50 protein-coding genes (2 of these 50 running past the window's edge) are annotated in these 57,671 nt (G+C 51.2%); 29 read left to right on the top strand and 21 right to left on the bottom strand.

The window, feature by feature from the left end; genetic code table 11:
• Positions 1-555 carry the 3' portion of a malate dehydrogenase gene (gene mdh, locus AC23NW_RS06975; protein ID WP_293837336.1) on the top strand. The gene continues 387 nt to the left of window position 1, outside the view, so the window shows 555 of its 942 coding nt (coding positions 388-942); its start codon lies beyond the left edge, outside the window; it ends in the stop codon at positions 553-555.
• 209 nt (positions 556-764) lie between these two features.
• Complete coding sequence (locus AC23NW_RS06970; protein ID WP_487448539.1) at positions 765-1,109, top strand: hypothetical protein; 345 nt, start codon at positions 765-767, stop codon at positions 1,107-1,109.
• A gap of 108 nt (positions 1,110-1,217) precedes the next feature.
• Here the strand turns inward: AC23NW_RS06970 and AC23NW_RS06965 are convergent, their stop codons facing one another.
• From AC23NW_RS06965 to AC23NW_RS06955, 3 genes are all read right to left on the bottom strand, one after another.
• Positions 1,218-1,724 carry a hypothetical protein gene (locus AC23NW_RS06965; RefSeq protein ID WP_293837334.1) on the bottom strand — a complete coding sequence of 169 codons (507 nt, stop codon included), beginning with the start codon at positions 1,722-1,724 and terminating at the stop codon, positions 1,218-1,220.
• A 48-nt stretch (positions 1,725-1,772) separates the two neighbouring features.
• A complete protein-coding gene (gene mreC, locus AC23NW_RS06960; protein WP_293837333.1) occupies positions 1,773-2,609 on the bottom strand; it encodes a rod shape-determining protein MreC in 837 nt (278 codons plus the stop codon).
• Positions 2,610-2,708: 99 nt separating this feature from the next.
• Positions 2,709-3,734 (bottom strand): rod shape-determining protein, encoded by a 1,026-nt coding sequence (locus AC23NW_RS06955; RefSeq protein WP_071504401.1) that lies wholly within the window; start codon positions 3,732-3,734, stop codon positions 2,709-2,711.
• Positions 3,735-3,957: 223 nt separating this feature from the next.
• On the opposite strand from AC23NW_RS06955, the gene AC23NW_RS06950 reads away from it, so the two are divergent.
• The 8 genes from AC23NW_RS06950 to AC23NW_RS06915 all read left to right on the top strand — a co-directional run bounded on the left by AC23NW_RS06950 (position 3,958) and on the right by AC23NW_RS06915 (position 16,320).
• Positions 3,958-5,454 (top strand): GH3 auxin-responsive promoter family protein, encoded by a 1,497-nt coding sequence (locus tag AC23NW_RS06950; RefSeq protein WP_293837332.1) that lies wholly within the window; start codon positions 3,958-3,960, stop codon positions 5,452-5,454.
• 72 nt (positions 5,455-5,526) lie between these two features.
• A complete protein-coding gene (locus AC23NW_RS06945; protein WP_487448538.1) occupies positions 5,527-6,699 on the top strand; it encodes a 1-deoxy-D-xylulose-5-phosphate reductoisomerase in 1,173 nt (390 codons plus the stop codon).
• 41 nt (positions 6,700-6,740) lie between these two features.
• Positions 6,741-8,057: an RIP metalloprotease RseP gene (rseP, locus tag AC23NW_RS06940; RefSeq protein WP_487448536.1), complete on the top strand. Its 1,317-nt coding sequence runs from the start codon at positions 6,741-6,743 to the stop codon at positions 8,055-8,057.
• A 30-nt stretch (positions 8,058-8,087) separates the two neighbouring features.
• Complete coding sequence (locus AC23NW_RS06935) at positions 8,088-8,615, top strand: DUF6702 family protein (protein ID WP_293846042.1); 528 nt, start codon at positions 8,088-8,090, stop codon at positions 8,613-8,615.
• A 294-nt stretch (positions 8,616-8,909) separates the two neighbouring features.
• Complete coding sequence (lon, locus tag AC23NW_RS06930) at positions 8,910-11,435, top strand: endopeptidase La (protein WP_487448534.1); 2,526 nt, start codon at positions 8,910-8,912, stop codon at positions 11,433-11,435.
• Positions 11,436-11,494: 59 nt separating this feature from the next.
• Entirely contained in the window at positions 11,495-12,697 is a 1,203-nt protein-coding gene (locus AC23NW_RS06925) for an AGE family epimerase/isomerase (protein ID WP_487448533.1), read from the top strand.
• Positions 12,698-12,744: 47 nt separating this feature from the next.
• Positions 12,745-14,613 carry a MutS-related protein gene (locus tag AC23NW_RS06920; RefSeq protein WP_487448532.1) on the top strand — a complete coding sequence of 623 codons (1,869 nt, stop codon included), beginning with the start codon at positions 12,745-12,747 and terminating at the stop codon, positions 14,611-14,613.
• 90 nt (positions 14,614-14,703) lie between these two features.
• On the top strand, positions 14,704-16,320 hold the full coding sequence (locus tag AC23NW_RS06915) for an ArnT family glycosyltransferase (RefSeq protein ID WP_487448531.1): 1,617 nt from the start codon (positions 14,704-14,706) through the stop codon (positions 16,318-16,320).
• 129 nt (positions 16,321-16,449) lie between these two features.
• On the opposite strand, the gene AC23NW_RS06910 is transcribed toward AC23NW_RS06915, so the two are convergent.
• Positions 16,450-17,418, bottom strand: coding sequence for a KpsF/GutQ family sugar-phosphate isomerase (locus AC23NW_RS06910; protein WP_293836580.1), 969 nt, complete (start codon positions 17,416-17,418; stop codon positions 16,450-16,452).
• Positions 17,419-17,686: 268 nt separating this feature from the next.
• On the opposite strand from AC23NW_RS06910, the gene recQ reads away from it, so the two are divergent.
• From recQ to AC23NW_RS06895, 3 genes are all read left to right on the top strand, one after another.
• Positions 17,687-19,897: a DNA helicase RecQ gene (gene recQ / locus AC23NW_RS06905; RefSeq protein WP_293836578.1), complete on the top strand. Its 2,211-nt coding sequence runs from the start codon at positions 17,687-17,689 to the stop codon at positions 19,895-19,897.
• Between the two features lie 87 nt (positions 19,898-19,984).
• Positions 19,985-21,271: a phosphoribosylamine--glycine ligase gene (gene purD / locus AC23NW_RS06900; protein WP_487448530.1), complete on the top strand. Its 1,287-nt coding sequence runs from the start codon at positions 19,985-19,987 to the stop codon at positions 21,269-21,271.
• A 77-nt stretch (positions 21,272-21,348) separates the two neighbouring features.
• Positions 21,349-22,614: a PSP1 domain-containing protein gene (locus AC23NW_RS06895; RefSeq protein WP_487448529.1), complete on the top strand. Its 1,266-nt coding sequence runs from the start codon at positions 21,349-21,351 to the stop codon at positions 22,612-22,614.
• 51 nt (positions 22,615-22,665) lie between these two features.
• Here AC23NW_RS06895 and purQ read toward each other — a convergent pair whose 3' ends face one another.
• Entirely contained in the window at positions 22,666-23,352 is a 687-nt protein-coding gene (gene purQ, locus AC23NW_RS06890; protein WP_487448527.1) for a phosphoribosylformylglycinamidine synthase subunit PurQ, read from the bottom strand.
• A 108-nt stretch (positions 23,353-23,460) separates the two neighbouring features.
• Between purQ and AC23NW_RS06885 the strand changes: the two genes are divergently transcribed.
• From AC23NW_RS06885 to AC23NW_RS06860, 6 genes are all read left to right on the top strand, one after another.
• On the top strand, positions 23,461-24,297 hold the full coding sequence (locus AC23NW_RS06885) for a hypothetical protein (protein WP_293836570.1): 837 nt from the start codon (positions 23,461-23,463) through the stop codon (positions 24,295-24,297).
• Positions 24,298-24,553: 256 nt separating this feature from the next.
• Positions 24,554-25,231, top strand: a complete 678-nt coding sequence (locus AC23NW_RS06880; RefSeq protein ID WP_487448525.1) for a ferritin-like domain-containing protein — start codon at positions 24,554-24,556, stop codon at positions 25,229-25,231.
• A gap of 14 nt (positions 25,232-25,245) precedes the next feature.
• Positions 25,246-26,016, top strand: coding sequence for a ferritin-like domain-containing protein (locus tag AC23NW_RS06875; protein WP_487448524.1), 771 nt, complete (start codon positions 25,246-25,248; stop codon positions 26,014-26,016).
• Between the two features lie 96 nt (positions 26,017-26,112).
• Positions 26,113-26,505: a Dabb family protein gene (locus tag AC23NW_RS06870; protein WP_293836564.1), complete on the top strand. Its 393-nt coding sequence runs from the start codon at positions 26,113-26,115 to the stop codon at positions 26,503-26,505.
• A gap of 186 nt (positions 26,506-26,691) precedes the next feature.
• Positions 26,692-27,831, top strand: coding sequence for an FIST signal transduction protein (locus AC23NW_RS06865; RefSeq protein ID WP_487448522.1), 1,140 nt, complete (start codon positions 26,692-26,694; stop codon positions 27,829-27,831).
• A 2-nt stretch (positions 27,832-27,833) separates the two neighbouring features.
• Positions 27,834-29,360: an ATP-binding protein gene (locus AC23NW_RS06860; RefSeq protein WP_487448521.1), complete on the top strand. Its 1,527-nt coding sequence runs from the start codon at positions 27,834-27,836 to the stop codon at positions 29,358-29,360.
• Positions 29,361-29,429: 69 nt separating this feature from the next.
• On the opposite strand, the gene AC23NW_RS06855 is transcribed toward AC23NW_RS06860, so the two are convergent.
• Together AC23NW_RS06855 and bioA are read right to left on the bottom strand one after the other, a co-directional pair.
• Positions 29,430-30,704: a PQQ-dependent sugar dehydrogenase gene (locus AC23NW_RS06855; protein WP_487448520.1), complete on the bottom strand. Its 1,275-nt coding sequence runs from the start codon at positions 30,702-30,704 to the stop codon at positions 29,430-29,432.
• A 66-nt stretch (positions 30,705-30,770) separates the two neighbouring features.
• Positions 30,771-32,051 carry an adenosylmethionine--8-amino-7-oxononanoate transaminase gene (gene bioA / locus AC23NW_RS06850; protein ID WP_487448519.1) on the bottom strand — a complete coding sequence of 427 codons (1,281 nt, stop codon included), beginning with the start codon at positions 32,049-32,051 and terminating at the stop codon, positions 30,771-30,773.
• 427 nt (positions 32,052-32,478) lie between these two features.
• On the opposite strand from bioA, the gene AC23NW_RS06845 reads away from it, so the two are divergent.
• Complete coding sequence (locus tag AC23NW_RS06845; protein ID WP_293836554.1) at positions 32,479-33,477, top strand: bifunctional heptose 7-phosphate kinase/heptose 1-phosphate adenyltransferase; 999 nt, start codon at positions 32,479-32,481, stop codon at positions 33,475-33,477.
• Between the two features lie 41 nt (positions 33,478-33,518).
• On the opposite strand, the gene AC23NW_RS06840 is transcribed toward AC23NW_RS06845, so the two are convergent.
• The 7 genes from AC23NW_RS06840 to AC23NW_RS06810 all read right to left on the bottom strand — a co-directional run bounded on the left by AC23NW_RS06840 (position 33,519) and on the right by AC23NW_RS06810 (position 40,778).
• Positions 33,519-34,889 carry a M28 family peptidase gene (locus AC23NW_RS06840; protein ID WP_487448518.1) on the bottom strand — a complete coding sequence of 457 codons (1,371 nt, stop codon included), beginning with the start codon at positions 34,887-34,889 and terminating at the stop codon, positions 33,519-33,521.
• Positions 34,890-35,053: 164 nt separating this feature from the next.
• Positions 35,054-36,460: a dihydrolipoyl dehydrogenase gene (gene lpdA, locus AC23NW_RS06835; RefSeq protein ID WP_487448517.1), complete on the bottom strand. Its 1,407-nt coding sequence runs from the start codon at positions 36,458-36,460 to the stop codon at positions 35,054-35,056.
• A 150-nt stretch (positions 36,461-36,610) separates the two neighbouring features.
• Complete coding sequence (locus tag AC23NW_RS06830; protein ID WP_487448516.1) at positions 36,611-37,288, bottom strand: alpha/beta hydrolase; 678 nt, start codon at positions 37,286-37,288, stop codon at positions 36,611-36,613.
• A 133-nt stretch (positions 37,289-37,421) separates the two neighbouring features.
• Positions 37,422-37,814: an ExbD/TolR family protein gene (locus tag AC23NW_RS06825; RefSeq protein WP_293836545.1), complete on the bottom strand. Its 393-nt coding sequence runs from the start codon at positions 37,812-37,814 to the stop codon at positions 37,422-37,424.
• 20 nt (positions 37,815-37,834) lie between these two features.
• Positions 37,835-38,542 (bottom strand): MotA/TolQ/ExbB proton channel family protein, encoded by a 708-nt coding sequence (locus tag AC23NW_RS06820; protein WP_487448514.1) that lies wholly within the window; start codon positions 38,540-38,542, stop codon positions 37,835-37,837.
• Positions 38,543-38,761: 219 nt separating this feature from the next.
• On the bottom strand, positions 38,762-39,193 hold the full coding sequence (locus tag AC23NW_RS06815) for a hypothetical protein (RefSeq protein WP_293836542.1): 432 nt from the start codon (positions 39,191-39,193) through the stop codon (positions 38,762-38,764).
• A 187-nt stretch (positions 39,194-39,380) separates the two neighbouring features.
• Complete coding sequence (locus AC23NW_RS06810) at positions 39,381-40,778, bottom strand: serine hydrolase (protein WP_487448512.1); 1,398 nt, start codon at positions 40,776-40,778, stop codon at positions 39,381-39,383.
• A gap of 278 nt (positions 40,779-41,056) precedes the next feature.
• Between AC23NW_RS06810 and lipB the strand changes: the two genes are divergently transcribed.
• From lipB to rnr, 4 genes are all read left to right on the top strand, one after another.
• Positions 41,057-41,800 (top strand): lipoyl(octanoyl) transferase LipB, encoded by a 744-nt coding sequence (gene lipB, locus AC23NW_RS06805; RefSeq protein ID WP_487448921.1) that lies wholly within the window; start codon positions 41,057-41,059, stop codon positions 41,798-41,800.
• A gap of 24 nt (positions 41,801-41,824) precedes the next feature.
• A complete protein-coding gene (locus tag AC23NW_RS06800) occupies positions 41,825-42,241 on the top strand; it encodes a hypothetical protein (protein WP_487448511.1) in 417 nt (138 codons plus the stop codon).
• 90 nt (positions 42,242-42,331) lie between these two features.
• Positions 42,332-43,078, top strand: coding sequence for a 3'-5' exonuclease (locus tag AC23NW_RS06795; RefSeq protein ID WP_293836536.1), 747 nt, complete (start codon positions 42,332-42,334; stop codon positions 43,076-43,078).
• 180 nt (positions 43,079-43,258) lie between these two features.
• Complete coding sequence (rnr, locus tag AC23NW_RS06790) at positions 43,259-45,685, top strand: ribonuclease R (RefSeq protein ID WP_293836534.1); 2,427 nt, start codon at positions 43,259-43,261, stop codon at positions 45,683-45,685.
• Between the two features lie 83 nt (positions 45,686-45,768).
• Here the strand turns inward: rnr and AC23NW_RS06785 are convergent, their stop codons facing one another.
• From AC23NW_RS06785 to galE, 5 genes are all read right to left on the bottom strand, one after another.
• Complete coding sequence (locus AC23NW_RS06785) at positions 45,769-47,805, bottom strand: M13 family metallopeptidase (protein WP_487448510.1); 2,037 nt, start codon at positions 47,803-47,805, stop codon at positions 45,769-45,771.
• Between the two features lie 126 nt (positions 47,806-47,931).
• On the bottom strand, positions 47,932-48,510 hold the full coding sequence (locus tag AC23NW_RS06780; RefSeq protein ID WP_487448509.1) for a thioredoxin family protein: 579 nt from the start codon (positions 48,508-48,510) through the stop codon (positions 47,932-47,934).
• Between the two features lie 73 nt (positions 48,511-48,583).
• The gene (rfbA, locus tag AC23NW_RS06775; protein WP_293845821.1) at positions 48,584-49,444 is read right to left on the bottom strand and encodes a glucose-1-phosphate thymidylyltransferase RfbA; all 861 of its coding nucleotides are present in this window, start codon (positions 49,442-49,444) and stop codon (positions 48,584-48,586) included.
• 80 nt (positions 49,445-49,524) lie between these two features.
• A complete protein-coding gene (gene rfbB, locus AC23NW_RS06770; protein WP_487448508.1) occupies positions 49,525-50,589 on the bottom strand; it encodes a dTDP-glucose 4,6-dehydratase in 1,065 nt (354 codons plus the stop codon).
• 119 nt (positions 50,590-50,708) lie between these two features.
• Positions 50,709-51,749, bottom strand: a complete 1,041-nt coding sequence (galE, locus tag AC23NW_RS06765) for a UDP-glucose 4-epimerase GalE (RefSeq protein WP_487448507.1) — start codon at positions 51,747-51,749, stop codon at positions 50,709-50,711.
• 157 nt (positions 51,750-51,906) lie between these two features.
• On the opposite strand from galE, the gene AC23NW_RS06760 reads away from it, so the two are divergent.
• Positions 51,907-52,782, top strand: a complete 876-nt coding sequence (locus AC23NW_RS06760) for a transglutaminase-like domain-containing protein (RefSeq protein ID WP_487448506.1) — start codon at positions 51,907-51,909, stop codon at positions 52,780-52,782.
• Here AC23NW_RS06760 and AC23NW_RS06755 read toward each other — a convergent pair.
• Positions 52,779-53,426 carry a 4'-phosphopantetheinyl transferase family protein gene (locus AC23NW_RS06755; RefSeq protein WP_487448505.1) on the bottom strand — a complete coding sequence of 216 codons (648 nt, stop codon included), beginning with the start codon at positions 53,424-53,426 and terminating at the stop codon, positions 52,779-52,781. The genes AC23NW_RS06760 and AC23NW_RS06755 overlap by 4 nt on opposite strands.
• A gap of 107 nt (positions 53,427-53,533) precedes the next feature.
• On the opposite strand from AC23NW_RS06755, the gene AC23NW_RS06750 reads away from it, so the two are divergent.
• The 3 genes from AC23NW_RS06750 to folB all read left to right on the top strand — a co-directional run bounded on the left by AC23NW_RS06750 (position 53,534) and on the right by folB (position 55,894).
• The gene (locus tag AC23NW_RS06750; RefSeq protein WP_487448504.1) at positions 53,534-54,445 is read left to right on the top strand and encodes a WD40 repeat domain-containing protein; all 912 of its coding nucleotides are present in this window, start codon (positions 53,534-53,536) and stop codon (positions 54,443-54,445) included.
• A gap of 120 nt (positions 54,446-54,565) precedes the next feature.
• Positions 54,566-55,513, top strand: a complete 948-nt coding sequence (locus AC23NW_RS06745; protein WP_487448503.1) for a DivIVA domain-containing protein — start codon at positions 54,566-54,568, stop codon at positions 55,511-55,513.
• Between the two features lie 30 nt (positions 55,514-55,543).
• On the top strand, positions 55,544-55,894 hold the full coding sequence (gene folB / locus AC23NW_RS06740; RefSeq protein ID WP_487448502.1) for a dihydroneopterin aldolase: 351 nt from the start codon (positions 55,544-55,546) through the stop codon (positions 55,892-55,894).
• 35 nt (positions 55,895-55,929) lie between these two features.
• Here the strand turns inward: folB and AC23NW_RS06735 are convergent, their stop codons facing one another.
• A complete protein-coding gene (locus AC23NW_RS06735; RefSeq protein ID WP_487448501.1) occupies positions 55,930-56,865 on the bottom strand; it encodes a diacylglycerol/lipid kinase family protein in 936 nt (311 codons plus the stop codon).
• Between the two features lie 100 nt (positions 56,866-56,965).
• Between AC23NW_RS06735 and AC23NW_RS06730 the strand changes: the two genes are divergently transcribed.
• Positions 56,966-57,671 carry the 5' portion of an App1 family protein phosphatidate phosphatase gene (locus tag AC23NW_RS06730; protein WP_487448499.1) on the top strand. Its footprint extends 245 nt past the window's final position, so only the first 706 of its 951 coding nucleotides appear in the window; it begins with the start codon at positions 56,966-56,968; the stop codon falls past the right edge of the window.

Raw genomic sequence — 57,671 nt, 5'->3', positions numbered from 1 at the left:
CTGAAAACATCCGGCCTGCCTAAAAACCGGATTATCGGTATGGGTGGTATTCTGGATTCAGCCCGCTTCAAGACATACCTGTCGCTGGCCCTGGATTGCCCGCCGAACGATATTCACGGCACAGTAGTTGGTGGCCACGGCGATACAACGATGATCCCGCTGACCCGTCTGGCTACCCGCAACGGTGTTCCTGTCGGCCAGTTCCTGGATGCTGATACATTGCAGAAAGTAGCCGCTGACACGATGGTTGGCGGAGCAACCCTGACGAAACTGATCGGTACGTCGGCATGGTACGCGCCGGGTGCAGCTGTAGCGTCGCTGGTCGAAAGCATCATCCGTGACCAGAAGCACATTTTCCCATGCTGTGTATCACTCGACGGCGAGTACGGTCAGTCAGACATTTGCCTTGGTGTACCGGTTGTCATCGGCCGCAATGGCTGGGAGCAAATTGTTGACTATAAGCTGAACGAAGAAGAGCAGGCTGCCTTCGCGAAATCAGCCGATGCGGTCCGCAGTATGAACAATGTACTGAGTACGCTTGACCTGGGTATTTAAGCCCCTTAACAGCATTTCAGAACGGCCCCGACAGCAGCTGCTGCCGGGGCCGTTCCCGTTTAAATACAATTTTACACTTCAACCTACCTTTTCGTCCATTCATCACTAAAAAGCTCCTTTTCAACACATTACTATAGATATACTGTCTATTCCCGCATTACCTTTACAGCATCGAACAACAACAGATCTAAAAAAACAACAACAATACTATGAAAGCGTTAATGACTATTTTCGCGCTTGGCACAGCCGGTTTATTTGGTATTTATACCGTTAAACAATCAGAATCAAACGCACACATGCCGAAAACCAAAACAATTGAACAGCAGCTTACTGAAACTGTTTCACCGGCTTTACTCCGGAAAATGAACGAAGATGACCTGATTATACGTTTCCACGTAGACGCGGATAAACAAATTGCACGGGTTAATGTTAAAGGTAAAAATCCGGCAGTGAGCGCACAACTGATGCAGGAGCTGAAGGGAAAGGCCCTGACTGGCAAGGGTGTAGATACTGAATCGACATACGAAGCACGTTTTCGGCTGAAAACTGCATAAAATAAGGACTTTTGGCGTTAAAGAGCCAGATACATACTTTTTTAAGTAAGGGTTAAATTGGGTTAAGGGGAAAGCATTTGGTCGGGGATGACTAAATGCTTTTTTGTTTTAGTTCCGGGTAAAAAACTGAATCAGTACGATACAGATCGTTGTGAAGAGCGTGCTGGCCACAATACGGATCAACGTCGGCACAAATAGTGTCAGACTGCTGGCTTCAATGGTGAACAAGGTAGTATGATGCAGCAGCGCCAGCAGAATTGTATAGCGGAAAAACTTAGTAAACCCCAGTTCATTCAGTGACAGGAGCTGGCGTTGCTCCTGCCCGGGCAGATCTACCTGCGTACGGAGAATCATCGGCCGGACATACGCAGCCAGTACGGTTGCCGCTGCATGCATACCGAGTGTATTGTAGAAGGTATCAACAATAATTCCCGTAAAGAAAGCGATCAGCAGAAAGGCAGACCGGTTGATCTGTGGCGGCAGCAGCAGAATACCGGCGATGTAGACAAAGCAAAACGCGTAATCAAACAAAACGACATTCCGCAAAATGAGAATCTGCAGAAACAGGTAGAGCAAAAAGAGAAATACAAGATTGGTGATTTCGCGGAGCGTCATTGTCGTTATTCAGTAGCAGACCATTACCCGGTACAGGATCAGGACGCACTATTTATCATTTTCAATTTGTTTCTCAAGTTGTTCCTGTTCCTGACGCAACTTGTTGTTCACTACATAAACAAAAGACAAGTTGCTGAAATTAGTCGACAGGTCAATCGTAATGTCATGAAACGTCATGTTTGGCTGTACGCCGATTGTCCGGACCCGGCCAACCAGAATGCCCGGCGGGAAAACCGAGTTATGTTCCGACGTAACGACGGAATCACCTTTATAGACCGGTTTGTAGCGTGAAATGTCCAGCAGCTTCATCTGGTGCGGATCAACGCCATCCCATTTGGCCGAACCGATATCAGCCGCACGAACCAGTTTCGAGGAAACGCGGAATTCTGAATGCAGAATCGACGTAATTACTGAAAAATGGCGGCTGCACAGTTTGACACGGCCCACAACGCCGGTCGGTGAAATAACCCCCATACCAGGCTGGATACCGTCATCAGTCCCTTTATCAATGGTGATGTAGTTATTGGCGTACTGGGTTGTATTATTGGTCACTTTAGCGACTTTATACTCAAACCGGTTCGCAAAAAGCGTATCAGCCCGGTAAGCGGCGGGCGCTGCCGGATGGCCCTGCTGTAACCGGGTCAGTTCTTCATGCAGTTTGCGGTTTTCTGTTGCCAGATCGGCATTCACATCCTTCAGACGGGTGTATGCCTGCACACTGTTCGACCAGATCAGCATCTGTGCCGCGTAGGCATTGGAGGTATTAAAGAAACTGGCACTCCAGTAGTTGTTTGTGTTGATAATGAAGTAAAAACAGATTACTTCCAGCAACAGAAACAAGATAAAGTTCCGGCTTCTGACGATAAACTCGACTAATTCTCCCATTCAATTGCCAAATGGATAACAACCGATGGGCAATGGCAACAAACGGATAACCGCGTTTGTGACCATTGCCCATGATACTTATTTCTGATACCGTTAAACTTAGCTGATCAGTACTGATTTATACAGATCCAGATTTTTGATAACCTCGCCCGTACCTTTTACAACGGCCTTAAGCGGATCATCGGCAACGTGGATCGGCAGTTTTGTTTTTGCCGCCAGACGTTTGTCCAGACCATGCAGCAACGCACCGCCACCCGTCAGGTGAATACCGTTGGTATAAATATCGGCCGACAGTTCCGGCGGTGATACTTCCAGGGCCTTCATTACAGCTTCTTCAATTTTCGAAATCGACTTGTCCAGCGCGTAGGCAATCTCACTGTAGGTAACCTTAATTTCTTTCGGGATACCCGTCATCAGGTCACGGCCACGGATTTCGTAGTCAGCCGGCGGATTGTCCAGTTCAGGCAGTGCCGAACCAACTTCGATTTTAATCTGCTCCGCAGAACGCTCACCGATCAGCAGGTTATGCTCACGGCGCATGTAATCTACAATATCGCGGGTAAACACGTCACCGGCAATCCGGATTGACTGTTCACAAACAATGCCTGAAAGCGCAATGACAGCGATTTCGGTAGTTCCCCCGCCGATATCCACAATCATTGTTCCGTTTGGCTGCGTAATATCGATACCGATACCGATAGCAGCCGCAATTGGCTCGTGTACCATGTACACTTCTTTTGCACCAGCGTGCTCAGCCGAGTCCTTAACGGCCCGCTTTTCTACTTCTGTAATGCCTGACGGAATACAGATAACCATCCGATGCGACGGCGAAAACAATTTTCCACCCGAGTCAATCATTTTGATAAGACCACGGATCATCAATTCGGCAGCCGTAAAGTCAGCGATAACGCCATCTTTCAGCGGACGGATTGTTTTTATGTTTTCATTCGTTTTTTCGTGCATCTGCATCGCCTTATGGCCAATGGCCAGTACTTTACCACTGGCTTTATCCATAGCGATAATCGAAGGCTCATCCACCACAATCCGGTCCTTGTGAATAATCAAGGTATTCGCTGTACCCAGGTCAATCGCAATGTCGCTAGTTAAAAAATTGAAAATTCCCATTTCAGGCGTATTACAAGGCGTTTTTGCTACTTTTTTTGAAAGGTCTGCAAAATTATAGATAATTTGTATGAAAACCCCTCAGCAAATACGACATATTTATTACTTTTTTTAGATGACAATCAGTACATAAGTTTCCTTACTTTATCGCTATCTGTTTACCGACACTGCCTTTTTAAGTACTAATTTTGGGTTTTGACTTCCGACTTTCGACTTTTGCAGCATTATGGGAATTCGTTCGGTATTTAGTCGGCCCCTGGCACAATGGGTCGTTCAACGGCAACAGGAGTGGATGTACCAGCCTGCCGAAGCACAACAACGCTGGTTTAAGCAACTGGTTTCGGTCGGGCGGCAGACACAATTTGGTAAAGATCATCATTTTCATGATATCCAGACCATCGAAGACTTCCGGCAGGCCGTTCCTGTCCGTGATTATGAAGATCTGAAACCCTACATCCAGAAAATTCTGGACGGGGCTCCGGATGTGCTCTGGAAAGGCCAGCCGCTTTACTTTGCCAAAACCTCCGGGACAACCTCCGGCACCAAATACATTCCGCTGACGAAAGAGTCAATCCCCAATCATATCAACTCCGCCCGCGACGCTTTATTAAATTATATTCACGAAACAGGTAATAGCGCTTTTTTGGACAAAAAGCTGATTTTCCTGTCGGGTAGTCCTGAGTTAGTACAAAAAAACGGCATTCATATCGGCCGTCTGTCGGGTATTGTAAACCACCACGTTCCGGGCATCCTGCGTACCAACCAGCTGCCGTCGTATGAAACCAATACCATCGACGACTGGGAGACCAAACTGGAACGGATTATCGACGAAACCATCGACCAGCCGATGTCGCTGATTTCGGGTATTCCGCCGTGGGTGCAGATGTATTTCGACCGTATCCGGGAGCGCACCGGCAAACAGATCAAAGACGTATTCCCTGAGTTTTCCCTGTTTGTGTATGGCGGTGTAAATTTCGAACCCTACCGTGCCAAACTGTTCGAAACCATCGGCAAGCGCATCGATTCCATTGAGACCTATCCGGCGTCGGAAGGCTTCATTGCTTATCAGGACACGCAGACCGAAGAAGGGCTGCTGATGTTACTCGACAGCGGCATTTTCTTTGAGTTCATCGCTGCCGAAGACTATTTCAGCGAAAATCCCAAACGGCTGACTATAGACGAAGTGGAGTTAAACAAAAACTATGCGGTTGTGATTAACAACAATGCCGGTTTATGGGGGTACTCGCTCGGTGATACGGTTAAGTTTGTGAGCCGCGACCCGTACCGGCTGCTGGTAACGGGGCGCATTAAGCACTTTATCTCCGCATTTGGCGAACACGTTATCGGCGAGGAAGTGGAAAAGGCGCTGCAATATGCCATGACAAAGCACCCGGAAACCGAAGTAGTCGAGTTTACTGTCGCGCCGATGGTATCACCGGCAGAGGGTCTGCCCTATCACGAATGGCTCATTGAATTTGCCGCCCCCCCGCACGACCCCGCCGCCTTTGCCGCCGACGTTGATCAGCGTCTGGTCGAGCTGAATGTCTATTACAAAGACCTGATTACAGGCAGCATTCTGAAGCCCCTCGTCCTCAGCAGCCTGTCGCGCGGAGCATTCCAGCGCTACATGAAGGCGCAGGGTAAACTCGGTGGCCAGAACAAAGTCCCCCGCCTGTCGAACGACCGTAACATTGCCGAAGGCTTGCTGGAGGCAGGACGATAAAAAGCATGAAAATCACCAACGTAGAGATCGGGGACTACCGTCAAGACATTTCTTTGATCTTTTAGGACATAGATGAATCAAATACCTAAACGCCATATCGCCATTCTTGGCTCCACAGGCTCTATCGGCACCCAGGCCATCGATGTGGTAAAAGCACATCCCGATGCCTTTGCGGTCGAAGTACTGACAACAAATAATAACGCTGACCTGCTCATTCAACAGGCTGCCGAGGTGAACCCTAATGTGGTCGTGATCTGCAACGAAGCAAAGTACGATCAGGTATTTGCGGCCCTCGATCCGCTCGGCATAAAGGTCTACGCCGGAGCGGCGGCCATTGCATCGGTCGTGCAGATGGATACCATCGACATGGTTCTGACGGCGATGGTGGGCTATGCCGGCCTGCTGCCGACTATCAAGGCGATTGAAGCGGGGAAACACATTGCGCTGGCCAACAAGGAAACGCTGGTCGTGGCGGGAGAACTGATTACGGCCCTCGCCAAACAGAAAGGTGTAAACATCTACCCTGTCGATTCAGAACATTCGGCTATCTTCCAGTGTCTGGTCGGGGAGTTTCATAACCCGATTGAGAAAATCATCCTGACTGCTTCGGGCGGACCGTTCCGGGGCAAGGATCGTGCGTTTCTCGCTACGGTCACGAAAGCGCAGGCCCTCAAACACCCCAACTGGAGCATGGGCGCCAAAATCACCATCGACTCGGCAACGCTCATGAACAAAGGCCTTGAGGTCATCGAAGCCAAATGGCTTTTTGGCCTGACCGCCGCTCAGATCGATGTAGTAGTGCACCCGCAAAGTATCATTCACTCGCTGGTTCAGTTCGAAGACGGCAGCATCAAGGCCCAGCTGGGCTTACCCGACATGCGGCTGCCGATTCAGTTTGCGCTGGGCTATCCGAACAGACTAAAGTCAGATTTTCCGCGTTTTGACTTTATTAATTACCCTTCGCTAACCTTTGAACAGCCAGACTTGGCGACTTTCAGTAACTTGCAGCTGGCATTTGACGCTCTGCGGATGGGCGGCAATGCACCCTGTATCATTAATGCGGCCAATGAGGTGGCAGTTGAGGCCTTTTTACAGGATCAGATAGGCTTTACGGAGATTTCGGACGTAATTGAATCGTGTTTATCGCGTGTATCGTTCGTAGGAACCCCATCCTACGACGACTACGTGTCGACCGACACCGAAGCCCGTCGTATGGCCACCGAACGAATTAAAAGTTTGGTTTAAGTGTTTCATTTAAAAACAGTAACGTTCAATACACAGAGTACATGGAAATTTTAGTCATGGCGGGGCAGCTCATACTGGGTCTGTCGATTTTAGTTGGGCTTCATGAGTTGGGCCACTTGCTGGCCGCAAAAGCCTTTGGCATGCGCGTTGAGCAGTATTTCATTGGGTTTCCGCCAAAAGTATTCAGTATCAAAAAAGGCGAAACCGAATATGGCTTAGGTGCTATCCCGCTGGGTGGTTTCGTCAAGATTTCCGGCATGATCGACGAGTCACTGGATACTGAACAAATGCGGGGTGAGCCACAGCCCTGGGAATTCCGCGCCAAACCAGCCTGGCAACGCCTGATCGTTATGCTGGGCGGTATTATTGTCAACGTCATTACCGGTATTATCATATTCGTTGCCATCACTTACAAGAACGGCAACACCTATCTGCCCGCCAGCGAAGTCCGCTACGGTATCGTAGCCTATGATCTGGCCAAACAAATCGGCCTTCAAACGGGCGATAAAATCCTTAAAATCAACGGAAAACCGTACAAATCTTTTGGCGATATCAGTAGCTCGGATGTCCTGTTAGGGAATAACAGCTATTATACCGTTGAGCGTAACGGCAAGATTTTCGATGTTAATATCCCTAACGATTTCATCGACAAATTATCTGACCGGAAATCAATCGTTCAGTTTCTTGAACCGGTACAGCCGTTTAAGGTCGGAGAGCTGGCACCGGGCCAGCCCGCAGAGAAAGCCGGTTTAAAAACCGGAGACGTCATTACGAGTGTAAACGGTAAGCCAGTTCAGTTTTATCACGAGTTCGGTGAAATCGTCCGGCCACTTAAAAATAAGCCGATTGATGTTGTTGTAAACCGGAACGGCCAGCCATTCACGCTCCACATGACAACGACGGAAGACGGTACTGTCGGGTTTTATCAGCAATCCATGCTGAAGCTGAAAACAGAAGAATACACGTTTGGCGAAGCCCTGGTCGTTGGTACAAAACGGGCGTTCCAGGTTGTGTTTGATAACATCAAAGGCTTCGGTAAAATTTTCCGGGGTGAGGTTTCGCCGTCTAAGGCGCTCAGCGGCCCGATCGGGATTGCACAGAACCTGTTCGGCGGTATCTGGCTGTGGGATCGTTTCTGGACCGTAACCGGCCTGCTGTCGATGGCTCTGGCGTTCATGAATGCCTTGCCGATTCCGGCACTCGACGGCGGTCACTCAACACTGCTGCTCTATGAAATCGTTTCGGGCCGGAAACCGTCCGACAAGTTCCTCGAAGCGGCTCAGCGGGTAGGTATGGTTATTTTACTCGGTCTGATGGCCTTCGCTATCTTCAACGACGTATTTAAAGCCGTATTTTAAGGTAAAGACAGCGCGTTTCTGCGCCTGGATATGTACACGTTCATTAACCGTTTTTTTCGTCATTTCAGACGGACAGTCAGCGTACTGTCCGTCTCGTTTTTGTTTCTGGGCAACCGGCAGGCCCACGATTTCCATACGAGTATTACCCAGATGACTTATAACGCAAAAGACAGAGCGTTTGAGATCAGTGTCAGAGTATTTACCGATGATTTTGAAAAGGCCCTGACCAAAGAAAACAATGGTCAGAAAATTCATCTGGCCGACAATGACAAAAACGATCCGCTGATCGAAAAATACATCCGGAAGCATGTCAGTGTTTCGACCGCGCCGAACCAGCGGAAAGCCTTCAGTTACATTGGCCACGAAACCGAGGCTGATGCGCAATGGCTTTACCTCGAAATGCCTTTTACCGAGCCATTCCGGGGCGGGCAGATGCAGCAGGACGTATTAATGGACCTCTTCGACGATCAGGTAAATCTGGTTAACCTGCAATATCAGAATCAGAAAAAAACGTTTGTTTTCCGGAGCAAGCAGCCTGTACAGGAAATCAGTTTTTAGGCCTGCCTGCATTGCGTATAGAAACGCAATGCAGACAAACAGCCGCCGGGATTCTGTCTTATTCCTGATCAGTAGTCCTTTTTATCACAATCCTGTTTTATTGGCCTCCCACAATAAATTTCCGGCTGAATAATTAACAGGTTTTGTTATTTTGTGAAGTATCAGCCTCAAACAGGTAATTCCGTCAGCGTTTAACGCGTTGGCATAAGTATTGTACCTGTTATTTCCCTTGTCTGATGAAGTGATACACATCAAAAGACATACAGAAACCCTGTCAGTTTGACAGAATACTCTATGATGTTGGAGAAAGATTTAGCAACCCGGCTATTAATGTCCGACTTTGATTCGGATAATTTGGAGATTGTACCGATCGGGTCGCCAGAAGGTATAGATGACGATTATGAGCTGCCCGCCAACCTGCCTATTTTACCCGTCCGGAATACAGTATTGTTCCCGGGTATGGTTATTCCGGTTACCGTTGGCCGACAGAAATCCATTCGTTTAGTAAAAAAAGCCTACAAAGGAAACCGTATTATCGGGGTAGTCGCGCAGCTGAATCAGCAGAAAGACGAACCTACCGCCGATGACCTCTACCGGCTCGGTACTGTTGCGTACATCATTAAAATGATTACGCTGCCCGACGGTAACATTACCATTATCATTCAGGGCAAAAAGCGGTTTGAACTCCAGCAGGTGGTTCAGGAAGAACCATTTATGACCGCAACAGTCCGCCAGCTGGACGACTCATTCCCGAATGCGACGAAAAAAGAAGGTAAGGCCCTGATTCAGTCACTGAAAGAGTCAGCCTACAAAATCCTCCGCCTGAATCCGGAAATCCCGCAGGAAGCCCGGATTGCACTCGATAATATCGAGAGCCCGATGTTCCTGCTCCACTTCCTGTCGTCGAACATCAACGCCGAAGTGGCCGATAAACAGCGTCTGCTCGAAACACTCGAAGGTGCACAACAGGCTCAGTTACTGCTTGAGTACATGATGCGCGAAGTGCAGCTGCTCGAACTGAAACGCGAGATTCAGTCGAAAGCCAGCTCTGATCTTGACCAGCAGCAGCGCGATTATTTCCTGCGCCAGCAAATCAAGGTTTTGCAGGATGAACTCGGCATGGACACGCCGGACCGGGACCTGGAAGATATCCGCGTACGGGCCAACCAGAAAAAATGGCCGGCCGAAATCCGGGCACACTTCGACAAGGAACTGAACAAGCTCCAGCGCATTAACCCGATGGCACCGGAATATCCGGTTACGATGAACTACATCGAGCTGATGGTAGACCTGCCGTGGAACGAGTATTCGAAAGATAATTTTGATCTGAAACGCGCCCAGAAAGTACTGGACGCCGATCATTTCGGGCTAGAGAAAGTAAAGGAGCGGATTATTGAATACCTCGCCGTTCTGAAGCTGAAAAACGACATGAAGGCGCCGATCCTGTGCCTGTATGGCCCTCCGGGTGTGGGTAAAACCTCTCTGGGCCGGTCAATTGCCAAGGCGCTGGGCCGGAAATACAGCCGCATGGCGCTCGGTGGCGTGCATGATGAAGCCGAAATCCGCGGTCACCGGAAGACATACATCGGTGCGATGCCCGGTAAAATCCTCCAGAATATCCGGAAATGCGGCACCTCGAACCCTGTCTTTATCCTCGATGAAATCGACAAGGTGAGTTCGGACTTCCGTGGCGACCCGTCGTCGGCCCTGCTCGAAGTACTGGATCCGGAGCAGAATTCAACGTTCATGGATAACTACCTGGAAGTTGAATATGACCTCTCAAAGTCCCTGTTTATTGCAACGGCCAATGCGCTTGATACGATTCACCCGGCGCTCCGCGACCGGATGGAGATCATCGATATTACCGGCTATACGGTTGAGGAGAAAGTCCAGATTGCGAAAAAGTACCTGGTACCGAAACAGCGCAAAGACCACGGCCTGAAAACCAAAGACCTGCAAATCGACGATAAGGCGCTGGTACGCATCATCGAAGGGTATACCCGTGAGTCGGGGGTACGGAGCCTTGAGCAGAAAATCGGGACGATTGTCCGGAAAATTGCCAAGTCGATTGCCATGGAGGAGGAATATCCGAAATCCATTAAGGTGGCCGATGTACACAAAATGCTGGGTGCCGAGATTTTCGACAAAGACCTGTATACCGACGACGACATCGCCGGTATGGTTACCGGCCTGGCCTGGACCCAGGTGGGCGGCGAAATTCTGATGATCGAAACCAGCCTGAGCCGTGGCAAAGGCATTCTGACCTTGTCAGGCCAGTTAGGTGAAGTGATGAAGGAATCGGCCGTAACAGCCCTGTCGTATCTGAAAGCACATGCCGATGATCTGAACATCGACTACCGCCTGTTCAACAACTACGATCTGCATATTCACGTACCGGCCGGAGCGGTTCCGAAAGACGGTCCGTCGGCAGGTATTACGATTCTGACGTCGATGGCGTCGATTTATACCCAGCGCCGTGTACGGCCGTTTCTGGCGATGACCGGTGAGGTCACCCTGCGCGGCAAGGTACTGCCGGTCGGTGGCATCAAGGAAAAGATTCTGGCAGCCAACCGGGCAGGCGTAAAGGAAATTATCCTTTGCTCGAAGAACCGGAAGGACGTTGAAGAAATCAATGCATCGTATATCAAAGACCTCCAGTTTCATTACGTCGATAATGTAGCGCAGGTACTGGCGGTTGCCCTGCTTCCTGAAAAGGTAGGTAAACCAATGAAATTTATCCTGCCTGAAGAGCGGGATGCCAGTCAGCAACCAGCTACGCCCCCGGTACAAACGGATATCGAACGTGTAACTGTCTATTAATTGCCGGGGCCGTTGGCAGTAACACGTGCCGACGGCCTCCTTTTGTTTCTCCTGCCCTTGTGCTCGATTTCGCCAAACTCACTGTCGTTTACCGGGAAGCCTTGCTACAGCAGGTCGTTCCGTTCTGGCTCAGTAACAGCCGGGACCAGGCCTGGGGTGGTTATTTTGATGCCCTGACAGCAACCGGCGACCCCATCACAGCCGATAAATCCGTTACCTTACTGGCGCAACAGGTCTGGTCTTTCGCCTGGCTTTACAACACCGTCGAACCGGAACAACACTGGCTTGACCATGCCCTGCACGGAGCCGATTTTCTGACCCGCTTCGGGCTCGATGAAAAAATGAATGCCTATGCACTGGTTGACCGGATCGGAAAACCGGTAGCCCCCGCAAGCGGTAAAACCACCGATGCATACTGCGTTATGGCCTACGCGCAGCTTCATCGGGCCACCGGGAACGACGAATGGGCCATGCTTGCCAAACAGGCTCTCTTCAATCTGATACAGCAACGAAACAAGCAACGCACAAAACAGCAGCGGTCCCTCGGCGGTTTCCGGCAATGGCAGCATCTCGAAGAACCGGTGGTAGTCCTGAAAACGTTGCTGGCCACGCAGTTTCTGCTGAGTGAAGAAGACTGGAAAGAATATACCGAACAGGTAGTTGAGGAAATTTTACAGACGTTTCTGGACAAACGACTCAATATACTGCGGGAGTCGATTCTGCCGGACGGTGCCTTCAGCCATACGCCTCAGGGGCGCCGGCTCAGCCCTGCCCTTACTTTCGAAGCCGCGAACGTCCTGCTTGATATTGCGCTGAAAACCAGTAACCGTAAACTGTCCTTACAGGTTGTTACCTGGTGTCTGTCCATGTGTGAACAGGCATGGGATGAGGTAAACAGCGGCCTGCATCAGTACGTTGATTTTCTGAGGCAACCAACACTCGACAGTACCTGGCAGCACCGTACGGCACGCGTTCATTTACAGGCACTGGCCGTTCTGATTAAAAGTTTTTTCCACACCCATCACCCCGACTGTTTACGCTGGTTCCAGAAAATCCATGACTATACCTTTCAGCATTTTCCGGATGGCGAAAACCTAGGCTGGCAGTTGGTACTCGATACAAAAGGCCAGTCGCTGCTATCCGTCAAAGCTACACCGGCTGAAGGGTGTTACCATTTTATAAAACCAATGAGTGAAACCATTTCTTTTCTTAACCAATGTGCTCATTTGCAGCCACCTTCCCGAAAATTTCGGCTGGTCTGATACACCGCACCACCGCTTAACATATTTATCAACGTTTCATAAAGGGTATGGTTACCTTTGCGGAAATGAATACAGAAAGTCTCTTCGAGGAACGGCAAAAGCAGTTTACTGATGCCGAACAGCTTGCACAAAAACAATATAACCAACTGGCCCTGTGGCGGTTTGTCTGGTTTCTAGTGATCGTGGCCGCCATATGGTGGCTCAATAATACCGGCAATACACTGGCGGCCATCGGTACCTTTCTGGCTGGCCTGATCGTATTTGGGTGGATGCTGAAACGTCATCAGGCAATCCGGCGCCGCCGCGATCTGAATCACCACCTTGCCTTTGTCAATCAGGACGAAGCCGGACGGCTCAACCGCCAATACCTGCGCCCTGAAACCGGCGAAGCCTTTCTGACCTATACACACGCTTACGCGGGCGATCTGGATATTTTCGGGAAACACTCGTTGTACCGGCTCCTCAACCGCACTCATACCTACGATGGCTCCCACCGGCTGGCCAACTGGCTGCTGACGCCGGCTCCCCCCCAGCTGACCTATGTCCGCCAGCAGGCCGCCGAAGAACTGGAGCCACAGCTCGACTGGCGGCAAACCGCAGAAGCACTGGCCTACCTGAGCGAAAAAACGGGGCAATCGCCGGCTAAAATGCGGCAATGGGTGCTTGAAGAAAATGCACTGCCTTTATACCTGCTGGCGGCCCGCTTTATTCTGCCCCTTATTACACTGGGCGTCACCGCTGCCTGGCTGACCGGTTACCTGCCTGGCTGGACTGTACTTGCTTCGCTGGGGCTTCATGGCTTACTGCTTGGCCAGACGAATGAACTCGCCAAAGTCGTTAGTGAGCAGACGCATGAAATGGCCGAAGCCCTGAAAACCTTTCAGGATCTGTTTCAGCATACTGAATCCGTAAAAGGCTTTTCGCCGCTGCTGAAATCTATCCGTGACAACCTCAGCGCCGGTCCGCGTCCGGCATCGGCTGCGGTCGGGAAACTGGCGCGGCTGGTCGAAAACTTTAACTTCCGCCAGAATCCGTACTTCTACCTTTTCTTTGCCCTGCCTACGCTCTGGGACATTCATCACCTCCAGGCCCTCAACAGCTGGCGGAACCGCTATCGGAAACACCTCAACAACTGGTTTGATGCGCTGGCCGAAATGGAGGCGCTAAACAGCCTGGCTGGCTTTGCCTACGCCCATCCGACCTATGTGGTACCCGACATTATCGATGAGAAAATACCGCATCTTGAAGCGGTCAGTGCCTCTCACCCGCTGCTGCCGCCGGCCAAAAGCGTCGCCAACTCGCTGGAACTAACTGGTTCGGGTAAAACAGTGTTGATTACCGGATCGAACATGTCCGGCAAAAGTACCTTTCTGCGGACGATTGCCATCAATACCGTTCTGGCGCAGGCAGGTGCCGTTGTCAGTGCGCGCCGGTTCGCTTGCTCGCCAATGCGCGTCTTTACCAGCATGCGTACCCAAGACTCCCTCGAAGAAAGTACATCGTCGTTTTACGCTGAGCTGAAGCGGCTGAAGACCTTGCTGGAACTGACGCAGGGGGTTGAAACCGCTACAGATAACCCTACACAGAAAGCGATAACGAACCAGTGGCCGGTCTTTTATTTTCTGGATGAAATCCTGAAAGGCACCAACTCTGCCGACCGCCACCGGGGTGCCGAAGCCCTGATCCGGCAACTGCACAAAACAACGGCTTCGGGCTTCGTATCCACCCACGACCTCGAACTGGGTCAGATGACTGATGCCAGCGATTTTGTCCGGAATTGCCACTTTCAGTCCGATGTCCGCGACGGCGAGCTGCACTTTGACTATACGCTTTATGACGGTATCTGCCGCAGTTTCAATGCCAGCCAGCTCATGCAGGCCATTGGCATCGACATGAAAGCCGGCCCGGCTCACTAAATCCGGAACGACCGCAACACCACCGGTATACTGGCATATTACCGCCACCGGTGTACTTTTGTGCTCTGATACTGACGACGAGTCTTATTCATGCAGAAAATAGCACCGAAATACTACCCTATCCTGTTACTGGCACTAGGGTGCTTTTTTTATTTCCCGTTTCTGGGACGCGTTCACCTGTTCGACTGGGACGAAATCAACTTTGCCGAATCGGCCCGGGAGATGCTTGTGAGCGGCAATTATACGCGGGTACAAATCAACTTTAAGCCGTTCTGGGAGAAACCACCCTTATTTTTCTGGCTTCAGGCAACAGCCATGCGTCTGTTCGGCGTCGGGGAGTATGCTGCGCGTTTTCCCAATGCGGTCATAGGCGTATTTACCCTGCTTACCGTCTTTTTTATCGGACGGCGCCTGGTCGATGACCGGTTTGGACTGTTGTGGGCGCTGGGCTATCTGGGTGCTGTTACGCCCCACTTTTACTTTAAAACGGCCATCATTGACCCCACATTCAACTATTTCATTTTCCTCGGGGTCTGGTTTCTGTCGCAGCGCAAAGCCTGGCAAGCCGGTTTGTTTATCGGCCTCGCCATCCTAACCAAAGGGCCGGTCGGTGCCTTACTGCCCGGACTCACGTTTTTGCTGTTCTGGGGTTTACACCGGTTTAAGCCGGTACTCAGCATCGGTCAGATGGTTACGATTGTGCTGGTTGCCATCGGTGTGGCCTCGTTCTGGTTCGGCCTTGAGGTTATGCAGCATGGCTGGTGGTTTATGAACGAGTTTATCGCCTATCAGATCAAGCTGTTTTCGACACCGGATGCGGGCCACGCCCAGCCGTTTTACTACCATTTTGTCGTCGTCTTACTAGGGTGTTTCCCGCTGTCAATCCTTGCCATTCGCTTTCTGATCCCTAAAACCAGCGCGCAGACCAATCCGCAGGCGGCCGTCAACGGCGAAAGCTTCCGGCTGTGGATGACTCTGCTGTTCTGGGTGGTAATGATTTTGTTCAGCATTGTAAAGACTAAAATCGTACATTATTCCTCGATGGCCTGGCTGCCGGTATCCTACCTGGCAACCTACCACTTGTACCAATACCTGACCGGCCGCATCCGCTGGAACCGCTGGACAACCGCCGGCCTGCTGGTTATCGGCAGCATCCTTGGCCTTGCCCTGACGCTGGCACCTATTGTCGGGATGCACACCGATGTCATCATTCCGTACATCAAAGACCCGTTTGCGGCCGCCAACCTCCAGGCAGACATGCACTGGCAGGGCTGGGAATGGCTCATCGGCGCACTCTGGCTGCTGGCACTCATTACGTTCATCCTGCGGCTCCGTGCCCACACACAACCGGCAGCCATCGGGCTCTTTTTGTCAACGGCGGTATGCCTGTGGTTTTACCTGGCCAGCGTGGTGCCGAATATCGAAGAGTTTGTGCAGGGGACCGTAATCCGGTTTTATGAATCAAAACAGGGGCAGGATGTGTATGTGGAACCCATTGGTTATAAAAGTTACGCCCAGTTGTTTTATTTCCGGAAACAGCCACCGGTGAACCCGAAAACCGACGATGAGGACTATCTGCTGAATGGCCCCGTCGATAAGCCGACATTTCTGATTACCCGGCTTGATCGGGCCAAAGACTTCCGGCAACATCCGAATCTGGAAATTATTAAGGAGGAGAATGGATTTGTATTCTTCCGCCGGAAATGATAAAAGCCCCTGACGGGGCTTTTATGTTTTTTGATTGTCAGCGAATTAATGCTTATCCGGGCGACCACGTGGGGTCATTATCCGGGCGACCATGGGTATTATTATCCGGGCGACCACGTGGGGTCGCCCCTACACGATACCTTCTTTTAACAGGTCGTGCAGATGAACAAATCCTTGTACGAGGCCGTCATCGACCACGACCAGCTGGGTGATGTTACGCTCCTGCATGATTTCGAGGGCCCGGACAGCGTAATCGTCGGAACAGACGCAAACGGGCGAGACAGTCATAATATCCTGCGCAACCAGCGTCCGGAAATCGTCGCTGCGGTTCAGCATCCGGCGTACGTCGCCGTCAGTAATGATACCGGCCAGTGTATCGTCGGGGTTCAGGACGGCCGTAGCGCCAAGCCGTTTCGACGAAATCTCAATGATCGCTTCCTTCACCGGCGTCGTTGCCGATACTTTCGGACAGGCATTGTGCGGATAAATATCAGCTACTTTCAGATAAAGTTTTTTGCCCAGTGAACCGCCCGGGTGATAGCGTGCAAAATCCTGCCGCGTAAAATCGCGGCCAACCAGCAGGCTCACCGCCAGGGCATCGCCGAGGGCAAGGGCAACAGTCGTACTGGTTGTCGGGGCCAGATCCAGCGGATCCGCTTCCCGTTCGGCGTAGGCTTCGAGCACATAGTCGCTATGCTTCGCCAGGTAGGATCCCGTGTCGCTGACCATGCCAATCAGCGGCACACCGGTTCGCTTCAATAAGGGAACTAACACCTTGATCTCAGGGGTATTACCACTCCGTGAAATAGCAATAACCACGTCCCCCTCCCGGATCATACCCAGATCACCGTGAATCGCATCGGCGGCGTGCATAAACAGCGCCGGCGTACCGGTAGAATTGAGGGTAGCCACAATCTTCTGGGCGATGATGGCACTTTTACCAATACCTGTCACAACCACCCGGCCACTGATTGACAGGATTTTGTTTACACAATCATCAAAACGGTTATCGAGCCGTTCGGTGACTTTCCGGATGGCCTCAGCCTCATCAAGCAGTACCTGACGGGCAATTAATTGCGGATTTTTTAGTAGTTTCAAGTTCAAAATACGCGATTACAACCAAATTGCTTTGTAAATTCGCTACCCATTAAAGGGAAGCAAACCAGCAATAAGATAAAAGATCAATAGGTTTTACGTCTATAAAAGAAAAAAGCGACTTGTTTACACTGACCATACAATGATTACACATCAGATTTTCAGGACGTCTGTTTTTCTTTTATCTTTCTTTTTATATCTTCAATCACAGACTAAGAACAAAGATACAGCGAAGACCATCAATCAGTAACTATTTGTACTTCGAGTGAGCATGATGCAGGCGGAGCAAACCATTCAGGTAACCCTCAAGGAACGTTTAAAAGAAATTTTCGGCTATAGCCAGTTCCGGGGTGACCAGGAGGCCATTATTCATAATATCCTGGCCGGAAAGAATACATTCGTAATAATGCCAACAGGCGCCGGTAAATCGTTGTGCTACCAGCTTCCTGCGATCGTGTGCGAAGGAACGGCCATTGTCATTTCCCCATTGATCGCCCTGATGAAAAACCAGGTCGATCAACTCAACGCTTTTGGTATTAACGCCCAGTTTCTGAACTCGACCCTGTCGAAGGCAGAAATGACAAAGGTAAAAAAAGACACCCTTAACGGCACCTTAAAGCTGCTGTACATTGCCCCTGAGTCTTTGACGAAGGAGGAAAACCTTGATTTCCTCAAAAAGGCAAACATTTCCTTTGTCGCAATTGATGAAGCACACTGTATCTCGGAATGGGGCCACGACTTCCGTCCTGAATACCGTAAAATCAGAGGTATCGTCGATAACATTGGCAACCTGCCCGTTATCGCCCTGACCGCCACCGCCACACCAAAGGTTCAGCAGGATATCCAGCGGAATCTGCAGATGGAAGACGCCGACATTTACAAGACGTCGTTCAACCGCAAAAACCTCTACTACGAAATCAAGCCTAAGGTTGACGCGAAAAAAGCGCTCATCAAATACATCAAAAACAACAAGGGCAAATCGGGAATCGTCTATTGTCTCAGCCGGAAAACGGTTGAAGATATTGCCGAAGTCCTGAACGTGAATGACATCAAGGCACTTCCTTACCATGCCGGGCTGGATTCAGGCACCCGCATGGCCAATCAGGATGCTTTCCTGAATGAAGAAGCCGATGTCATTGTGGCCACGATTGCCTTCGGGATGGGCATCGACAAACCGGATGTCCGTTTTGTGATTCACTACGACGCACCGAAGTCGCTGGAAGGCTATTACCAGGAAACCGGCCGCGCCGGCCGAGACGGGCTGGAGGGCAACTGTATTATGTTCTACAGCTACGATGACATCGTTAAGCTGGAGAAATTCAACAAGGACAAGCCTGTTACCGAGCGCGATAACGCCAGACACCTGCTGACGGAAATGGTATCATATGCCAACCTCGGCACGTGCCGCCGCCGCCAGCTGCTGAGCTACTTCGGTGAGTACGTGGACAAAGACTGCGGTTTCTGCGATAACTGCCTGAAAGCAACGCCTAAGTTCAAGATACAGGAAGAAGTAGTACTGGCCCTGCGCACGGTATTGCTGACCGACCAGCGCTTTGACGTCAATCACCTGGCTGATGTACTGACGGCAACCGACAACCAGTACATTACCAGTTACGAACACAATAAGCTTGAGGTATACGGCCAGGGTAAGGACTTCTGCGAAACACCGGATGGCTGGTGCTCAATTATCCGGCAGCTGACAATTCTGGGGTATATCGACAAGGATGTTGACAACTACGGCGTCCTGAAAGTTTCCGAAAAAGGGCTGAAATACATTGCAGACCCTTATCCGGTTACGCTGCATAAAGACCATACCTACGATCAGCAGGTAGCCGACGGCAAAGACGACGACGACAAAGACGTTGCTCCGTCGGGCGGAGGAGCCGCCTATGACGAGGAACTGCTTGGCTTACTGAAGGCGCTGCGGAAAAAAGTTGCCAAGGAAAAAAACCTGCCACCCTACGTTATCTTCCAGGATCCGTCGATGGAAGAGATGGCCACTACCTACCCGAGTACACGAGAGGAAATGGCCCAGATCAACGGGGTGGGCATGGGCAAGGTCCAGAAGTTCGGCAAGCCGTTTATTGACCTGATTGCCAAATACGTTGAAGATAACGACATCGAAACCGCTAAGGATGTAGTCGTTAAATCAACGGTGAACAAGTCAAAAGTCAAAATCTTCATTATCCAGCAGATCGACCGTAAGGTTGACCTTGATGAGATAGCCGAAGCCAAAGACTTAAGTATGGAAGATCTGGTCGAAGAAATCGAACATATCTGCTATTCAGGTACTCGGCTGAATCTGGATTATTACATCAATCAGATTATGGATGACGATCGTCAGGATGAAATTTATGACTATTTCATGGCGGCCGAAACCGACAATATTGCCGTGGCGATGCGTGAATTCGGAGGGGATGATTTTACCGAGCAGGAACTCCGGCTGATGCGTATCAAGTTCTTATCAGAAGTAGCAAATTAAACCGGGAAACAGAGAGGAATCATTGCCGGTCAGGTGGTAACGGCATTTTGCGTCTGTCCGTTGTTCCCTCTCTGCTTCCATCCTAAAATGAATATACTTATACTTGGCTCGGGTGGCCGCGAACACACGTTTGCCTGGAAAATTGCCCAAAGCCCGCTTTGTGATAACCTGTTTGTAGCACCGGGTAACGCCGGTACGGCTCAGGTAGCCACCAACCTTCCGATTGGTTATACTGATTTTGGTCTGATTGCTGACGCCGTCCGGAAACATTCGATTGACCTGCTGATTGTGGGACCGGAAGAACCACTGGTAAAAGGAGTGGTTGATTACCTGCGCCGGCAAAGCGATCTGTCTGCGCTGCGTATTGTGGGCCCTGATGCGGCAGGCGCTCAGCTGGAAGGCAGTAAAGATTTTTCCAAGCAGTTTATGTCACGCTACGGCATACCGACAGCCGCCAGCCAGACATTTACCGCAGCTACCCTTCAGGAAGGCCTCACCTACCTGGAAACTCACTCGTTACCTGTTGTGCTGAAGGCCGACGGGCTGGCCGCCGGTAAAGGCGTGATTATTGCTGAAACAACCGAAGAAGCCAAAGCCACGCTGAGCAGTATGCTGGAAGACCATAAATTCGGCGAAGCCGGGGCAAAGGTCGTGATTGAGCAGTTTCTGCGGGGGATCGAGCTATCGGTTTTCGTATTGTCAGACGGGGTCAACTATAAGATTCTGCCCGAAGCCAAAGATTACAAGCGGATCGGCGAAGGCGATACCGGACTCAATACCGGAGGCATGGGCGCCGTATCGCCGGTTGTGTTTGCCAACGAAAATTTCCTGCGTAAAGTCGAGGAGAAAGTTGTCCGCCCGACGCTTGCCGGTCTTCAGCAGGAAGGAATCCGGTACGTAGGATTTATTTTTATTGGTTTAATGAACGTAAAAAGCGAACCTTACGTCATTGAATACAATGCCCGGATGGGTGATCCAGAAACCGAGGTTGTGCTGCCGCGGATTCAGAATGATTTTGCCGAAATGATGGTGGCTGCCGCAGACGGTGAACTCGATAAGGTGTCGTTACAGGTATCGTCGCAGACGGCCGTGACAACCGTTGTTGTGTCGGGCGGCTATCCGGAAGACTATACCAAAGGACAGGTCATCACTGAGCTCGGCCGGATTGAGGATGTTCTGGTATTCCATGCCGGAACGACTACCTCAGCTAATCAGATTGTTACCAGCGGAGGACGCGTGCTGGCCCTTACCGGCCTGGCCAACTCCATGGAAAATGCCATCCGGAAGTCGCAGGAAGCGGCCCGGACCGTTCAGTACGAAGGTAAATACTACCGTAGAGACATCGGACTGGACCTAATTCGTTATAATGATTAACGCCCGGAATGCGGGAAGTGGAGCGTAAGCAAACCGCCGCCTCCCGACCGTAGCCCCGGGCCAAACGAGCAAAAAGTATGTCTTGCAAATCCTGTACAACGGGCGGATGTGGCTCCCGAAGCGGTGGGTCATCATCGGCAGCGAACGGCACCGCCGTCGCAGGTTGCAGCAGCGGTGGATGCGGGACCGGAGGTTGTAATAAACTAAATTCGTTCGATTGGCTGAGCGACATGGTACTGCCGGTTTCTCAGCGTTTTGATGTCGTCGAAATTAAATTTAAAGGGGGGCGTAAGGAATATTTCCGCAACGTCCACCAACTGGATCTGACAACAGGTGACTTTGTTGTGGCTGAAATGGCATCAGGTTATCACCTGGGTTCCGTTTCACTGCAGGGCGAACTTGTTCGGTTGCAGCTTAAGAAAAAAAGCCTTCAGATCACCGATGATATGAAGGTAATTCACCGGGTGGCAACGCCTAAGGATCTTGAGAAGCACGAACAGTCTATTGCCCGCGATCTGCCTTCGATGTACCGTGCCCGCGAAATTATCCGCGACCTGAACCTGAATATGAAGTTGTCTGACGTTGAATTTCAGTCAGATAACTCGAAAGCTACGTTCTACTACTCGTCTGAAGAACGCGTCGATTTCCGGGAACTGATCAAGCTCCTGGCGGCGGAATTTAAAGTGCGGGTTGAAATGCGGCAGATCAGTCTGCGCCAGGAAGCCGGCCGTCTGGGCGGTATTGGTTCCTGTGGTCGGGAGCTTTGCTGCTCCACGTGGCTGACCGATTTCAAAAACATTACGACCTCAGCAGCACGTTACCAGAATCTGTCGCTGAATCCGGCTAAGCTGTCCGGACAATGCGGCCGGCTGAAGTGCTGCCTGAACTATGAGCTGGATACGTACGTGGATGCCCTGCGCGACATCCCGGCCGTTGACAAGCCCCTGGAAACAACCAAAGGAAGAGCGTTTTTGCAGAAAACGGACATTTTCCGGAAGATTATGTGGTTTGGCTATAGTTCGGAAAGTACCTGGCATCCGCTGCCGATCAGCCGGGTGCTCGATATTCTGACGCTCAACGCCAACGGCATCATTCCGGAATCGTTTGATGTGCTGACCCCTGTTGCTGAAAAGAAAGAGCCTGCTACACCAGCCGCCCTCAACAGCGATCTGGACAAGCTCGACAAAAAGTACGCAATCAAACAGGCCCCGGCGGCGAAGAAAAAGAAAAAGAAGAAGAAAAAAGGTCCCGGCGAAACAGAAGCAGCGGTTGCCCAACCGGCATCACCTGCACCGCAGGCCGAAAAAAAACAGCGTGGACCCGGTAACCGGCGTCCGTCATAATAAAAAAGCCAGCCCGGAAGAGCTGGCTTTTTTTATGTATGCCTGAGTGGTCTATACCAACACCGCTTTCAGTAACTGCTCCAGAATCAGGCGGCCGTCTGTGTTGCCCAGTGCCGGATCAGCAGCCCGTTCAGGGTGTGGCATCATGCCGAATACGTTCTTAGCGGCATTGCAGACGCCGGCGATATTTTCCAGACTACCATTCGGATTGGCCTCATCGGTAATGTTGCCGGCCTCATCGCAGTAACGGAACAAAACCTGCCCGTTGTCATTGAGTTGCTTCAGGGTATCAGCGTCAGCAAAGTAACGGCCGTCACCGTGAGCAATCGGAATTTTATAGGCGGGCTTCTCCAGCCCCGCTGTCAGCAGCGCGTCTGTCGATTCCGGTTTTAGATAGATGTTTTTACAAACATATTTCTGGCTGGTGTTACGCAGTAGTACACCCGGTACCAGACGTGCTTCGGCCAGAATCTGAAAACCGTTGCAGATACCCATCAGATAACCACCCCGGTTAGCATGCGCGATCACTTCGTTCATAATAGGTGAAAAACGAGCCACAGCACCCGTACGCAGATAGTCACCGTACGAAAAGCCGCCAGGCAGGATGATAAAATCACAGCCTTGCAGATCGTGGTCTTTGTGCCACAGTTTTACGACCTCCTGGTCCATTAATGTCAGAGCATCAACTGCGTCCTGATCGCAGTTTGAGCCCGGGAATACGACTACGCCGAATTTCATTAGGATATGAATTTGCCGGTGCAAAGATACGAAACGGAAGTCATTTAACCGCATTTGGGGATATTGCGATTCCTGCCTATCTTGGCCGCTCCTAAACCGTAACATCTCATGAAACTGCTTCAGCAACTGGCTTTTATCAGCTGCTTCTGGTTACTTACAACCTCCGTTACACAGGCACAGCGCTGGCGCTACTGGCAGGACGTTCCCGGCACCTGGACCATTGGTTTCGAAGCCGGTACCACCCGGTACGCCGGTGACATGAGCGAAGAAAAAGATATTTTCCGGTATCCGCGCCTCGGTGCCGAAGCCGGTATTTCGGTCGCCCGCCGCATAGGGTACCGTTTCTCCCTGAGAGCTGATGCACGGGTATACTACATTTGGGGCAAGCAGAAATATACGCGTGTTTATTACAATAACCTTTCCTTTTTCAGCATCAACCCCGACGTGTGGATTGGTGGTAAAGTCGATCTCTGGCGCGTTAACGATCCCAACCATAACTACAATCCATACCTGCTGGCCGGTGCGGGGGTTACCTACCTGAACACAATGACCAACTATCAGGGGTATCTTGTAAAACTACCGCGCTTCCACACTGAAGGCGTAAATTACAGCCGGTATCCGGGCATTATCCGGTACGGGATTGGTATTCCGTTTGATTTTGGCATGCGTACCAAAATTGCTGTCGAAGCCACCTATACGCACGTGCTGAATGACTATCTGGATGATGTCAGTACCAGGTATCCGGACTTTACAAAGCTCCATCCGGTTGTGGCCGCCATCTCCGACCGCCGCTCCGAAATAGGCCTGGCGCCTAACCTGTCGTTTGCCCAGCGGGGTAACCCCTCTAAGCGGGATGGCTATGGTGCACTGGCTGTCCGTTTGACTTACCAACTAAATAGTTCTTCCTGGAATCGTTATCGAAACGGGCTTCGTACCCCTTTTTAACAAAAAATTTTTATTAATCCTAAACACCTGATAGTCAACAATATATACACTTAAAAAATACTTATTTGATATAGCAGGCTGGCCCGCTGGCTCAATATAAAAATCCATACCCCGGCATTCCGCGTATTATTCTCAACTTCTCTGAAGAACAGAGCGGAAGTGCTCAACTTAACTATTACATTTCATGAAAAATTTTTTTGGTAAAAAGTCAGCGCCCGTCAATCCGGGGTCTGTCCTACCGGTCCTGCCATTCTCTATGAATCGGCGTCTTTTCCTGCAGTGGGCAGGTATGACCTCAGCAGCAGGCGTTCTCCTTAGCTCTTGTAAAAATGATATGCTTGGTCCTGACGGCGCGGCACGTACCGGTATCGGTGCAGATGTTGACGTGAACCTGGGTTCTGGTGATGTGGGGATTCTTAACTACGCCTACGCATTAGAGCAACTGGAAGCCACGTTCTACGAGCGCGTTGTGGCTAACCCATACAGCGGCATGTCGGCTATGGAACGTAGCATCCTGATGGACATCCGCGACCATGAGGTAGCACACCGTGAGTTCTTCAAGGCAGCATTGGGCAGCGCCGCAATTCCGGCACTGGCGATTGACTTCCCGGGCGTTAACTTTAACAGTCGTGACAGCATCCTGCAGACAGCCCGTACATTCGAAGATTTAGGTGTAGCGGCTTACAACGGTGCCGGTCAGTTATTATCTGACATGCGTAACCTGAACACAGCAGGTAAAATTGTATCGGTAGAGGCACGTCACGCGGCAATTATCCGCGAACTGATCTCACCAAATTCCCGTGCATTTGCAGGAGATGATGTGGTTGATCCGGCATCAGGCTTAGACAAAGCCATGAAACCGGGTGAAGTGGCTCCAGCAGCCCAGACGTTTATTAAGCAAGGCCTGATCGCCAGCAATTTACCAACCATGTAATCCCTCTACGAATCATGAATCTCCAGAATATTCTTCACGAAATCGAGCAAGTTGATGGCGAAGTGTATGACCGTCTGAAGCACGTCACACGCCGTCACATGTTTTCTTCTATCACTAAAAAAGCACTTAGCGTAGCAGCACCGGCCGTAATGGCAACTGCCCTGAACAAAGCGTATGCTCAATCAGGCAGTACTGTAACGGATGTACTGAACTTTGCGCTGACACTTGAATATCTTGAAGCAGAATTTTACAATCGTGGTCTTGCGGCCGGTGGTTTAATCCCTGCCCAATACCGTGATCTGTTCGATCAGATCCGCAAACACGAAGATGCACACGTAGCGTTGCTGAAAGGCGCGCTGGGCAGTGCTGCCGTGGCAAAACCAAACTTTGACTTTACAGCCAAAGGTACGTTCCCGACAGTATTCTCGAATTTCCAGACGTTCTCGGCAGTAGCTCAGGCGTTTGAAGATACCGGCGTACGGGCTTACAAAGGTCAGGCAGCTAACCTGATGTCGAATGATGCCGTGTTAACAATTGCACTGCAGATTCACTCGGTAGAAGCACGCCACGCAGCACGGGTACGGATGCTGAACAACGCCAAAGGCTGGATCGTTGGTATGGAAGGCTTCCCGGGTGCCGTATATGCCGGTGAGCAGGCTGCCCGCGAACGCGAAGTAAACGTTGCCGGTCTGACCGGTCAGACAGAAATGAAAATTTCTGAAGCGTTTGACGAGCCGCTGACAAAAGAACAGGTATTGGCAATCGCCACGCCGTTCATAGCGTAGAAACTGAATAATAGGTACTTTTAGCGTCGGGTCCTGATGGGTCCGACGCTTTTTTTGTGATTAATTGTGTTCACGATTACTTACTAAACTTTATCTATGAAAAAATTACTGCTGCTGCTCTCGTTTGCAGTCTTCAGCTTAACCGCGGCTATGGCCCAAAAATCAGGTAAAATGGAAAAAAAAGAACTCCAGCACGTCGTCCTCTTTAAGTTTAAGCCGGATGCCACACCGGCCAAAGTACAGGAAATCGTTGATGCGTTTAACGCATTGCCGGGTAAAATCAGTGAAATTAAAAAGTACCAGTGGGGCACAAACAACAGCCCGGAAAAACATGATAAAGGCCTCACGCACGCGTTTATCCTGACATTTAACAGTGCAGAAGACCGTGATACCTATTTGGTGCACCCTGCCCACAAGGACTTCGGCAAGATTGTCGGCCCATGGCTCGCCGACGTAACCGTGGTTGACTTCTTTAACCAGGCGAAATAATTCATCAGGGATATTAACATCTTCCGGCTGGCCTGCGATTCTTACCTGTCTATAAGTCAAGTTACTAAGACTCGCATGCCAGCTACCTAAACTCTACTTATTTATTTTTTCTATGAAATAAGCTGTTTAACTTGTGACCGTATCTCCCACACATCGTATAAAGAAAAATATTGAAACCCTTAGTTCATGAAACTCAGCCAGTCGATCTATAACCATCAGACATGGGCATCCTATTCGGAAGCGGCTAACTTTTCCGCTGACAAAGTGCAGCTCGTTTTAGCTTTCGGTGAACGACGGGTACTGGAAGTCACCCCGATTTATGACCGCTTACGGGAACGCTTTCCCAATGCGGCTATCATCATTAACTCAACCTCAGGGGAAATTTATCAGGACCGCGTTTATGACAATTCTGTGGTAGTTACGGCTATCGAATTTGAAAAAACAACTCTCCGGACGTGCGAAATAGACATCGACAGCCATCCGGAAAGCTATGCAGCCGGCCTTCAGGTCGCGCAGGCGCTGAAAGCCCCTGATCTGGCCGGTATTTTTATCATCTCCGACGGCGGTGTAGTAAACGGCAGTGACCTGATCAACGGCCTCAACCAATACCTGCAGCACAAGGTACCGATTACCGGGGGGCTTGCCGGTGATGGTGACCGGTTTGAGCGTACGCTGGTTGGCCTGAATCACAATCCGGTAACCGGCAAGGTGGTGGGCGTCGGCTTTTACGGCGACAGCCTGAAAATCGGGCATGGTTCCATGGCCGGCTGGGATGCCTTCGGCCCCGAACGGGCTGTTACGCACTCCGAATACAATGTCCTGTATCAGATCGGCGATAAACACGCACTAGACCTTTACAAGGAATACCTCGGTAAGTATGCCAAAGACCTGCCGGGAGCCGCCTTACGGTTTCCACTATCCATGCGGACGTCACCCGATGCCCCGCCCCTGGTCCGGACGATTCTGACGATTGATGAGGAGAAGAAAAGCATGACCTTTGCCGGTGATATGCCGGAAGGTGCCCTGGTGCGCTTTATGACGGCCAACTTTGACCGGCTGGTCGATGCATCGGCCGAAGCAGCCCAGACGTCACTGACTGACTTCAACTTCACCCCGGAACTGGTCATTCTGATCAGCTGCGTAGGACGAAAACTGGTACTCGGCGAACGCATTGACGAAGAAATTGAAGTAGCACGGGAGGTTTTTGGAGCAACTCCGGCCATTACCGGTTTTTACTCCTATGGCGAAATCGCACCGATGGGCATCAATGAGGCCTGTGAACTCCACAACCAAACCATGACTATTACCGTACTTGCCGAACTTTAACTATGGAAACCCAGGGCCTGCATAAGCTTCTGACCCGTCAGATCAACAAGTATTTAAGCGGCGACTGTCTTGATAATGAAGGTGTTCAACTCTTCATTAAGTCGATCAGCGAATCATATAAAAATTTTGACCGCGACAAAGAACTGTTTGAACACTCATCGTATCTGAACGAGCGGGAGTACGCAGAGATCAATCAGAAGCTGAAGGAAGAAATTAACCAGCGCAGGCAGTCTGTCGAAAAACTGGTTGAGGCCATTCATTCCATTGAGAAGCCGGAAGATACGCAGAGCCCGAATTTCAATTCGGAGAATCTGGTCGGTCTGGTTGAATACCTGCAGCAGCAGATTGAACACCGCAAAAAGATTGAAAGCGAACTGCGGGCTGCTAAGGAAGAAGCAGAAAAAGCAACACAAGCCAAGTCAGACTTCCTGTCGATGATGAGTCACGAAATCCGGACACCGCTCAACGGTATCGTCGGTATGACCTACCTGATGGCGCAGGAAGAAGTACCGCCTAATATTGCCGAAAATCTGAAAACTCTTCAGTTTTCGATTGAGCATCTGCATGCGCTCATCAATGATATCCTTGATTTCAGTAAGATCGAAGCCGGTAAAGTCGAGCTGGAAGCTACATCTTTCGAATTAAAACAGCTCGTATCAAATATTAAGCAGGCCCAGCAGCTGAAGGCGGCAGAAAACGGCAACCGCATCCGGCTCATGGTCGATGATGACATTCCGGAAACGGTCATCGGGGATTCGCTCCGAATCAGTCAGGTCCTCTCAAATTTAGTTTCGAATGCAATAAAGTTTACACACGACGGTACCATTACCATTGAGCTATCGCTCCAAAAGCAAACCGCCACCCACGCTGAAGTATACATTTCGGTCAAGGATACTGGTATTGGCATTGCTCCGGAAAAACACCAGAGTATCTTCGAGATGTTTACTCAGGCAAACTCGGCAACTACACGCAAATTCGGTGGTACCGGTCTTGGCCTGGTCATTACCCGCCGGCTACTCGAAATGCACGGCAGTAATATCCATTTGGAGAGTGAGGAAGGTAAAGGCGCCAAGTTCTACTTCACAATTAACTTCCCGATTGGCGCCAAACAGGAACAGCAAGTCAATATCCGGCGGGATATGCTGGACGACAATAGCCTGAAAGGTGTCAAGATATTACTGGTCGAAGACTATCCCTTCAATGTAGAGGTTGCCGTAAAATTCCTCACCAAATGGGGTGTTGACGTCGACGTTGCAGAGAATGGGCAGATCGGCCTTGACAAGTTCATGGCCAACACGTATGATATTATTCTGATGGACCTTCAGATGCCGGTTATGGACGGCTATACGGCCACGGAGCGCATCCGGGCAGTCAATAAAACCATTCCTATTATTGCCCTTACGGCATCGGCAACCTTCAGCAATCACGACCGCGCCATTCTATCCGGAATCAGCGATTACGTCACTAAGCCCTTCAACCCACGGGATTTATTTCAGAAGTTGTTACGCCACCGGCAACCGGCAGCCTGATCGTATTGTCATAACACTAACGCCCTGCTTCATGACCGGAGCAGGGCGTTAGTGTTATGATAAGAGAAGTTATTTTTTCTTAGGTAAGGCCGCTGTTGGCTTACCCGACTGGTAGCTGATCCGGAAAATGGCCCCGTTCATATCATCTGATACGTACAGTGAACCATCCGGCCCCTGCGCCAGCCCGCAGGGACGATGCTGTATAGGTCCGGTTGGCTTTACCAGATCCGTACCCGCAAAGTTATCGGCGAAGATTTCCCATTCGCCCGCAGGCTTACCATTTTTAAACGGTACAAACGCTACCAGGTAGCCTTTGTGCAGCTCCGGCGACTGGCTGTGGAAGGCAATAAACGCGCCGTTGCGGTACTTTTCGGGAAACATGGTGCCGGTATAGAACAGCAGGCCATTCGGGCCAAGGTGCGCCGGAAAGGCAGCAACCGGGTTGATGGCTTTTTCGCCGGCGGTTTTCTTTCCGTCACCTCCGTACTCCGGAGCCAGCATTTTCTTTTTCTGCTTGTGATCGTAATAGATATACGGCCACCCGGCATCGTCGCCCTGACGGACTTCATACATGGTTTCGGCCGGCAGTTCTTCGCTGTGCTTCGGCGTATAGTACTGCGGGTAAAAATCATGGAACTTGCCCCGTCCGTGCTGCATCACAAACAGCGAATTGGTTTTTGTGTTCCAGTCGAGGCCTACCACGTTTTTCAGGCCGGTAGCAAAGCGGGTGCCGTTTGCATAGGTCTGGCCGGTTACGTTCGCCTTGAAGCGCCAGATGGCCGCAGCCGAGTCGAGCAGCGGGCATGGCATCATGCCTTTGCCGGTACCTTGTTCACGACACGCATCGCTCCAGGAAGCCACGTTTACATAAACATTATTCTGATTGTCAACGGCAAGCGACTTCGACTCATCCCGCCCCTTGGCCAGCAACCCCGATACCAGCAGTTCGGGCTGATCGGGCGCGATCACTTCTTCACTGGCGTTGAGTTTATAGCGATATACCGACGTGTTCGATGAGGTGTACAAATAGCCGTTTTTGAGGAAAATGCCCGTTCCCGGATAATCGCCGAAACCGGTCCGTTCGTCGATCACGCCGTCTTTGTCCGTATCCCGCAGCCGGTAAACGCCTTTGCCATCTTTTACTTTTGCCAGTTTTACATAGATGTCACCTGTTTTGCTGACCACCATATGACGGGCGGCACCAACGTCTTCGGCAATCAGTTTGGCCGTGAAACCGGCGGGCACTTTGACCTCAGAGCCATCAATTTTTTTGGGTTTCTGAGGGCCGGCCGTCAGGCAGAGAGGAGCCAGCGCAACTGCCAGCCAGATGAATGACTTATTCATGGTAAGGGTAAATAAACGAATCGTTTTTGTTTACTTTCAGAATAAGCCGTTCACCGGCAAAAAATACTATAGCGTCTTCAGCAATTCCTCCACCTGTGCATAGGCGTAGGCGAGTTGATCGTCTGTAGTGCAATAGGGCGGCATAAAATAAAGTACATTCCCCAACGGACGCATAATCACGCCGCGATCCAGCAAAAACTGGTAGGCATAATCGCGGATGTTGCTGAAATACGACGTGCTTTCTCCCGTATTCAGGTCGAAGGCCAGAATCGTACCCCGCTGCCGGATGGCCGTCGCCGCCGCATAGTGCACTAACCGGCTGATAAACGCCGCATGACAATCCGCAATCCGCTGAATATTAGCTTGTGTTTCATCAGATAACAAAATATCCAGACTTGCCAGCGACGCCGCACAGGCCACGGGGTTAGCCGTAAAAGAATGCCCGTGAAAAAGCGTTTTGAATTTACTCTCCGACAAAAATGCGTCGTAAATCGCCTGCGTACAGGTGGTAATACCAAGTGCCATTGTCCCGCCGGTCAATCCTTTTGACAAACACATCATATCAGGCTGTCGGGTCAGGTAGTGTGAGGCAAACAGCTTGCCCGTCCGGCCAAAACCAGTCATTACCTCATCGGCAATGACCAGCGCCCCATGCCGGTGCGCAATGGCCATGAGCTGATCCAGCACGTCGGGGCTATACATAATCATACCGCCTGCTCCCTGCACCAGCGGTTCGGCAATAAAGGCCGCAACCTCGTCGCTGAATAAGGCCTCGGCCTGTGCCAGCACGGCGTCTTCCTGACCAGGCACGGGTGTCGGCAAATACTCGACATCGAACAAAAACGGCACAAATGGGGCAGTGAAGGCACTCCGCCCACCTACCGCCATGGCCCCGAACGTATCGCCGTGGTAGGCGTCGTGAAAGGCCACCACCTTGCGCCGTGGTTTGCCGAGGTTATGCCAGTACTGAAACGCCATTTTGAGCGCCACTTCCACGGCCGTTGATCCGTTATCAGAATAAAAGACCTTGCGTTGATTGTCCGGCAGTATGGGCAGCAGCCGTTCGGCCAGCCGTACAGCGGGCTCATGGGTAAACCCGGCGAAAATAACGTGTTCGAGCTGCATCAGCTGCGCCGATACCTTTTCGGCGATATAGGGATGCGCATGGCCGTGAATACTGACCCACCACGACGAAACAATGTCCAGATATTCCCGGCCGTCTTCGCCATATAAGACCGAGCCTTTGCCCCGGACAATCGGAACCGGCAGCGGTGCCGTCTGCATCTGGGTAAACGGGTGCCAGATAACGGCCTGATCACGTTGAGCTAACGAAGTATTGTGTTCCATTCTTCTTCTGTTATCAGTCAGACAGGATCGAACCTTTCCGAAAAACAATCTGTAATTCTTCGCTCATACCGCCTCCCTATTGATCCTGCAGGAAGTTGACAGTATCCGGTTTCTTAGCGATATGACTGCCATTTTTTTATTTACCACATAGGCTCATAGATAAACAAAGAATTTTATCTCTTATGGTTCTATGTGGCTATGTAGTAAAACTTTATCCGATAATTATCAGACTGCTTTTTATCTGTGTTAACCCTGTCCTGAAAATTTACCGGCAAAGATACAACGCTGCCCGTCAAATGACCATTCAGAAAGGAAGGTGCGTAAATTCGCAGGTTGTTTTGTTACTTTGCAGGATAAATTCAGAATACAACGACATACTTCATGACATTAACCGAAGCATGTCATCCAACCAATCAGCAGGTAACCTATGAATCCGGTTTTAGATATGACCGTGGATGAGTTATTCACAGCGTTCGACTCATTACGCGTATTGATTATTGGCGATGTAATGCTCGATTCATACGTTTGGGGCAAAGTTGAGCGTATTTCACCGGAAGCACCCGTGCCTGTCGTTAATGTACAGAGCCGGGAACTGCGGCTGGGTGGTGCCGGTAACGTCTTATTAAATGTACAGGCTCTTGGCGCCGAAGCCATCATCTGCTCTGTTATCGGTACCGACGGGCCGGGTGATATGCTGGTCGGTCAGCTCTGCGACCGCGGCCTGAACTGCGATGGCCTGATCCGGAGCGAATCCCGCATTACCACCATTAAAGAACGCATCATTGCCGGATCACAGCAGGTTGTCCGTGTGGATACTGAAACGGATAAGGCGATTACGGTGCAGGAGCGCAGCCAGCTGATTGCAAAAGCGAAAGAGCTGATCCCTTCCTGCCATGTCATTATTTTTGAAGATTACGATAAAGGTGTGCTGGGCAAGGAAGCTATCGCCGAAATCACGGCCTTCGCCAACGAGCATAATGTGCCGACAGTTGTGGACCCAAAGAAACGGAACTTCCTTGATTACCATTACACGACCCTCTTCAAACCAAATCTGAAAGAGCTGCGCGAAGGCCTGAAGGTAGACTTTGATGTCGATAACGCCGGTGAGTTTCAGGCGGTGGTTACGCAGCTGAAAGCGCAAATGAGCGTAAAAGGAGCGTTAATCACGCTTTCGGAACGCGGTGTGTTTATTGACTTTAACGGAGAGAAGCACCATCTGCCGGCCCATTTACGCAAAATTGCCGATGTATCGGGTGCAGGGGATACGGTTATCAGTATTGCAGCCTGTTGCGTAGCCTTGCGTCAACCGCCCCACATCATTGCCGGTTTATCGAACCTCGGCGGCGGGCTGGTGTGTGAATCACTGGGGGTTGTGCCGATTGATAAAGCCTTACTGAAAGAAGAAGCCGCCCAGCTATGGGCATAAAAAAAGGCCGTGGCGATTACTTGCCACGGCCCTTTTGATTATTATAAACCGTATTTGTCCAGCAGATAAATCAGCGCGGCCATCGAGGCGGCACCTAATTCAAGTTCCCGTTTATTGACGGCCTCGAAGCGGTCAACCGCCGTGTGGTGAATATCGAAATACCGCTGCGAATCCGGTTTGAACCCGAATAAGGCCGTTCCTTGCTGTGCCAGCGGGCCAATATCGGCACCACCGCCGCCCGGACCGATTTCCTGCAAACCGTACGGCGCCAGAAGCTCTTTCCAGCCCATTACCTTCTTTTTCTGGTCGGCCGTACCGACAATGCCGAAGCCGCGCGGCGTAAATCCACCGTTATCCGACTCGACCGCGGCGAGGTGTTTTTCATTATTTTTCTTTGCGTAGTCGGCATACCCGATCCCGCCCCGCAGGCCGTTTTCTTCATTCATGAACATAACCGCCCGCAGCGTACGCTTCGGCTTGTAACCCAGTGCTTTCAGAACGCGCAATACTTCGATGGACTGCACACAACCCGCGCCGTCATCGTGAGCGCCTTCGGCCAGATCCCACGAATCGAGGTGCCCGCCAACGACAATGATTTCGTCCGGTTGCTCCGTACCCTTAATTTCACCAACTACGTTATGCGAGGGCGCATCGGGTAATGACTCACAGTTTTGTTTCAGGAAAAACGTCAGCGACGGATTCTCTTTCAGCAGTGAACTGAGCTTTTCGGCCCCGTTGGTGCTGATGGCCGCCGTCGGGATCAGGGGCACACCGGTGCCATAGCGCATGCTGCCGGTGTGCGGAACATCGTCGAGCAATGTAGTCATGGACCGGATAATGGCGCCGACTGCACCGAACTTCGCCGCAAATGTTGCTCCGTTGGCCCGCTGGTCAACGGCTCCGCCATAGGCCTCGAACGTATTGATTTTTGTGGGGTCCATCGGGCGGTTAAAGAACACGATTTTACCCTTGACGCCCGCCGTACCCAGTTTCTCCAGTTCGGCTACATTTTTCACCTCTACCACCTGGGCTTCGATACCTTTTGGCGGTGTCGCTACCGAACCCCCGAGCGCCGCAACCGGTACGGCCAGTTTTTGCTTACCCGAGCGGATATAGGCTTCTTCCTTCGCCCCGCGTACCCAGTGCGGCACCATCACATCCTGCAGAAACGCCCGGTCAAACCCCTCTTTTTCCATCAGTTCCTTTGACCAGACAACGGCTTTTTTCGCCCCCTCCGAACCACTCAGCCGCGGGCCAACCTGTTTGGTCAGTTCACGCAGCCACTCGTAGGACTTACCGCGTGCCAGAGTTTCGTCGTAGATTTTCCGGATAAATACCGAATCGGCCTGTTGGGATTGTGCATGTGCCAGGCCCACAGTCAGGCCCAGCATCAGGGATAGAACGTTCTTCATGTCAGCGTTTTGATGAATGTTTCAGGTCGCATCAAGCGAAGCCGGAAAATACGGAAATTTAAGGGTTCCGCGCTGCGGACTGCCGATAAATTGACTTCATATTGCCTGAAAACGCGGAGAGGCAGCCCGATGGGCTGCCTCTCCGCGTTCGGCTCCTGCTACCACTACATGTGAATAGCGCGGTTTTCGGTGGCCGCCAGGCAGGCTTCCTTCACCGCTTCGGTATAGGTCGGGTGAGCGTGTGACGAACGCGCAACGTCTTCGGCAGACGCCCGGAACTCCATCGCAATCACCGCTTCGGCAATCATATCCGCTGCACGGGCACCAATGATGTGCACGCCCAGAATTTCATCCGTCTCTTTATCGGCTAATACTTTTACCAGACCATCGAGGTCCATACTGGCGCGGGCGCGACCCAGCGCTTTATATGGGAACGAACCCACTTTGTACGTTTTGCCCTGTCCTTTCAGTTCTTCTTCGGTATAGCCAACGCTGGCCACTTCCGGCCACGTATAGACGACGCCCGGAATCAGGTGGTAGTTAACGTGCGGTTTCTGACCGGCAATCGTCTCGGCTACATAAACACCTTCTTCTTCGGCCTTGTGCGCCAGCATCGCGCCACGGATTACGTCGCCGATGGCATAGATGTGCGGCACTTTGGTTTGCAGGTGGTCATTTACCTCTACCTTACCCCGCTGATCCGTTGCCAGACCGGCAGCTTCCAGATTCAGGCCATCCGTGTAGGGACGACGGCCCACCGACACCAGACAGTAATCGCCTTCCAGCGTGATCTGCTCGCCTTTCGGGTTGTCGGCTTTCACCACAACACCTTCGCCGGTATTTTCAACACTTGTCACCTTGTGGCTGAAATAGAAATCGCAGCCCAGTTTTTTAACCGCCTTCTGTAATTCCTTACCCATGGTTTTATCCATCGTCGGAATCATCGAGTCGGCAAATTCAACAAACGACACTTTCGACCCGATACGCGCATAAACCGAACCCAGTTCCGCACCGATTACACCGGCACCGATAACGATCAGGTGTTTTGGAATCTCCTGTAGTTCCAGCGCTTCGGTTGAGGTAATCACCCGTTTTTTATCGATAGGCATCGACGGGAACGACGAAGGTTTTGAGCCCGTAGCGATGATAATGTTCTTACCCGTAATGGTTTTGACCTCTCCTTCCGAAGGGGTCACCTTAATGGTATGGGCATCCACAAATGAGCCGAGGCCCTGATGTACATCAATTTTATTTTTCTTCATCAGGAACTGAATCCCCTGCACATTGGCATCGACAACACCGCGCTTCCGCTTGATCATCTGGGCCAGGTCAACCTGCAGGTCATTCAGTTTAATGCCATGCTCAGCAAAGGTGTGAGCCGCGTTGTGGTAATGCTCCGATGAATCCAGTAACGCTTTCGACGGGATACAACCTACGTTCAGGCAGGTGCCACCCAGCGTTTTGTATTTCTCAATAATGGCCGTTTTCAAGCCTAATTGTGCAGAACGAATAGCGGCTACATAGCCACCCGGCCCGGAGCCGATTACGATAACGTCGTATTGCGTTTCCATGAAAACTAAATCTAATTAGTAGCGATATTGCGATAACAATACTTTTTGTAAGAACATTTCGCAGCCAGTCGGTTGGCGGTACAAAGTTGGGGAGAAATCGTTGACAAACACCATATGTTGGCTTTTTTTCCTCATATTCTCCCTACCGTGTTACGCGGGCCTGACGGCCTGCATAAATGCCTGAATCGGGGCAGCCACTTCGGCCGCGTGAAAAAGGACTGAAAAGTGATCACCGGCTACCTGTACATACGCCTCGTCGGGGTATTTCACCACGTTATCCCGCCGCGCATGAATCCGTATATCCGGCGAAATCGTGAGCGCCGGTACAGGCGAAAAAATCAACTTCAGCTGCTGCCAGACGTAACGCCGGCTAAACGCCGGCAACCGGTCCAGCAAAGATGTGTATAAAGCTCTGGATTCGTCGTGCGGGTAGAGCTTTTTAAAGGTTTTATTGAGCCTGCGACCCTGTATAACGCCCAGCCAGGTCAGCGCCTTCAGCAGCCAGGGCTGTTGGTAAGGCATCCGCACTTTCCCCGGATCCGTAAACGACCCTACCAGAATAGCCTTACACCCCGTCTGCTGCTTCAGATGAATACCAACCCAGCCCCCCATCGAATGGCCGATTACGATGTCCCGCTCCTGAATGGCATACTTCTTTGCGAGATACGCAGCATACCCGACAACATCGGGCGACTTACCAGCGAAACCCGCAGCGAGTTCTTCCTGATTGGAAATCCGGAGTGCCTGGTGAGTTGGCAATAAAGGTACTAAAGCGTCAAAAATTGACGGATCTTCGGTATAGCCGGGAATAAAAACGATACGAATCACTGTAAAGCGTAAAGAATTTGCGGGGTAAAGTAAATGATTTTGCCGGTTCCGGCCATAGCCGGACAAATAAGCCGGAAAAGCAAAAAGGCTTGCCCTTTTCAGGAACAAGCCTTTTTACCGGAACCAATATGGGTTATTTTGAGGTCGCCATGACCATTTTGATATTCAGTTTGGCACCCGTCTGCAATACATCGACCAGGTCTTGTACCGTCAGGGATTTATCGAAACGCACCACTACGGTTGGTTCCTGAATACCGGCCATAATGCTTTGCAGTTCGGCTTCCAGATTGGCCGGCGACACCGGCTGTTTGTCAATAAAATACTGCTTATTGGCATCCACCGACAACGTCACCTGCTTCTTACTCAGCTGCTGCGACGACGAGGCTTTAGGCAACATCAACTTGATGACATTGGGGTTGGCAACCGTCGAAATAATCAGGAAGAAAAGCAGCAGGAAGAACATGATATCGTTCAGAGACGACGTGGCTACTTCTGCCGCAAATTTATTTTTTCTGCGAATTTTCATACGATAAAAGAAAAGCCTGATTAACGCATCCGGACCGACTCCTGTGGTTTCTGCAATACTTCCAGAAACTCAAACGCGTTCATTTCGAGCTTCAGCGTAAATTTCTCGATCATCATGTTCAGCAGGTGGTAGCCTGTATAGGCGATAACCCCGACAATCAGACCCGAGCCCGACGTGATCATTTTTTCGTACAGACCACCGGCAATAATCCCTACGCTGATGTTGTCTGACAGCGAAATGTCGTAGAAAATCCGGATGATACCCGAGATCGTACCGATAAACCCGAGCATCGGCGCAATACCGGCGATCAGACCCAGATACCCCAGATTACGCTCCAGACGGCCGATTTCAATCTGAGCCACCGTTTCGATGGTGCTCTCAATATCCTTAATCGGGGCACCGATACGGCCAACGGCTTTCTCGAATACGCGGCCAATCGACGTACGCTGGTTTTTACAGAACGACTCTGCCGACTTTATATTCCCCTGCAGCACCATATCCTTCACGTTATCAACGAACCCGTCGTCGATACGTGTCTGGCTGCGAATCAGCAAAACACGTTCAATTACAATATACAAAGCTGCTAAAAACAGCAGCAAAATCGGAATCATTACCCAGCCCCCTTTGGCAGCTAAATCGAAAAGTTGCAGGCTTTGCGGTTGCGCGGCACCGGTGGCGGCCGCAGATGTAGCAGTGGTATCGACGGCTGGAACCTGAAGCAAAATCATCTGTTGAGAATTCGGAGTTTAGAACGACTTGATATACAGCATCTCGCTTGTAAACGAGTAGCCTCTGTTCAATATTGTTGCCAAAGATAACAAAGGCCGTTAAAACGACATGCTTACTCATGTCATTACGGCCCGTTATCGCGCCAAAAATCAGGCAATACTACTGGCTTGCCCTGCTGGGGTAACTCCGGAAAGGGGTAATTCGTTTAAAAACGGGGTTTATTTGTAGCCGACAAAGACCATTGGCGCGGAACCTGCCTTATTTACGCGCAGCACATTCCCGGTCGTTTCCATGCCCGAACTGGTAAAGATCCGGTCCTGCTGAAACGTGCCGATGGCCTCGCCGTTGTGCGTGAGTTGAATGCTGTTGTCGGTCTGCCGCGAAAGCAGCACATTCTGTAAACTGACATCCTGCTTATCAGGGTAGTACTGGTGCAGTACAATCGTAATCTGGCTGTCTGACTGGGCCTTTACATCGGCTTTCGGCAGCTGATCGGCCGACAGGGCAATGCAGCGGAAATCCAGAAAGCTGTTGGTCTGGTAATTGCCTTTTACTTCGGCCGACAACGCCGCATGATCAGGTGTAATATCCTTGTCGGGCTGGCAGCCCATAAATACAATGGAAAGACCCAGAAGTAGTTCCTTTTTCATGGTTTCAACCCGGTTTAGATTACGTCCGAAAGTTAACAGATACCCGTTTTATTAATACATGATTAAGCTTTTTTAACAGCTCAGGCTGTCAGACATTTACAATAAATTGACGGTAGAGGCATAACGCTCCCGTATCTTCATGTAAAAGACCCTGAATCAGGGCAAAGCGTTTAAATCGGCCTATAGTTTATTTTGTGAGCCACTTTGCCAGCGCCCACGCTGTCGGGTCTAATTCGGCGGTGCTGTTGGTCAGCACAACAATGGCCGCTTTCTTATCAGCCGAAAAACCGGCAAAAGATGAATAGCCTCCCGTCTGTCCGTTATGCCAATACCAGCCATCGCGGGTTTTGTGCCAGCCCAGCCCTACCTCTTGCTGTCCTTTGTAAGTAATCTGCTGTGTCAGCTGCATGTCCTTGCCGAGCGGCGTTTCGCCCTTTGCGAGTTCCGCCTTCACGTACAGAAGCATATCACTGAGCGTGGAACGTATACCGCCCGCACCCGCCAGCGCCTGAAACTCCCATGACGATACCGCATGCCCGCCGGCATCGTGTCCCTGCGCAAACTGCCGGATATCTCCACCGGCCAGGTTCAGCTTTGTCTGACTTAACCCAAGTGGTTTGGCGATTTCGGCCGCCAGTAGTTGCTCATACGACTGTTTGTTAACAATTTCCAGCACGGTACCCAGCAGGCCGACGCCCAGATTGGAGTATTCATAGGTACCGGCAGGTTTCAGCTTTGCTTTCCTCAGGTAGCTGAATAACGCGTCACGGTCATAGTGTTTATACGGATTCGTCTGATTTGTTTTAGCCGTGAAGAGATTATCCGGCAACCGTGGCAGACCGGATGTGTGGTTAGCCAGTTGAACCAGCGTGACCGGCTTACCCGCATATTGTAAAGCCGGAATTGAGTCGGGCAGGTACTTGCTCACTGGATCGCTCAGCTTCACCAGACCACGCCGGACGGCATCAGCCAGCATGGTGCCCGTAAACGTTTTACTGACTGACCCGATTTCATATATCGTATTCCCATTTGGCAGTTGTCCGCTTCCTTTACTGGTTTCCCCATAATGATAGACAAACACGCTGTCGTTCCGGATAACGCCAACCGACATTCCGGCACCGTTTTGTTTGGCAAAATACTGGCGGGCCAGGCCGTCGACTTCCTTATCGAGGGCTGTACGCATCGGATTAGCGACCGGCAGAACCGCTGCCTTCGGCACTTCTGCCTGATGCGGCCGGAACAAAAACGTCTCGATTTTCCCTTTCGCATCGCGGCTGATGTAAAAGTCAAGCATTGCTTTAGCGAAGGTAGCTTCGTATTTGGCCACGCCGTTCGCCGTCGTTTTATAATCCGCTTTCTGCCATTCGCCTAACTGCGTCCACAACGTCTGAGAAATCTGACGGAATTGGGCAGCAGGCACCTGCTTCTGAAACGCGTCCCCCATCAGGGCATATAATGAATCCGGTTGTTGGGTGTTATGGTATTTGCGGGACAGCCTGGTCAGGGAGTCCAGCGCTGTGTTCTGCGCCAGCGTGGTTATTACTGAGATAAATAGCAGTATAGCAGACAGATATATTTTTCTCATAAATCAGGAATTTTCTTTTGACAGGATTACAGGATGGACAGGATGAAGTTACAGAATTACAGGAATCCTGTTAATCCGGTAATCCTGTCAATGATGATTATCCGATAAAGGTACAGCATCCACCCCAGAGTGGTTACAAAAATGGAATCACCGGTAACTGGCCGTGATAAGTGGCAGGCCGAGCCGCGCAGGCCGGGCCGCGCAGGCCCGGCCTGCCGAACGATCAGGCGGGTTTTCGTGTTTATACGGAGTGGGGTAATGCCCGCATTCTGCGAAAAATGAATAGTTATCCGAATAAACTTGTACAGATCCGGCAGCTGGGCAGCATTGACTACCAGCAGGCATGGGACTACCAGGAAGCTCTTTTTGCCGATACGCTGGCGATGAAAGTGCACAACCGCAACAGTCTGCCCGACGATCAGCAGCAAACGCCCAACTACCTGCTTTTTTGTGAACACCCGCATGTGTACACACTCGGCAAAAGCGGTAAGGAAAACCATTTGCTGGCCAACGACTCGTTTCTGGAAACCATCGGTGCCCGCTTTTACCGCATTAACCGCGGCGGCGACATTACCTACCACGGTCCGGGTCAGCTGGTTGGCTACCCGATTCTGGATCTGGATAACTTTTTCACTGACATTCACCGCTACATGCGTTTGCTGGAAGAAGGCATTATCCTGACCCTGGCCGATTACGGCATTGCGGCCGGCCGTATCGACGGACTGACCGGTGTCTGGCTCGATCACGAGGCGCAGGTCAACCCGCGTAAAATCTGCGCGATGGGTGTAAAGGCCAGCCGCTGGGTAACCATGCACGGATTTGCCTTGAACGTAAATACCGATTTGTCGTATTTTAGCCACATTGTTCCGTGCGGCATTGCCGATAAAGCCGTTACATCGATGGAGCAGGAACTGGGCCAACCGGTGCCGCTTGGTGAGGTTACGGCCAGACTACAGGGGCACCTGCTCAACCTGTTCGGGATGGAGATTGCTCCGGTTGAGGCAACCGCAGAGCAAGGGTAAGAAGCGACTGATAAGCTAGTACGAATGAAAAAAGATATTGATTTTTCGCCCGTTGCGGGAGTCCAGGTGGTAATCGCCCGCAAGAAGAACGAATTAGACCAGTTTGACTGGCAGGTGTTTCTGATCAACCATAACAAGGTTGCGATTACGAACATCTTTGTGACCTCGAAAGGATATAGCTCGAAAGACGATACTTCCGGCGATCAGGCCCAGCGGACCTCAACGCTCCGGCATTTTTTTCCGGAACTACAGGCGGGCGAATATCAGGTCGTTGAAACCATTACGCCGGATGTATTTCACCTGAATAATGAATATTGGGTTAGTTATTTCATTGACGGTCAGATTTTCGACAAAAAGTTTATCTTCGTGCCAGATAGCATCGTGGATGAAAACCTGAGAGATGTGCCCGCACTGGGCCTTGAAGGGGTTCTGCACGATTGATCGGAGTTGGTCAGCTTGCGCGTCCGGCGATAGAAGATGATCCAATCAACAGCCCTGAACCTAACGTTGTCGCCGGATTGAGAAGTAGCTATGCAACAGCCTATTCCCTGGAAACGAAAATTAAAAAACCTGTTATTCATTGACCTCAAAACGGTGGCCGCCGAACCGGCTTTTGAGCAGGTAAGTCCGCGTTTACAGCGCCAATGGGAACAGAAAGCCGCATATTTTCGTAGTGAAGATAACCGGACTACCTCAGACTGGTACGATCACCGCGCATCGCACTACGCCGAATTCGGTAAAATTGTCTGCATCGGCATCGGTGGCCTCTATTGGGATGACTCAGACCAGCCCAATCTGAAAATCAAGACGCTGGCCGATGATGATGAACGAAGCATTTTGCAGGAGTTTCTCCAGATCGTCAATCGTTACCCCCCCAACGAACTCGTTCTGTGTGCCCACAACGGCAAAGAATTCGATTTCCCGTATGTTTGCCGCCGGCTGATGATCAACGGCTTCCCGCTGCCGTCGGCCCTGCAGCTGGCCGGTAAAAAGCCGTGGGACATTCCGCATCAGGACACGATGGAGCGCTGGCGCTTCGGCGAAAGCCGCCACTACGTTCCGCTCGACCTGCTGGCTGCGGCGCTCAATGTTCCTGGCAAACAACTGGACATGACCGGCGACGATACCACGTTTGTTTACCACCAGGATCACGACATGAACCGCATCCGGCAATATACCCGCGATTCCATTTCGATGCTCGTTCAGGTTTACCTGCGCATGATCGGCGCCCCGCTGGTCGACGATAACCATATCGTTCATACCGACTGGGCACTTTGATGGTTGACGGGCGAAAGGCCCGTTTTTTGTATGCACAGACAATGGAACGGCAGCCATACCGCTGCTTTTCCGCAATGTCAGATTTTTAACACAGTAATACCGGTCGTTGTTGTTTTATCGCACACCCACATCGTATTGACACAGGATTCAGCCTGAACACAACAACACCACAACACGTAAATGAGAAATAAACCCAAAAACAATCAATACAACCGGGCTCAGTCGGGGCGTTCGCGCGAACAGAGTGCCGGTAGTTCAGGCAAGGACCGGCCACGCGCCGGTGGCCCGAAAGCGGCCGTTTCCTTCCTTGATGAAATGAAAGATGATCTGGCGGCCTTTTTCCGGATCAACAGCGAAGAATCGTTTTCGCAGCTTCAGGTACTCGACCACTTTGGCGTCGGCGACCGGAAAATGAAGCTGATTATGCATGGCCTGATCGGCGAACTTACCGATGAAGGCGTGCTGAGCCGTCTGGACGATGGCACGTTTAAAGCAAATGAATCGATAGCCACCATCGAAGGCACTGTCGACCACGTTAATGCGAAGTTTGCCTACATCGTTCCGACCGAAAACCGGACCGACCGTGACAGCGACATCTGGGTATCGACCGACGACCTGGCTGGTGCCATCGACGGCGACAAGGTCCGCGTGATGCGCTATGGCAGTGGTCAGGGCGGCCGTTCGCGCAAGCGGACCGAAGGGAAGGTAACTGAAATCCTGGAACGGGGCCGGTCCGAAATTGTCGGGCAGATCGAAGTATGGCCAACCTACGGCATCATTTCGCCCGACAGCAAAAAGCTGTATGACGATATTTATATTCCGAAAGATAAACTCGGCGCGGCCAACGACGGCGACAAGGTAATTATCCGGCTGACGAAATACCCCGATCAATTCAGCAAAAAAAGCCGTTTTGAAGGTGAGGTAATTACGGTATTGGGACAGGCCGGTCAGAACGATACCGAAATGCACGCGATTCTGGCTGAATTCGGTCTGCCAATTTCGTTCCCGGCTGCCGTTGAAGCCGAAGCGGAGCAGATACCGACCAAAATCAGCAAACGCGATCTGGCCAAACGCCGGGACTTCCGCGGGATCACCACCTTTACCATTGACCCGGTCGATGCGAAGGACTTTGACGATGCCCTGTCGTTTCAGTATCTCGACAACGGCAATTTCGAAATCGGGGTGCACATCGCCGATGTAACGCACTATGTGAAACCGGGTTCGCTGCTCGAAGAGGAAGCCTACAAGCGTGCAACCTCGGTGTATCTGGTCGACCGTGTGGTGCCTATGTTGCCCGAGAAACTGTCAAACGGACTGTGCTCACTCCGGCCGAACGAAGATAAACTGACGTTTTCGGCCGTATTTGAGATGACGCCCGACGCCCGCGTGGTCAACCGCTGGTTTGGCCGGACGGCTATTCACTCCGACCGCCGGTTTGCCTACGAAGAAGCCCAGGAAGTAATCGACAGCGGCAACGGTGATTACGTCGGTGAGCTGCGGCTGCTGAATGATCTGGCCAAAAAACTGCGCTCTGAGCGTTTCCGTCACGGAGCGATCAACTTTGAAACCGTTGAGGTAAAATTTAAACTCGACGAAAAAGGCGTGCCGATTGCGGTGTATCCGAAAATCCGGAAAGATGCCCATAAGCTGATCGAAGAATTCATGCTGCTGGCTAACAAAGAGGTTGCCGAGTTTGTACATGGCCTGTCGCCGAAGAAAAAGCGCGGCGTCGATGAAGAGCATGCCAACGTGATGGTATACCGCGTGCACGAAAATCCGGACGATGACCGGCTGCGGACCTTCGCCGACTTTGCCCGCCGGTTTGGCTATAAACTCCGGGTCGATGACGAGCATATCTCCGGGTCGATGAATAAATTCATGGACGAACTGGAAGGCAAGCCGGAGCAGCATATGCTTCAGCAACTCGCGATCCGGACCATGTCGAAGGCTCGGTACAGCATCGAAGATCTGGGCCACTTTGGTCTGGCCTTCCGGCGCTACTCGCACTTTACCTCGCCGATCCGCCGGTATCCGGATATGATGGCTCACCGTTTGTTGCAGCACTATCTGGACAAAGGCAAGCCCGTTGATGCGGAAGAGTACGAGAAAAAAAGCCGACACTCGTCGGAACGGGAGAAACTGGCCACCGAGGCCGAACGCGCCAGCATCAAATACAAGCAGGTGGAGTTTATGAGCCGGATCGGTACCAGCCAAACCTTTGAAGGGGTTATTTCGGGCGTAACGGAATTCGGTATTTTCGTGGAAATCACGGAAAACAGTTGCGAAGGACTGGTGCGGATGCAGGACCTGAACGACGACTATTACGAGTTCGACAAGGAGAATTACCGCATCATCGGCAGCCGGACAAAGCGGATTTTTACGTTCGGTGATAAAGTGGTTGTGCGGCTGAAGGAAACCAACCTGTCCCGCCGGAGTATGGATTTCTACCTCGTCAGCGACAGCACAGGTAAGCCTTACCGTACAGAAGCACCGAAAGAACGTAGCAATGCCGAAGGTGGTGGCTACCAGGGGCGCGGCCGTTCAGAACGGCCAAAGTCCAAAGTACCGTCAAAATTAGAGCTGAAACGCCGCGCGAAACGCCGGTAACGATAAAAAAAGCCCCCGCCGCGCAATCGCGGCGGGGGCCGAACCAAAGGTCCTACGCACTCAGCGCTCCCCCTTTCCTCCTGCTACCAGACCTTAATCCGGTCTTCTTTCGGTTTATACATCTTATCGCCCGGCTTCACATTAAACGCCTGATACCAGACATCCATGTTTGAAATCGGTCCGTTACAGCGGTATTGGCCGGGGGCGTGCGGGTCGGTCAGAATCAGCTGTGCCTGTTGCTCAGGCAATACATTGATCCGCCAGATTTGGCCCCAAGACAGGAAAAAGCGCTGATCCGGTGTAAAGCCGTCGATTTTCGTGTTGCTCTTTCCTTGTTTTGTTTTCTTGAACGCATCGTAGGCAATGGCCAGGCCACCCAGGTCGGCCAGGTTTTCGCCCAGGGTCAGCTTACCATTTACGGCCAGCGTATCCAGCACTTTGAAGCCGAAGAATTGTGCTTCGACCTTACCGGCGCGCTCCTTGAAGTTCGTGGCATCGTCTTTCGTCCACCAGTCACGCAGGGTCCCGTCGGCATCGTACTGACGGCCTGAGTCATCAAATCCGTGCGTCATTTCGTGGCCGATTACGGCACCGATACCACCATAATTTACGGCATCATCTGCCTCCGCATCAAAGAACGGGAACTGGAGAATGGCCGCCGGGAACGCGATTTCGTTATTTACGGGGTTGTAGTAGGCATTCACCGTCGGCGGCGTCATACCCCATTCGGTTTTGTCGACCGGCTTGCCCAGACGGTTAATCATGTAGTTGTACGACCACTTGCTGGCAGCCTTCACATTGCCAAAGAAATCATTCCGGCTGATGTCCACGCCATCGTAGTTTTTCCACTTGTCCGGATACCCGATTTTACGCTTAAACGATACCAGCTTATTAGTTGCCCGTTTTTTGGTTTCCTCACTCATCCAGTCCAGGGCCTGAATATGCTCCTTAAACGATGCTTCGAGGTTATCGACCAGCGTAATCATCCGCTGTTTGGCTTCCGGCTTGAAGTACTGCTGCACATACAGCTGCCCCAGCATATCGCCCAGCGTTCCGTCGATCAGGCTGCTCATCCGCTGCCAGCGCGGCGTCTGCTCTTTCTGGCCGGTCAGCACCTTCGTAAATGCAAAGTTCTGGTTAACAAAGGCGTCGCTCAGATACGGTGCGGCACCTTTTACAATGTTCCAGCGCATGTAAACCTTGAGGTCTTCAATCGGTGTTGCCGTCAGCAGACTGTCCACCGAGCGGAAAAACGCCGGACTCTGTACCAGAACGGTATCCTGCCCGCTAACACCCATTTTCGGCATCAGGCCTGCCCAATTCATGTGCGGTGTCTGCTTGCTGAAATCAGTAACGGTAAACTTGTTATAGGTTTTATATGGGTCGCGCATCTCCACACGGGCCATCTGGGCCTTTGCCAGTGCTGTTTCAAAACGCAGAATAATGTCTGCATTCTGAGACGCTTTTGTTGGCTCCTCGCCAACCAGACCAAACATTTTTGTGAGGTGATCGCGGTAGGCCTCACGGATTTTCTGGCTGCGCGGATCGTTTTTCAGGTAATAATCACGATCCGGTAATGTAGTACCGCCCTGCGACAGCTGCGGCAGGTACTTGCTTACGTTCTTACGGTCCTGCGACACGAAAAAGCCGTACAGCATGCCGTTTCCCTGCTTCCGTTGCAGCGCCATTTCATCCAGTGCGGCTTCTTTATTGGCCAGCTGCTCAATGCGGCTAAGGTCTGACTTGATCGGGTCAAAGCCTTTACGGTCGATGGTAGTACTGTCCATTCCGCTGGCGTAAAAATCGCCGACCATCTGATACAAACGCCCTTTGGTTGTGTTTTTACCGGCGCCTTCCAGCAGGTCTTTCATGGCCTGAACACTCTTCTCCCGCAGTTCATTGAAACTACCCCAGGATGTTTTTGATGCAGGAATCGGATTACTTTTCAGCCAGTTACCGTTTGCGTACTGGTAGAAGTTATCGCCCGGACGCACACTCATATCCATGTTCTGCGGGTCGATAAACTTGCGTTGAGGGGCTTTCGGTGCTTTCGGCGGCGTTGTGGCCAGCACACTGCCGGCCAGCGCAACGGCCGACAAAATAGCCAGTTGTTTTTTCATGTTGTGATGAAACGTGATTTAGTATTCTCTGTAAAGTTACACCAAAAACAAAGGGTTTAAAACACTCCATCTACCTGGTAGACTGAAATGCTTTAAACCCTTTGAACTATAGTTATTGGTCAAACGCTATTGACCTGCCTGGGCCGTGGTTGGCATCGCCGGCTGATATTGTTTTACGTACGTACCCGTCTTATACTGATCAAACGATTCTTTCTGATTGTGTCCGCCTCCGAAATACGTTGAAATCTGGTGGAAAACCCGTGGTTCCAGGTAGCCCGGCACCGGCTGGATCATTTCCATTTTTTCGTTCAGAAACACCGTTGTCGGGTAGCTCATCTGACCGTTCAGCAGGGCAATGGCCAGTTCATGGTTATTACCCTGCGTTTTAAACGTCCGCTGTCCCAGCACGATATCTTCTTTCTGCTCGGCGTTCAGCTTCACAGCGTAGTAGTTTTCGTTGACATAGTCAATAATAGCCGGTTGCGTAAACGTCTGCCGGTCCATCACCTTACACCAGCCGCACCAGTCTGTGTATACATCGATCACAAACTTTTTCGGTTTTTTCTGACTTGCCTCGAATGCTTCTTTAATCGACATCCAGTGAATTTTCTTTTCCGCAGGTTTAGGCTCCTGTGCCTGGCGGAACGAAAACAGGCCGACAACAGAAAAAATAAAGGCTGCCAGTATGATGAAACGACGGTTCATGGTCTCAGCGTTTTGTAAATCAGTGTTTATAGCTATAAAAGTAATAACCTATTGAACAAGTTCCATGCCGGACCTATTTTACCAGACCCAGCAAATACTGACCATAACCGCTTTTAACCAGCGGCTTAGCAATTTCGCAAAGCTGGTCGCTGTCGATAAAGCCCATTCGGTAGGCAATCTCTTCAATACATCCGATTTTGAGTCCCTGGCGTTCTTCAATCACCTGGACAAACTGCCCGGCCTGCATCAGCGACTGGAAGGTACCCGTATCGAGCCATGCCGTACCACGGTCAAGTACGCCTACTTTCAGGCGGCCCTGCTCCAGATACACACGGTTAATATCCGTAATTTCCAGTTCGCCCCGCGGCGACGGTTTAATGTTTTTCGCAATCTCTACCACATTGTTGTCGTAGAAGTACAGGCCCGGTACCGCATAGTTCGACTTCGGCTCCGTTGGCTTTTCTTCAATAGACACGACATTGTGATCGCTGTCGAATTCAACGACACCGTAACGCTCAGGGTCATGTACCTGATAAGCAAACACCACGCCGCCCTCCGGATCGTTGTTCGACTGCAACAGTTTCGACAGGCCGGAACCGTAGAAGATATTGTCGCCCAGCACCAGCGCAACCTTATCATCCCCGATAAAATCGGCACCGATGATAAACGCCTGAGCCAGCCCGTCCGGACTTGGCTGTACGGCATAGCTGAACGAGCAGCCGATCCGTGACCCGTCGCCCAGCAGCTTCTCGAAGTGAGGCAGGTCGTGTGGGGTTGAGATAATCAGGATGTCTTTAATGCCCGCCAGCATCAGAATCGACAGCGGGTAATAGATCATCGGCTTGTCGTAAACAGGCATCAGCTGTTTCGAAACTGCAAGCGTCAGTGGGTGCAACCGGGTGCCTGAGCCCCCCGCAAGGATAATACCTTTCATTAGGATTGAGTGATTGAGTGACTGAATGATTGAGTGGGCCAATGGCGCTGTCACTCATTCAGTCACTCAATCACAATTAATTATCTGTTTTCGTACATGTCTGAATAATAGCTCTGGTAGGCACCGGAGGTAACGTTATCGAGCCAGTCCTGATTGTTCAGGAACCAGTCGACCGTTTTTTCCAGACCTTCTTCAAATTGCAGCGAAGGCTCCCAGCCCAGTTCGCTCCGGATTTTGGCCGCGTCAATCGCATAGCGCAGATCGTGGCCGGCGCGGTCAGTTACGTAGGTAATCAGCCCTGCCGATGTGCCTTTCGGACGATCCAGCTTCCGGTCCATGATGTTACACAATAAGTGTACCAGATCAATATTCTTCCATTCGTTATGGCCGCCGATATTGTAGGTCTCGCCGTCTTTTCCGGTATGAAAAATCGTATCAATGGCAAGGGCGTGGTCAACAACGAACAGCCAGTCGCGTACGTTTTCGCCTTTGCCATATACCGGCAGCGGCTTATTGTTGCAGATGTTGTGAATCATCAGCGGAATCAGCTTCTCAGGGAAATGATTCGGGCCGTAGTTGTTGGAGCAGTTCGACAGCACAACCGGCATTTTGTAGGTATTGCCGTAGGCCCGTACAAAATGGTCAGACGCCGCTTTTGATGCCGAATACGGCGACTGCGGGTCATACGATGTTTCTTCCGTAAAGAAATCTTCCGGGTTATGCAGGGAGCCGTATACCTCATCCGTCGAAACATGGTAGAAGCGTTTGCCGTCAAAACCGGTTTCGCCCGCTTTCCAGGCATTTTTAGCCGCATTGAGCAGGTTTACCGTACCGACCACGTTGGTCATTACAAAGGACATCGGATCGGTAATCGACCGGTCTACGTGCGATTCAGCCGCCAGGTGAATCACACCATCCGGCTGTAGTTCTGTAAACAGGCCGTCCAGGAAGGCAGCATCCGTAATATCGCCTTTAACGAACATGTAGTTTGGTGCATGTTCAATATCTTTCAGGTTTGCCAGGTTACCGGCATACGTCAACTTGTCGAGGTTGATGATCTGGTATTCAGGATATTTGGTAACGAACAGCCGCACAACATGCGACCCGATAAACCCTGCACCTCCTGTTATGACAATCTTCTTCATGATGGTCAGTTATATAAGTCAGTTGAAATGGTGTTTGCGGGAAACACCGGTGTAGTCAGGCAATAGCCTGAACTGGTTATGTACGGATATGCTCCGCAGAAAATGAATAGAATACGGTATTACTTCGCCTGAAGCTTCTGCTGCCAGCGCCAGGCGTCGCTCAGCGATTCTGACAGCGAGCGTTTAGCCTGCCAGCCCAGGACGTTAGTGGCTTTATCAACATTGGCATAAATCTGCTCAACATCCCCCGGACGGCGCGGCCCGATGGTATAATTCAGCTTCACGCCGGTTGCGTCTTCAAAGGTATGGATCAATTCCAGCACAGAAGCACCCTGCCCCGTTCCGATATTGAACATATCGTAGAACGACGTTTCCGCCTGCTGATCGAGCAGCCGAAGGGCCTGCACATGCGCCTCGGCAAGGTCCATGACATGGATAAAATCACGGATGCAGCTGCCATCGGGCGTGTTGTAGTCGTCGCCGAAAACAGTCAGCTTATCCCGCAATCCGGCAGCAGTCTGTGTCAGGAACGGGACCAGATTGCTCGGTACGCCGCGGGGCAGCTCACCGATAACGGCGCTCGGATGGGCGCCGACCGGGTTAAAATAACGTAACGCAATAGCCTTTACCGGCATCTTTGCACGGACCGAATCGCGGATGATGTCTTCGCCCATCGCCTTGGTATTGCCATAAGGCGACTCTGCCGGCAGGCGCGGTGTCAGTTCCGTCACCGGTAAGTGTTCAGGCTGCCCGTATACCGTGCAGGACGACGAGAAGACCAGGTGCGGCACGTTGTGCGTGCTCATCAGTCCGAGCAGCGTCCACAGCGATCCGAGGTTGTTCCGGTAGTACTTCAGCGGTTTTTCAACCGATTCACCGACTGCCTTGTGGGCCGCAAAGTGAATCACGCCATGCAGGGCTTCTTTCCGGAAGATCTCGTCCATGGCTGCTTCGTCGTTACAGTCCACGGTATAACAGGTAACATCACGGCCGAGGATGGTGCGTAGCCCCTCCAGAACAGCAGGCTCTGAGTTATCAAAGTTATCCACGATAACAGGCTCAAAACCGGCTTCGATCAACGAAACCACGGTGTGCGAACCAATGAATCCGGCTCCGCCAGTGACCAGAATTTTTGGGAAGGAATGCGTTGAGGAATCCAAATCGTTTTTTGTAAAAATTTGTTATTATTTGTAGATAGCGACCCGGAAGCAGGTGCTATGTACAGGCCCGGTATTGATTGCCGGACAAAACTATAAAATTCAGTAACTTTCTGGAAATAGTATTTATTTAGAGACAGATAAAGCCGCCTGAATACATATGAACGAGAGCGAAATTAAAGCACTTATTTCTCTGCTGGACGATGAAGATCATGAGATTGCAGAGCACGTGGAGCAACGTATCAGGCAGTTGGGTGGTCAGATGATCCCGTTTCTGGAAACCGAGTGGAGTGAAAGCTTCAATCCTGTTTTGCAGAAACGCATCGAAGAGATCATTCATGACCTGCAGTACCAGAGTGTGCTGGAGCGGATGCGTATCTGGCACCAGGGCGGTGGTATGGACCTGCTGGAAGGTTTATGGATAATTGCAACTTACCAATATCCGGACCTCTCGCTCGATAAACTCCGGCAGGACCTTGAACAGTTTTATTACGATGTGTGGCTGGATTTTTCGCCCGAGATGCATCCGGTTGATCAGGTTAAGGCGCTGAATAATGCCTTTTTCAATAAGCTACGGTTTGGCGCCAATTCAAAGCACTTCCATTCTCCGGCCAATTCAATGATTAATCAGGTTATTGAGTCGCGCCGGGGGAATCCGATATCGCTTTGTATTATTTACATGATGATTGCCAAACGGCTGGGTATGCCCGTATACGGGGTTAACCTGCCTACCTTGTTTGTACTGACCTACAAAAATGACAACGGCGTGCAGTTTTACATCAATGTCTTTAACCGCGGACTCATTTTTTCGAAAAACGACATTGACCATTACATCGGCCAGCTGAACCTGAAGCACAACGATATCTTTTATCAACCCTGTACAAATCAGGATATTGTCCGGCGGATGCTGCGAAATCTGATGGTATCGTTTGAGAAAAACGGCGATACCGGACGCGTAAAAGAAGTAGAAGCGATTCTGGACATGGTCCGGGGCGATAACGATAGCCTGCCCCTGTCTGACTATACCCAGCGCTAGAACGCTACCGCCAGCAACCCGGGGCCGGTCCGGAAGCAAAAGATCTGAACCGGTCCTTCGGGAGGCGCTTCAAAATGATCGGGAAGGCGGACATGGCCGGTCAACTGTGTATCGTCATCGGCAAACGGCTCAATATGCAAATGTTCCCGAAAGGTGAGCTGCCGTTTGCCATATAATTTATACAGCGACTCCTTTGCACACCAGTACATGGCCAGCCGGTGCAGGCTACCACCGGCGTGCCGGATTTCTGCTTCCGACAAAACACGCGGCACCACGCGGGAAAACTGCGCCCGCAACGGCTCAATATCCAGACCCACCGGTTTGTCGGGGTGCCAGACGGCCGCCGCCCATCCGCTCGTATGCGACAGCGAAATATGCCCCGGTAAGCCAATCAGATGCGGTTTGCCGTATTCGTCCTTAACCATGCCGTGGTACGTAAATCCCTGGCTTTCGCTTAGCTGACGCATTGCCGACCGGCACGCCAGCCACTCAACACGCTGGGCCGGATGAGTAATTCCGGCTAGGTCAGCGTCTTCTTCGGGTGTCAGCCAAAGACCTGCCCGCAGCGCAGGTTCATCTTCATCAATTTCCCAGAGAAAAACCACACAAGCCCCGGCAGGCCGGAGCGTAGACAACAAGGGCATTTTCTTTTCGCTAATTTTGTGCGCAAAAATAGCATGACCCCGACAGCAACCGGCGATCTGCCCCAAAAAAAGGTCGTTGCCAGGCACAAAGGGTCGGCTGCACTACTATGTACGTTCAGAAGCTTGATACATTCGGCGGTCACCGCGAAGGCGTGTATGCACTGGAACCCGCTAAAGAGGCCGGTTCGTTTTTTTCGGCCGGTGGCGATGGCCTTATTGTGCGCTGGCAGCTGGCCCGCCCCGACCTGGGTGATTTAATTGCCCGCGTATCAGCCTCGGTTTACGCACTGGCGTATGATCCGGCACGAAATTGGCTGTGGGTTGCGCAGAACTATCAGGGTATCCACCGGATCGATCCGGACCGGAAAGAGACCATAGGATCGCTCCGGCTGACCTCGGCGGCTATTTATGATATTAAGCGTTATGAGAACCAGCTTTTTGTTGCACTTGGCGACGGCGTGGTCGTTGTGGTGGAGGCAGAACAGCTGGCCGTGCGCAAGCACCTGAAAGCATCGGACAAAAGCGCCCGGAGCATTGCCGTCAATCCTGTATCGGGCGAATTTGCCGTGGCCTACAGTGACCACATGATCCGTATTTTCGATCTGGAAACGCTGAACCTGAAACAGGTACTGACAGGACACGTTAATTCGGTGTTTACAGTAGCATACTCTCCGGACGGACGGTATCTGATGAGCGGCAGCCGCGATGCCCACCTGAAGGTCTGGGCGGTAAATGACAGCTACGCACTGGCAGACGACATTGTTGCGCACATGTTTTCGATCAATCACATCGTTTTCAGTCCGGACGGCACGTTGTTTGCAACAGCCAGTATGGATAAATCCATCAAAATCTGGAACGCAGAAACATTCAGACTACTGAAGGTGGTGGATCGGGCGCGGCACGCCGGACATGGCACGTCGGTAAACCGGCTGTTGTGGGAAACCGGTCAGGCGCACCTGCTCTCGGCAAGCGATGACCGGACGATTTCTGTCTGGTCGGTAAATGCTTTGCAAAACTGACCATAGAATAAAAAACGGTCTGATTCTTACAAATTCAGGCGAACTATTGCTAAATCGATATAAACCGCGTTATTTTCAGCCAAAGACTGATTTTGACGTACTTGAGGTACTTAAAAACATATGAAGATCACGCCCATTGAAATCCGGCAGCATACCTTCGAAAAAGCGCTGCGTGGCTACAAAACCGAAGAGGTTGAGGCCTTTTTGTCTTCGCTTTCGCAAGAATGGGAGCGTGTGGTCGGCGAGCAGAAAATGCTGAAAATGCAGCTGGAGCTGGCCGAAAAAGAGCTTAACAAACTGAAGGAAGTTGAGCTGACGCTGTTCCGGATGCTGAAAACGGCTGAAGATACCAGTAGCCAGATTACAGAGCAGGCCAACCGTGCTGCCGATCAGCACCTGACCGATGCCCGTAAAAAGGCGGATGAAATGATTGCGGATGCGCGGAAGCGCTCCGCGCTGATGATTCAGGACGCCGAAAATCAGTCGCGCTACCTGAAAGACTCAATCCTCAACGATCTGAAGGCCATGGAGCATGATTTCAAGGCCATGGAGCGCTACAAAGACAACCTTGCCCAGCAGATCCGGACACTGGCCGGCAATGCGCTCGACAGCGTCGACCGCTTCGAGAAAAAATTTGAGCGCCAGTCGCTGAAAGGTAAGATTGATGAAGTGGCTGATCAGATTAAATCGGAGCAGGAAGCGTACGCGCGGTCTCAGGAAGAAGCTGCTGCGGCAACAACCGCAACAACTCAGCTGGACGACCTGGTAGATCCGGCAACGACCACCGCTCCGGAAGCCGCCAGCAACGAGTCAATTGATGCCGGCGTCGACGAAGCCCTTGCCCATCAGCAGCACAACTATGCGCCGCAAACGGAAAGTCCTCAACAGGAATACCAGACTTACGAAACCGAAGAAGATATTGATCATACAATCGGTCAGGCCGAAGAACCGGAAGAAGCCGGACTGCCAACGGTATCCAGCGTGATGCAGTATGCCCGCGAAACGCCGCGGCCGGAACCGGAACCAGAGCCGAAAAAAGAAGGCGGCTCGTTTTTTGACCAAATTTAAGGAGCCCGTCAGTGCTCCGACAGCAACGTTTTGGGAACAATTAGTTTAGAAGGTCTTGAGTTTTTTGCCTACCACGGCTATTATGACGAGGAGCAGAAAATCGGCAATAAGTACTCGGTTGACATTACGGTCACGACCGATTTTTCAGTAGGTGCGCAGCAGGACCGGCTTAGCGGCACCGTCGATTACGAAAAATTATACCAGATCGCGGCCGGCGTAATGTCACGGAAAGCCCGGCTGCTGGAACACATTGCTCGACAGCTTATCGAAGAAATCCGGATGGCTTATCCGGTTGTTACGGCGGTCGAAGTAAGCGTATCCAAGTTTAATCCGCCGATTGGCGGTGTCTGCCATCGGGCACGGATTACACTTAAAGGCTGAATATACAGGCGGTACCGCAAACCGGTACCGCTTTTTTATGCCGGTTCGGCAGGTTGAGGCGGCATCAGAACCGTTAACTCACCGGATCGGATACGTGCGGTCACTTCCTTAACTTTCCCTTTATACTCCCCGTCGACCTGAAAATAGGCCTTGCGGCGGGTTTTGATAGTTATCGACGTAGCCGGAAAAATATGAATCTTATTCGGGTCGAACGGTTTGTAGCGCCAGAACATTTTCAGAAACTCCCAGAAAGACAGGTCACGCAGAATAATTACCTCAAAAGCACCATCGTTCAGCTCCCCCTCCGGATTAATGATCGCACCGGTGCCGTACATGCGCGCATTGGCAAGGACAACCATAAAGGCCTGGCAGGAAAGCGACTCTTTTTTTGAGTGAATCTCAATGTCAAGCAGGCGTTTACGGTACAATGTGCGCACTACACCCCGGAGATACCCCAGTTTGCCCCGCCAGTTGTTTTCGGCATAGTATTTTACCAGTTGTGCGTTGAGGCCAATGTCGCTCAGGTGAAGGCAGATGTCATCATTTACGCAAATGGCATCGAGCGGTTTTGCCGTGCCGTTGGCAAAAATGTCCAGCAGTTCGGGGGTAGTTGCCGGCAGAGACAGCTCCCGCGCCAGCCCGTTAGCCGACCCAGCCGGTAAAATGCCCAGCGGAATGGAGGTTCCCAGCAAGTGCTCAGCAACAATTTTCACCGTTCCGTCACCGCCTACGGCCACAACCCGGTCAGGCTGATGCTCCTCAATGGCCTTTCGTACAATCCGGCTATCCTGTTTCCCATCCAGAAAAACAAAAACGGGTTCATTTTCCATGTTCCGGAAGTAGGCCGTGATATCACCGGTAAGCTCCGATTTATCATTACCACCCGAAACAGGATTGATTATAAACAGGATTTTCAACTTATTGGCTTCTTGCCGGTTTATGGTTTGATCGGCCGACGATTTTGGTTGCATGGAAACAGTAAATAAACATCTACCCATTAAACTGAAAACTACCCGAAAGGATAGCTGGAAGAAAACAATTTTAGCGTGGTTCCGCCTAACAAATGATTTAGTGGTTCGCGTCTATCGCGGGTATGGCAATGCCCGTAAGGTAACTATTCAGGGGCATGTGCTCCGGTTGAGCCCGATGCCCCGCCGGAAATACCGTAAGAATATGCTGGTTAATCTGTTAGCGGTTATCCGGTTATTTTTCGTACGGCCGGTGCCTAACGTAACGGTCCGGCTTAAAGGCACAACCCTACAGACCCTGACCGATGCAGACGGCTTTTTCCGGATCGAATGGATACCGCAGGAGCCGCTGCCCCCCGGATGGCATACCATCAAGGTTGAGTTGATTACGGCACACCGGTGGATTACCGAAGGCGAGGGCCGGTTTTACATCCCGCCCGACACGCAGTATGGCTGTATTTCCGACATCGACGATACGTTTCTGGTGTCACATTCTTCGACCATTGCCAGGCGGCTGCTGGTGTTACTAACCGAAAACGCCCATAGCCGTGAGCCGTTCGACGATGTGGTTACCCATTATCAGTTGCTCGCCAACGCTTGTACAGTCGACGGCCACACGAACCCTTTTTTCTTTGTTTCCAGCAGCGAGTGGAACCTCTACGACTATATCCTTGAGTTCTCGGAGACCAACCACCTGCCCGACGGCGTTTACCTGCTGAGCCAGCTGAAGCGGTTGCGGCAATTATGGAAGACCGGGAAAAACAAGCATTTTACGAAAATGGACCGCATCGCCCGTATACTGCACATGT

This window comes from Arsenicibacter sp. R0_47 (assembly GCF_057652235.1).
The sequence above is the reverse complement of the archived record's forward strand: the minus strand, read 5'-3'. Positions and strand labels throughout refer to the sequence as shown.

Bases quoted from the DNA above. Each gene is read 5' to 3' on its own strand.
- AC23NW_RS06745 (WP_487448503.1), top strand. From the start codon at position 54,566: ATGAAGATCACGCCCATTGAAATCCGGCAGCATACCTTCGAAAAAGCG.
- AC23NW_RS06750 (WP_487448504.1), top strand. From the start codon at position 53,534: ATGTACGTTCAGAAGCTTGATACATTCGGCGGTCACCGCGAAGGCGTG.
- bioA (WP_487448519.1), bottom strand. From the start codon at position 32,051: ATGGAACACAATACTTCGTTAGCTCAACGTGATCAGGCCGTTATCTGG.
- AC23NW_RS06815 (WP_293836542.1), bottom strand. From the start codon at position 39,193: ATGAAAAAGGAACTACTTCTGGGTCTTTCCATTGTATTTATGGGCTGC.
- rfbB (WP_487448508.1), bottom strand. From the start codon at position 50,589: ATGAAGAAGATTGTCATAACAGGAGGTGCAGGGTTTATCGGGTCGCAT.
- AC23NW_RS06785 (WP_487448510.1), bottom strand. From the start codon at position 47,805: ATGAAAAAACAACTGGCTATTTTGTCGGCCGTTGCGCTGGCCGGCAGT.
- AC23NW_RS06795 (WP_293836536.1), top strand. From the start codon at position 42,332: ATGCAACAGCCTATTCCCTGGAAACGAAAATTAAAAAACCTGTTATTC.
- AC23NW_RS06735 (WP_487448501.1), bottom strand. From the start codon at position 56,865: ATGCAACCAAAATCGTCGGCCGATCAAACCATAAACCGGCAAGAAGCC.
- AC23NW_RS06870 (WP_293836564.1), top strand. From the start codon at position 26,113: ATGAAAAAATTACTGCTGCTGCTCTCGTTTGCAGTCTTCAGCTTAACC.
- AC23NW_RS06865 (WP_487448522.1), top strand. From the start codon at position 26,692: ATGAAACTCAGCCAGTCGATCTATAACCATCAGACATGGGCATCCTAT.
- AC23NW_RS06935 (WP_293846042.1), top strand. From the start codon at position 8,088: ATGTACACGTTCATTAACCGTTTTTTTCGTCATTTCAGACGGACAGTC.
- AC23NW_RS06810 (WP_487448512.1), bottom strand. From the start codon at position 40,778: ATGAGAAAAATATATCTGTCTGCTATACTGCTATTTATCTCAGTAATA.
- AC23NW_RS06880 (WP_487448525.1), top strand. From the start codon at position 24,554: ATGAATCGGCGTCTTTTCCTGCAGTGGGCAGGTATGACCTCAGCAGCA.
- AC23NW_RS06920 (WP_487448532.1), top strand. From the start codon at position 12,745: ATGGTTACCTTTGCGGAAATGAATACAGAAAGTCTCTTCGAGGAACGG.
- AC23NW_RS06965 (WP_293837334.1), bottom strand. From the start codon at position 1,724: ATGACGCTCCGCGAAATCACCAATCTTGTATTTCTCTTTTTGCTCTAC.
- AC23NW_RS06915 (WP_487448531.1), top strand. From the start codon at position 14,704: ATGCAGAAAATAGCACCGAAATACTACCCTATCCTGTTACTGGCACTA.
- AC23NW_RS06950 (WP_293837332.1), top strand. From the start codon at position 3,958: ATGGGAATTCGTTCGGTATTTAGTCGGCCCCTGGCACAATGGGTCGTT.
- AC23NW_RS06825 (WP_293836545.1), bottom strand. From the start codon at position 37,814: ATGAAAATTCGCAGAAAAAATAAATTTGCGGCAGAAGTAGCCACGTCG.
- recQ (WP_293836578.1), top strand. From the start codon at position 17,687: ATGATGCAGGCGGAGCAAACCATTCAGGTAACCCTCAAGGAACGTTTA.
- AC23NW_RS06800 (WP_487448511.1), top strand. From the start codon at position 41,825: ATGAAAAAAGATATTGATTTTTCGCCCGTTGCGGGAGTCCAGGTGGTA.
- AC23NW_RS06875 (WP_487448524.1), top strand. From the start codon at position 25,246: ATGAATCTCCAGAATATTCTTCACGAAATCGAGCAAGTTGATGGCGAA.
- rnr (WP_293836534.1), top strand. From the start codon at position 43,259: ATGAGAAATAAACCCAAAAACAATCAATACAACCGGGCTCAGTCGGGG.
- AC23NW_RS06970 (WP_487448539.1), top strand. From the start codon at position 765: ATGAAAGCGTTAATGACTATTTTCGCGCTTGGCACAGCCGGTTTATTT.
- purD (WP_487448530.1), top strand. From the start codon at position 19,985: ATGAATATACTTATACTTGGCTCGGGTGGCCGCGAACACACGTTTGCC.
- purQ (WP_487448527.1), bottom strand. From the start codon at position 23,352: ATGAAATTCGGCGTAGTCGTATTCCCGGGCTCAAACTGCGATCAGGAC.
- AC23NW_RS06840 (WP_487448518.1), bottom strand. From the start codon at position 34,889: ATGAAGAACGTTCTATCCCTGATGCTGGGCCTGACTGTGGGCCTGGCA.
- AC23NW_RS06820 (WP_487448514.1), bottom strand. From the start codon at position 38,542: ATGATTTTGCTTCAGGTTCCAGCCGTCGATACCACTGCTACATCTGCG.
- AC23NW_RS06860 (WP_487448521.1), top strand. From the start codon at position 27,834: ATGGAAACCCAGGGCCTGCATAAGCTTCTGACCCGTCAGATCAACAAG.
- AC23NW_RS06755 (WP_487448505.1), bottom strand. From the start codon at position 53,426: ATGCCCTTGTTGTCTACGCTCCGGCCTGCCGGGGCTTGTGTGGTTTTT.
- lon (WP_487448534.1), top strand. From the start codon at position 8,910: ATGATGTTGGAGAAAGATTTAGCAACCCGGCTATTAATGTCCGACTTT.
- AC23NW_RS06855 (WP_487448520.1), bottom strand. From the start codon at position 30,704: ATGAATAAGTCATTCATCTGGCTGGCAGTTGCGCTGGCTCCTCTCTGC.
- AC23NW_RS06955 (WP_071504401.1), bottom strand. From the start codon at position 3,734: ATGGGAATTTTCAATTTTTTAACTAGCGACATTGCGATTGACCTGGGT.
- AC23NW_RS06945 (WP_487448538.1), top strand. From the start codon at position 5,527: ATGAATCAAATACCTAAACGCCATATCGCCATTCTTGGCTCCACAGGC.
- lipB (WP_487448921.1), top strand. From the start codon at position 41,057: ATGAATAGTTATCCGAATAAACTTGTACAGATCCGGCAGCTGGGCAGC.
- rfbA (WP_293845821.1), bottom strand. From the start codon at position 49,444: ATGAAAGGTATTATCCTTGCGGGGGGCTCAGGCACCCGGTTGCACCCA.
- rseP (WP_487448536.1), top strand. From the start codon at position 6,741: ATGGAAATTTTAGTCATGGCGGGGCAGCTCATACTGGGTCTGTCGATT.
- AC23NW_RS06845 (WP_293836554.1), top strand. From the start codon at position 32,479: ATGAATCCGGTTTTAGATATGACCGTGGATGAGTTATTCACAGCGTTC.
- AC23NW_RS06895 (WP_487448529.1), top strand. From the start codon at position 21,349: ATGTCTTGCAAATCCTGTACAACGGGCGGATGTGGCTCCCGAAGCGGT.
- mreC (WP_293837333.1), bottom strand. From the start codon at position 2,609: ATGGGAGAATTAGTCGAGTTTATCGTCAGAAGCCGGAACTTTATCTTG.
- lpdA (WP_487448517.1), bottom strand. From the start codon at position 36,460: ATGGAAACGCAATACGACGTTATCGTAATCGGCTCCGGGCCGGGTGGC.
- AC23NW_RS06760 (WP_487448506.1), top strand. From the start codon at position 51,907: ATGAACGAGAGCGAAATTAAAGCACTTATTTCTCTGCTGGACGATGAA.
- AC23NW_RS06885 (WP_293836570.1), top strand. From the start codon at position 23,461: ATGAAACTGCTTCAGCAACTGGCTTTTATCAGCTGCTTCTGGTTACTT.
- AC23NW_RS06780 (WP_487448509.1), bottom strand. From the start codon at position 48,510: ATGAACCGTCGTTTCATCATACTGGCAGCCTTTATTTTTTCTGTTGTC.